50 protein-coding genes and 1 tRNA gene (2 of these 51 only partly in view) are annotated in these 57671 nt (G+C 58.6%); 25 read left to right on the top strand and 26 right to left on the bottom strand.

Annotation, left to right across the window (positions count from 1 at the left end):
- The 3 genes in view from ACQKP2_RS07625 to wecB are tightly spaced (each overlapping or abutting the next) and all read right to left on the bottom strand, a layout consistent with a single transcriptional unit that may run on beyond the window.
- Positions 1-1433: the beginning of an NfrA family protein gene (locus ACQKP2_RS07625; protein WP_427575648.1), read on the bottom strand. The gene continues 1732 nt to the left of window position 1, outside the view; the window shows 1433 of its 3165 coding nt (coding positions 1-1433); its start codon is at positions 1431-1433; its stop codon lies off the left edge, out of view.
- Positions 1430-3604, bottom strand: coding sequence for a cyclic di-3',5'-guanylate-activated glycosyltransferase NrfB (nrfB, locus tag ACQKP2_RS07620; protein WP_427575647.1), 2175 nt, complete (start codon positions 3602-3604; stop codon positions 1430-1432). Before nrfB ends, ACQKP2_RS07625 begins: the two co-directional genes overlap by 4 nt.
- A complete protein-coding gene (wecB, locus tag ACQKP2_RS07615) occupies positions 3601-4755 on the bottom strand; it encodes a non-hydrolyzing UDP-N-acetylglucosamine 2-epimerase (protein ID WP_427575646.1) in 1155 nt (384 codons plus the stop codon). Before wecB ends, nrfB begins: the two co-directional genes overlap by 4 nt.
- Before the next feature lie 433 nt (positions 4756-5188).
- On the opposite strand from wecB, the gene ACQKP2_RS07610 reads away from it, so the two are divergent.
- The 10 genes from ACQKP2_RS07610 (at position 5189) to ACQKP2_RS07565 (ending at position 12691) form a co-directional block, all read left to right on the top strand.
- Entirely contained in the window at positions 5189-5437 is a 249-nt protein-coding gene (locus tag ACQKP2_RS07610) for a type II toxin-antitoxin system Phd/YefM family antitoxin (RefSeq protein WP_427575645.1), read from the top strand.
- On the top strand, positions 5427-5708 hold the full coding sequence (locus ACQKP2_RS07605) for a type II toxin-antitoxin system RelE family toxin (protein ID WP_427575644.1): 282 nt from the start codon (positions 5427-5429) through the stop codon (positions 5706-5708). Before ACQKP2_RS07610 ends, ACQKP2_RS07605 begins: the two co-directional genes overlap by 11 nt.
- Before the next feature lie 283 nt (positions 5709-5991).
- Positions 5992-6840 (top strand): transporter substrate-binding domain-containing protein, encoded by an 849-nt coding sequence (locus ACQKP2_RS07600; protein WP_427575643.1) that lies wholly within the window; start codon positions 5992-5994, stop codon positions 6838-6840.
- Between the two features lie 51 nt (positions 6841-6891).
- Positions 6892-7554, top strand: a complete 663-nt coding sequence (locus ACQKP2_RS07595; protein ID WP_007941741.1) for an amino acid ABC transporter permease — start codon at positions 6892-6894, stop codon at positions 7552-7554.
- A gap of 8 nt (positions 7555-7562) precedes the next feature.
- Complete coding sequence (locus ACQKP2_RS07590) at positions 7563-8225, top strand: amino acid ABC transporter permease (RefSeq protein WP_427575642.1); 663 nt, start codon at positions 7563-7565, stop codon at positions 8223-8225.
- Positions 8222-9016, top strand: coding sequence for an amino acid ABC transporter ATP-binding protein (locus ACQKP2_RS07585; RefSeq protein WP_427575641.1), 795 nt, complete (start codon positions 8222-8224; stop codon positions 9014-9016). Before ACQKP2_RS07590 ends, ACQKP2_RS07585 begins: the two co-directional genes overlap by 4 nt.
- A gap of 30 nt (positions 9017-9046) precedes the next feature.
- Positions 9047-9436, top strand: coding sequence for a RidA family protein (locus tag ACQKP2_RS07580; RefSeq protein ID WP_427575640.1), 390 nt, complete (start codon positions 9047-9049; stop codon positions 9434-9436).
- A 170-nt stretch (positions 9437-9606) separates the two neighbouring features.
- Positions 9607-10371, top strand: coding sequence for an IclR family transcriptional regulator (locus ACQKP2_RS07575; RefSeq protein WP_427575639.1), 765 nt, complete (start codon positions 9607-9609; stop codon positions 10369-10371).
- Between the two features lie 40 nt (positions 10372-10411).
- Positions 10412-11629, top strand: a complete 1218-nt coding sequence (locus ACQKP2_RS07570; RefSeq protein WP_427575638.1) for an amino acid deaminase — start codon at positions 10412-10414, stop codon at positions 11627-11629.
- Positions 11630-11758: 129 nt separating this feature from the next.
- On the top strand, positions 11759-12691 hold the full coding sequence (locus ACQKP2_RS07565; protein ID WP_427575637.1) for a sugar kinase: 933 nt from the start codon (positions 11759-11761) through the stop codon (positions 12689-12691).
- A gap of 140 nt (positions 12692-12831) precedes the next feature.
- Here ACQKP2_RS07565 and ACQKP2_RS07560 read toward each other — a convergent pair whose 3' ends face one another.
- From ACQKP2_RS07560 to ACQKP2_RS07500, 13 genes are all read right to left on the bottom strand, one after another.
- Positions 12832-13107, bottom strand: coding sequence for a peptidylprolyl isomerase (locus tag ACQKP2_RS07560; RefSeq protein ID WP_368558263.1), 276 nt, complete (start codon positions 13105-13107; stop codon positions 12832-12834).
- A 53-nt stretch (positions 13108-13160) separates the two neighbouring features.
- A complete protein-coding gene (locus ACQKP2_RS07555) occupies positions 13161-15698 on the bottom strand; it encodes a PAS domain-containing protein (protein ID WP_427575636.1) in 2538 nt (845 codons plus the stop codon).
- A gap of 284 nt (positions 15699-15982) precedes the next feature.
- The gene (locus tag ACQKP2_RS07550; RefSeq protein ID WP_427575635.1) at positions 15983-17938 is read right to left on the bottom strand and encodes an acetoacetate--CoA ligase; all 1956 of its coding nucleotides are present in this window, start codon (positions 17936-17938) and stop codon (positions 15983-15985) included.
- 154 nt (positions 17939-18092) lie between these two features.
- Positions 18093-18866: a 3-hydroxybutyrate dehydrogenase gene (hbdH, locus tag ACQKP2_RS07545; RefSeq protein ID WP_427575634.1), complete on the bottom strand. Its 774-nt coding sequence runs from the start codon at positions 18864-18866 to the stop codon at positions 18093-18095.
- Between the two features lie 7 nt (positions 18867-18873).
- Positions 18874-20265, bottom strand: coding sequence for a GntP family permease (locus ACQKP2_RS07540; protein ID WP_427575633.1), 1392 nt, complete (start codon positions 20263-20265; stop codon positions 18874-18876).
- Between the two features lie 266 nt (positions 20266-20531).
- Positions 20532-21947 (bottom strand): sigma-54 interaction domain-containing protein, encoded by a 1416-nt coding sequence (locus ACQKP2_RS07535; protein WP_427575632.1) that lies wholly within the window; start codon positions 21945-21947, stop codon positions 20532-20534.
- 135 nt (positions 21948-22082) lie between these two features.
- Positions 22083-23660, bottom strand: coding sequence for an ABC transporter ATP-binding protein (locus ACQKP2_RS07530; protein ID WP_427575631.1), 1578 nt, complete (start codon positions 23658-23660; stop codon positions 22083-22085).
- Between the two features lie 15 nt (positions 23661-23675).
- Positions 23676-24698 carry an ABC transporter permease gene (locus tag ACQKP2_RS07525; protein ID WP_427575629.1) on the bottom strand — a complete coding sequence of 341 codons (1023 nt, stop codon included), beginning with the start codon at positions 24696-24698 and terminating at the stop codon, positions 23676-23678.
- Positions 24698-25759: a microcin C ABC transporter permease YejB gene (locus ACQKP2_RS07520; RefSeq protein ID WP_427575628.1), complete on the bottom strand. Its 1062-nt coding sequence runs from the start codon at positions 25757-25759 to the stop codon at positions 24698-24700. The genes ACQKP2_RS07525 and ACQKP2_RS07520 overlap by 1 nt, the downstream gene beginning before the upstream one ends.
- A complete protein-coding gene (locus ACQKP2_RS07515; protein WP_427575626.1) occupies positions 25759-27627 on the bottom strand; it encodes an extracellular solute-binding protein in 1869 nt (622 codons plus the stop codon). Before ACQKP2_RS07515 ends, ACQKP2_RS07520 begins: the two co-directional genes overlap by 1 nt.
- 133 nt (positions 27628-27760) lie before the next feature.
- On the bottom strand, positions 27761-28042 hold the full coding sequence (locus tag ACQKP2_RS07510; RefSeq protein WP_015094906.1) for a peptidylprolyl isomerase: 282 nt from the start codon (positions 28040-28042) through the stop codon (positions 27761-27763).
- Positions 28043-28148: 106 nt separating this feature from the next.
- Entirely contained in the window at positions 28149-29030 is an 882-nt protein-coding gene (locus tag ACQKP2_RS07505; protein WP_427575625.1) for a lipase family alpha/beta hydrolase, read from the bottom strand.
- Positions 29031-29204: 174 nt separating this feature from the next.
- The gene (locus ACQKP2_RS07500; RefSeq protein WP_427575624.1) at positions 29205-30290 is read right to left on the bottom strand and encodes a 3-deoxy-7-phosphoheptulonate synthase; all 1086 of its coding nucleotides are present in this window, start codon (positions 30288-30290) and stop codon (positions 29205-29207) included.
- 625 nt (positions 30291-30915) lie between these two features.
- On the opposite strand from ACQKP2_RS07500, the gene ACQKP2_RS07495 reads away from it, so the two are divergent.
- The 7 genes from ACQKP2_RS07495 to ACQKP2_RS07465 all read left to right on the top strand — a co-directional run bounded on the left by ACQKP2_RS07495 (position 30916) and on the right by ACQKP2_RS07465 (position 37050).
- Positions 30916-31674 (top strand): carbon-nitrogen hydrolase family protein, encoded by a 759-nt coding sequence (locus tag ACQKP2_RS07495; RefSeq protein ID WP_427575623.1) that lies wholly within the window; start codon positions 30916-30918, stop codon positions 31672-31674.
- Positions 31674-32117 carry a GNAT family N-acetyltransferase gene (locus ACQKP2_RS07490; RefSeq protein WP_427575622.1) on the top strand — a complete coding sequence of 148 codons (444 nt, stop codon included), beginning with the start codon at positions 31674-31676 and terminating at the stop codon, positions 32115-32117. Before ACQKP2_RS07495 ends, ACQKP2_RS07490 begins: the two co-directional genes overlap by 1 nt.
- A 128-nt stretch (positions 32118-32245) precedes the next feature.
- Entirely contained in the window at positions 32246-32887 is a 642-nt protein-coding gene (gacA, locus tag ACQKP2_RS07485; protein ID WP_427575620.1) for a response regulator transcription factor GacA, read from the top strand.
- Between the two features lie 2 nt (positions 32888-32889).
- Positions 32890-34713 (top strand): excinuclease ABC subunit UvrC, encoded by a 1824-nt coding sequence (uvrC, locus tag ACQKP2_RS07480; RefSeq protein WP_427575619.1) that lies wholly within the window; start codon positions 32890-32892, stop codon positions 34711-34713.
- 32 nt (positions 34714-34745) lie between these two features.
- Complete coding sequence (gene pgsA / locus ACQKP2_RS07475) at positions 34746-35306, top strand: CDP-diacylglycerol--glycerol-3-phosphate 3-phosphatidyltransferase (RefSeq protein ID WP_427575617.1); 561 nt, start codon at positions 34746-34748, stop codon at positions 35304-35306.
- 63 nt (positions 35307-35369) lie between these two features.
- Positions 35370-35445, top strand: a tRNA-Gly gene (locus ACQKP2_RS07470).
- 231 nt (positions 35446-35676) lie between these two features.
- A complete protein-coding gene (locus ACQKP2_RS07465) occupies positions 35677-37050 on the top strand; it encodes a tyrosine-type recombinase/integrase (RefSeq protein ID WP_427575616.1) in 1374 nt (457 codons plus the stop codon).
- 287 nt (positions 37051-37337) lie between these two features.
- On the opposite strand, the gene ACQKP2_RS07460 is transcribed toward ACQKP2_RS07465, so the two are convergent.
- Positions 37338-38249, bottom strand: coding sequence for a LysR family transcriptional regulator (locus ACQKP2_RS07460; RefSeq protein WP_427575615.1), 912 nt, complete (start codon positions 38247-38249; stop codon positions 37338-37340).
- A 98-nt stretch (positions 38250-38347) separates the two neighbouring features.
- On the opposite strand from ACQKP2_RS07460, the gene ACQKP2_RS07455 reads away from it, so the two are divergent.
- Positions 38348-39277, top strand: coding sequence for an AEC family transporter (locus ACQKP2_RS07455; protein WP_427575613.1), 930 nt, complete (start codon positions 38348-38350; stop codon positions 39275-39277).
- Positions 39278-39414: 137 nt separating this feature from the next.
- Here the strand turns inward: ACQKP2_RS07455 and ACQKP2_RS07450 are convergent, their stop codons facing one another.
- The 5 genes from ACQKP2_RS07450 to ehuB all read right to left on the bottom strand — a co-directional run bounded on the left by ACQKP2_RS07450 (position 39415) and on the right by ehuB (position 43894).
- Positions 39415-40713, bottom strand: coding sequence for a D-amino acid dehydrogenase (locus ACQKP2_RS07450; RefSeq protein ID WP_427575612.1), 1299 nt, complete (start codon positions 40711-40713; stop codon positions 39415-39417).
- Between the two features lie 104 nt (positions 40714-40817).
- Positions 40818-41717: an ectoine/hydroxyectoine ABC transporter ATP-binding protein EhuA gene (gene ehuA / locus ACQKP2_RS07445; protein ID WP_427575611.1), complete on the bottom strand. Its 900-nt coding sequence runs from the start codon at positions 41715-41717 to the stop codon at positions 40818-40820.
- Positions 41714-42373: an ectoine/hydroxyectoine ABC transporter permease subunit EhuD gene (gene ehuD, locus ACQKP2_RS07440; protein ID WP_427575609.1), complete on the bottom strand. Its 660-nt coding sequence runs from the start codon at positions 42371-42373 to the stop codon at positions 41714-41716. The genes ehuA and ehuD overlap by 4 nt, the downstream gene beginning before the upstream one ends.
- Positions 42370-43029, bottom strand: a complete 660-nt coding sequence (gene ehuC, locus ACQKP2_RS07435) for an ectoine/hydroxyectoine ABC transporter permease subunit EhuC (protein WP_427575608.1) — start codon at positions 43027-43029, stop codon at positions 42370-42372. Before ehuC ends, ehuD begins: the two co-directional genes overlap by 4 nt.
- A 64-nt stretch (positions 43030-43093) precedes the next feature.
- Positions 43094-43894 carry an ectoine/hydroxyectoine ABC transporter substrate-binding protein EhuB gene (gene ehuB, locus ACQKP2_RS07430; RefSeq protein ID WP_427575653.1) on the bottom strand — a complete coding sequence of 267 codons (801 nt, stop codon included), beginning with the start codon at positions 43892-43894 and terminating at the stop codon, positions 43094-43096.
- A gap of 294 nt (positions 43895-44188) precedes the next feature.
- Between ehuB and ACQKP2_RS07425 the strand changes: the two genes are divergently transcribed.
- The 4 genes from ACQKP2_RS07425 (at position 44189) to ACQKP2_RS07410 (ending at position 50072) form a co-directional block, all read left to right on the top strand.
- Complete coding sequence (locus ACQKP2_RS07425) at positions 44189-45568, top strand: PLP-dependent aminotransferase family protein (RefSeq protein ID WP_427575652.1); 1380 nt, start codon at positions 44189-44191, stop codon at positions 45566-45568.
- A gap of 374 nt (positions 45569-45942) precedes the next feature.
- On the top strand, positions 45943-47133 hold the full coding sequence (gene doeA, locus ACQKP2_RS07420; RefSeq protein WP_427575607.1) for an ectoine hydrolase DoeA: 1191 nt from the start codon (positions 45943-45945) through the stop codon (positions 47131-47133).
- 97 nt (positions 47134-47230) lie between these two features.
- On the top strand, positions 47231-48409 hold the full coding sequence (gene argE / locus ACQKP2_RS07415) for an acetylornithine deacetylase (protein ID WP_427575606.1): 1179 nt from the start codon (positions 47231-47233) through the stop codon (positions 48407-48409).
- A gap of 259 nt (positions 48410-48668) precedes the next feature.
- Positions 48669-50072 (top strand): aminotransferase, encoded by a 1404-nt coding sequence (locus tag ACQKP2_RS07410; RefSeq protein WP_427575605.1) that lies wholly within the window; start codon positions 48669-48671, stop codon positions 50070-50072.
- Between the two features lie 66 nt (positions 50073-50138).
- On the opposite strand, the gene ACQKP2_RS07405 is transcribed toward ACQKP2_RS07410, so the two are convergent.
- Positions 50139-50696: an Lrp/AsnC family transcriptional regulator gene (locus ACQKP2_RS07405; protein WP_427575603.1), complete on the bottom strand. Its 558-nt coding sequence runs from the start codon at positions 50694-50696 to the stop codon at positions 50139-50141.
- A gap of 352 nt (positions 50697-51048) precedes the next feature.
- Here ACQKP2_RS07405 and argE (ACQKP2_RS07400) point away from each other — a divergent pair, with 352 nt between their 5' ends.
- From argE (ACQKP2_RS07400) to doeA (ACQKP2_RS07390), 3 genes are all read left to right on the top strand, one after another.
- Complete coding sequence (argE, locus tag ACQKP2_RS07400; protein WP_427575602.1) at positions 51049-52260, top strand: acetylornithine deacetylase; 1212 nt, start codon at positions 51049-51051, stop codon at positions 52258-52260.
- A 114-nt stretch (positions 52261-52374) separates the two neighbouring features.
- Positions 52375-53859: an amino acid permease gene (locus ACQKP2_RS07395; protein WP_427575601.1), complete on the top strand. Its 1485-nt coding sequence runs from the start codon at positions 52375-52377 to the stop codon at positions 53857-53859.
- Between the two features lie 37 nt (positions 53860-53896).
- Positions 53897-55099 (top strand): ectoine hydrolase DoeA, encoded by a 1203-nt coding sequence (doeA, locus tag ACQKP2_RS07390; RefSeq protein ID WP_427575599.1) that lies wholly within the window; start codon positions 53897-53899, stop codon positions 55097-55099.
- A 339-nt stretch (positions 55100-55438) separates the two neighbouring features.
- On the opposite strand, the gene ACQKP2_RS07385 is transcribed toward doeA (ACQKP2_RS07390), so the two are convergent.
- The 3 genes in view from ACQKP2_RS07385 to ACQKP2_RS07375 are tightly spaced (at most 53 nt apart) and all read right to left on the bottom strand, a layout consistent with a single transcriptional unit that may run on beyond the window.
- Complete coding sequence (locus ACQKP2_RS07385; protein WP_427575598.1) at positions 55439-56641, bottom strand: CaiB/BaiF CoA transferase family protein; 1203 nt, start codon at positions 56639-56641, stop codon at positions 55439-55441.
- Positions 56642-56694: 53 nt separating this feature from the next.
- Entirely contained in the window at positions 56695-57528 is an 834-nt protein-coding gene (locus ACQKP2_RS07380; protein ID WP_427575597.1) for an HpcH/HpaI aldolase/citrate lyase family protein, read from the bottom strand.
- 50 nt (positions 57529-57578) lie between these two features.
- On the bottom strand, positions 57579-57671 hold the 3' end of the coding sequence (locus ACQKP2_RS07375; protein ID WP_427575596.1) for a methylaspartate ammonia-lyase. 1167 nt of this gene lie beyond the right edge of the window; only the last 93 of its 1260 coding nucleotides appear in the window; its start codon lies beyond the right edge, outside the window; it ends in the stop codon at positions 57579-57581.

Below are 57671 nucleotides of genomic sequence, written 5' to 3'. Positions count from 1 at the left end.
GTCGTTATGCGCTGCTGTTGCGCCGGTGTCGGTGTCGAGGATGCGTAGAGTCCCGCCAGTCGCTGCAGCAGGACGGCCGGCAGTTTTCCTGCGTGGCGGTCAAAGGCGTTTTCCAGCAGCTGCTGCGCGTGTTCGCGTTGCCCGGCGTTGAGCGCCAGGTAGCTGGCCTGATCGAGTGAACGCAGGCTGCCGGTCTGCTGGTAATGCCGTTCCCAGAGCGTCGCGGCTTCGCTGTTGCGGCCTCGGGCCTGCAGCATTTCGGCGCGCCGTTTGACCACATCGGCGGTTTGCGGCTGGCTGGCAAGCCAGGCCATGACCTTGTCGTTTTGCCCCTCTTGCTGCCAGACGTCCAGCAGTTGCTCTTGCCGACGACTGTCCCAGGGCTGTGGCAAGCGTGTGCTTTGCAGCAGGTCGGTGGCTTGCAGGCGCTGGGCCAGGACCAGCCAGGCTTGCGGATCTACTTCCGGACGACATTGATGCAACTGCACCCGTGCCGCTTGCGGGTCATGGCGAGACAGCCAATCGGTGGTCTCAAGGCAAGGTCGCTGCAACTCGCCGCTCAGGCGCTGCACCGTTTCGCTGTCACCGTTTTGTCGCGCCAGTTCCCATAGCCGCTGACGCAGGGCAGGGTCGGCAAGATCCTCCGGTGGCAGCGATTGCATCCAGCGTTGTGCCTGTTCGGGATGCCCCATGGCAATCGCCCGGTCGACCATCGCCAGTCGCGCCTTACGCGCCGCCTGCGGGTTGGGTGCCTGTTGCAGCAGTTGCTGTAATGGCTTCTCGTCGAGGCGCTGCACATAAGCGTTGGCCAGTCGTTGCCAACCGTCGGCGTCAAGCTGTTTGCTCGCGGCCAGCGGTGCCAGTTGCTCGATGGTGCCGTTCCAGTCGCGTAACTGTTCTGACCAGTTGGCGCGGGCCATGTGCAAAATTCTTTCATCGCCTTTGGGCGCCAGTTGCGCCAGCCAGTCATGGGCCCGGCCCGCGCCGCCGAACTTGGCCAGGCTCAGACTGTAGGCCTGCCACAGTTGAATGCGTTGGTTGAGGTTGCTGGTGGCGATCCATTGTTCAACCTGATCGCTGCCGGGCGGGTCCTGCTCGATCCAGGTCAGGCGCAGGTTGAGCAGGGCGGCGCTGTTTTGCGGGTTGTCGGGCAGCGCTTGCACCGCGTCCTTGTAGCGCCGCTGCTTGGCCAGCGCCTGTACCAGCAGCGCCCGTGCTTCATCGTTGTTCGGCACCTTGGCCAGCAGATGACGCATCAGGCGTTCGACTTCGCCCCAATTACCTTTCTTCGCCTCGCGGTAGCTGCGGTCCATGTAGGGAAAGCTGCGGAATTGTTCGAACTCGGTCAACGGCTTTGCCTCGGTGCACAGTGTCGTCCCGAGGCTCAATAACAGGCTGCCGACGAGCAGGGCATGACGTTTGCCAGGCTTCATTCGACCTCCCGGACAATGCGGTAAGCGGCTTGCTGTTCGCTGGCCTGAATGGCCAGGACCTGCTCGAGGATTTGCCCGGTAATCATGCCGCGCGAGATCAGGTGTTCGCCCAGCGACATGTGCTCGGCGTCGAAATCGATCAATGCCTGATTGAACAAAGACGCAGGCACCATGCCCCGCACTTGCAACAAGGTGCCCAAAAGCACTTGATGGTGACTGATGCGCTCCAGCAAGGCCTCATCGTCCTGATGACGTTCAAGTACTTCAAGCATGTGCTGCACATCCTTGTTCTGCCGGGCACCGGGATACCAGTAGCGAATGCCAAGCGTGACCCGCCCTTGAGGCGCGAGGCGGCAACGTACCGGACGTTTCAACTGTCGGCTGATCGCCCCCAGCGAAACCTGGCTCACCGGGCCCTCGGAGGCCAGCACCAGTTCGGCACCTTCCTCGGCCACCGGCAGCACGCCATAGTGAGTGGCGATCTTGCGCGGCACCGCGTCGATCAGGCGCCTGTCGATCTTGAACGGGTTCAGCGGCGCCCATTCCAGGTCCAGTTGTTCGGCCAGGGTCTGCACCAGTTGTGTGGTGTCGATGTGCCCGCGCAGCAGCAGTTCGTGGCCCAGGCGACGACGCACCGGGTTGGTGATGGCGGCTTCCAACTGCTCCTGAGTGATCAGGCCTTTTTCCACCAGGCGTTGGCCCAGCGGCGTGCGTTGCGCCTGTGTCAGTGCCGGGAACTCGTGAGTGGTCTTGTCCCAGGCCACGCGGCGAGAATCGCCCATTTCCATGACCTGACGCAGCGCGCGGATATTGGCGAAGAAATTGACGAAGTTGCTCCACATCATCCGCGGTGCAGACAGCAAACCCTCGACGATTCCGTAATAGCGAGTGACGAACCAGCCGCGCTGGAACAGCCGGTTAAGCAGCATCAGGCCATTGAGCCAAAGCAGTACCGAAAGCAGGGTGCTGTCAGCCAGGATCGAAGGGTATCGCCAGGCATTCGGGGCGATCACCGTCACCAGCCACATCACCAGCAGCACCAGAAACAGCAGGTTGACCAGAAAGCTCAACAGATAGGCGATCAGCCCGCGACGATCACGCCACAGAAAGTAATTGAGCAAGCCTTTGGGGCTCCAACCCAGATTCTTGGTGCCCTGGAACACGATACCAACGATCCAGCGGGATTTTTGCCGCACGGCGTGCTGCAAATCCCGGGGGAAATGTTCGCGAACGCAGATCACCTGGGAAAAGGCGCGGTTCATGCCGAACACCCAGGGCTGTTCCAGCGCCAGTTTGGGGTCGGTCACCGAGTAGCGGGCAAAGATGCACTTCATGCCTTTCTGCTTTAGGCGAAAACCGATGTCGTAGTCTTCGGTCAGGCTTTGCACGTCGAAGGCGATGCCGTCGCCATCCTCCAGCAGCGCACTGATGGCCCTGCGGCTGAAGCAGGTGCCGACACCGGCGCTGGGCACCTGGCCAGTCAGCGCCTCGCGCACGATGACGTCCTTGCCGTGGTTTTCGGCGAACTCATCGACATAATGCCCGGCAGTGAAACCTTTCCATTCCGGTGCATAGGGGTAGACCGGTATCTGGATCAGATCCTTGGCGGGCAACAGGTAGTTATAGAGGCGCAATTCCATGGGGGAGATCACGTCCTCGGCATCGTGAAGGATGAAACCGGCGAACTGGATTTTCGCCTCGCTTTCGAAGCGCAGGATGGTGTCGATGATGTTGTTCAGGCAGTCGGCCTTGCTGGTGGGGCCGGGCCGGGCACAGATCACCTTGTGCACGTTGGGATAGTGCAGGCAGACAGCATCGACGTCGGCCTGGGTCTCGGCGTCGTTGGGGTAGGTCCCGACGAAAATCTGATAGTTCTCGTAATCGATGGTCGAGGCCGCCAGGCGCGCCATCTCGCCGACGACACCGACTTCGTTCCACGCCGGGACCATGATCGCCAGCGGCTTTTCGGCAATGGAATAGAGCCGTTCTTCATCGGCGCGTTTGAATTTTTCGTAGATTCGCCAGCGGCGGATGAACTTGCGGCCCCAATACACCAGGTCGATGAACAAGTCATCGAGCCCGAGCAGGAACATCAGCAGGGCCAGGGTGATTGCGAGGTATTTGAGTCCGAACAGCACATAGGCGAAAAAATCGACAAGACCCAGACTCATACCGCTTTACCCGCCCTGGCGTGCTGCTTGAGCCAGACACCGAGGCGGTTGGCAATGCGCTCGCTGGCGTGGCCGTCGCCAAAGGGCGTGTACACGCGGCTCATGCGTTCAAATGTGGCGTCGTCGTCAAGCAACTGGCTGGCATGCCTGACGATGCGGTCGGTGTCGGTTCCGACCAGCAACACAGTGCCGCCTTCGAGCACGGAGGGGCGTTCGGTGACATCGCGCAGCACCAGCACCGGTTTGCCGATGGCCGGAGCCTCCTCTTGAATGCCGCCGGAGTCGGTCAGGATGAAGTGCGAACGGCCCATCAGCCAGACGAAATGCTGGTAATCCTGCGGAGCAATCAGATAGATGTTGGGTTTGCCCGAGAGCACGCTGTACACCGCGTTTTGCACCTGCGGATTGAGGTGCACCGGGTAGACGAACTGCACGTCGGGGTAACGCTCGGCAAGGCTGGCCAGGGCCAGGCAAATGTTGCGAAAACCGCCGCCGAAGTTTTCCCGGCGATGCCCGGTGATCAGCACCATGCGCCGGTTATCGTCCAGCACTGCCAGCGGCGAGTCGGCGGCCGGGTGCCACTGGGTCGTTTGCTGATGATCACGCATCCAGACAAGCGCATCGATCACGGTGTTGCCGGTCACCTCGATGTTGGCCTTGGGCACGCCTTCGCGCAGCAGATTTTCCTCGGCCTTGATGGTCGGGGCAAAATGCAGGTCGGCGATGACCCCGGTCAGATGCCGATTGGCTTCCTCCGGCCAGGGCGCCCGCAGATTGCCGGTGCGCAAGCCGGCCTCGACATGACCGATGGGCAGCTGACGGTTGAAGGCGGCGAGGGCGGCAATGAAGCTGGTGGTGGTGTCACCGTGAACCAGCACGATATCCGGTTGCACCCGTTCGTAGGCGTTGTCGAGGTGGGCCAGCAACTGTTCGGACAGGCCGTTGAGGGTCTGGCCCTGGGTCATCACCTGCAAGTCTTCATCGACGGCCAGTTCAAAGGAGTCGAGCACCTGCTTGAGCATTTCCCGGTGCTGGCCGGTGGAGCAAATGTTCAGTTCTATACCTGGCCAGTTGCGCAGAACCCGAGCCAGCGGGGCCATCTTGATAGCCTCCGGGCGTGTTCCGAACACCATCATGACTTTGAAAGACATGAACCCTCCTGGGACAACACACGCCGTAAGCGACGACGCAGCTGTTAAGACTGTTTATCACTTGAACATTGAATAAAGCAGTCGGACCCGGGGTTGTCCAATGAGGGGCAGGTGGGTCGTTCGTGTTCCAGGGCGACTATTGCAGCAGTCGTCGAAGAAAACGCTCAAGTGCGGGAGAGCAGTCAGTGATCCAGAAAAAATTCACACATGGATGCGGGTTTTTATCTGTCTCTCTCAGGACGCGACCTACAGAAAGTGCCGACTTGAGTAAGGCACGGGCATGATATTTTCGATGCGTCCGTCGAAGTTCACTGTCATGAACAGGCAGGAAAGGATTGAGAGGGGCAAATATTTTCTGCCAGCAAGGTAGAGCTAAAACCTGCTCCAGGGTGCTATTTTCAGTATCTCTAAAAGCACTTCAAGGAACATTTACATGACACATATCGTGCTGTCGCAAGTCGTGGCGAGCATTTCAGAATTGAAGAAAAACCCGATGGGTACGGTTGCCGCTGGCGGTGGACTGTCTGTTGCGATCCTTAACCGCAACGAACCGGCTTTCTACTGCGTTCCCGCCAAAGAGTATGAAGCCATGATGAATCGTCTGGAGGACCTTGAGTTGATTGCACTGTGCAAGGAGCGAGAGAACGATCCCACCATAAAGGTTTCAATCGATGACCTATGAGCTGGAGTTCTCGGATAAAGCCTGGAAAGAGTGGAAAAAGCTTGGAGATAATCTGAGGGAGCAGTTCAAAAGAAAGCTTGGGGAGCGACTTGTCAATCCGCATGTGCCCGCAGATCGGCTCAGTGGCCTTGGCAATGCCTACAAGATCAAGCTTCGCAGCGCCGGCTATCGCATGGTTTACCGTGTAAGGGACGAGGTCCTGGTGGTAACGGTGATAGCCGTGGGGAAAAGAGAGCGCAACGATGTCTACAGGGAAGCAGGTCAGCGCTAGCCCCTACTGTCAATTCAACCAACCATGCCACTCCGCACGGTAATGGTCATCAAAGCCCCGATTGTGAACTTGATACCCGCCCGTTGTAGCCAACGGTAGCGCTTGTGAAGTCGTGCGTTCGGTAACGCATTTCGCGTGTCGACACACATCCCTCTGATTCAAAACACTTTTCGATTTTCCATGCATTCGCTGCACATCCTGTGGCACACTTTCTGCTGTCTATTCCGTTGTTACATACCATGTTCCGGTATAGCGGAATAAACAACATTCTGGAGTGCTTGCCATGCATCACCGACCATCCGTGTTCAAAGCATGTGTTCTTTTGTTCGCAGCTTCTGTTGCTGCCGTGGGCGTGGCCCAGGCGGCGGACAGCAAGCTCGATAGCGTCCTGGCCCGCGGCAAATTGATTGTAGGCACCGGCAGCACCAATGCGCCGTGGCATTTCCAGGGCGCGGACGGCAAGTTGCAGGGCTTTGATATCGATATCGCCAGAATGGTGGCCAAGGGGCTGTTCAATGACCCGAGCAAGGTCGAGTTCGTGGTGCAGTCGTCCGACGCCCGTATTCCCAACCTGCTGACCGACAAGGTCGACATGAGTTGCCAGTTCATCACCGTGACCGCCAGCCGCGCGCAGCAGGTGGCGTTCACGCTGCCGTACTACCGCGAAGGTGTCGGCCTGCTGTTGCCGGCCAACAGCAAGTACAAGGAAATCGATGACATGAAGGCCGCCGGCGATGGCCTGACCGTGGCGGTGCTGCAAAACGTCTATGCCGAAGAACTGGTGCACCAGGCGCTGCCCAAGGCCAAGGTCGACCAGTACGACAGTGTCGACCTGATGTACCAGGCCGTGAACTCCGGCCGCGCCGACGCGGCGGCCACCGATCAGTCGTCGGTGAAATACCTGATGGTGCAAAACCCCGGCCGCTACCGCAGCCCGGCCTACGCCTGGAGCCCGCAGACCTATGCCTGCGCAGTCAAGCGCGGCGACCAGGACTGGCTGAACTTCGTCAACACGACCCTGCATGAGGCCATGACCGGGGTTGAGTTTCCGACCTACGCGGCGTCTTTCAAGCAGTGGTTCGGTGTAGACCTGCCTTCGCCGGCGATTGGCTTCCCTGTCGAATTCAAATGATCCCGTGAGAGCGGGGCGCCAAGACGCGCCCCGCTCAAGGTACTCCCGACCATGAACTATCAGTTGAACTTTGCCGCCGTGTGGCGCGATTTCGACACCTTGCTGGCAGGGCTCGGTCTGGGCCTGGAACTGGCGCTGGTGTCCATCGCGATCGGCTGCGTGATCGGCCTGCTGATGGCGTTTGCTTTGTTATCGAAGCATCGCGCGTTGCGGGTGCTGGCATCGGTGTACGTCACGGTGATCCGTAACACGCCGATTCTGGTGTTGATTCTGTTGATCTACTTCGCTTTGCCGAGCCTTGGGATTCGTCTGGACAAGATTCCCTCGTTCATCATTACCCTGTCGTTGTATGCCGGGGCCTACCTGACCGAGGTGTTTCGCGGTGGCCTGCTGAGCATTCCCAAGGGGCAGCGCGAAGCCGGCCTGGCCATCGGCCTGGGCGAGTGGCAGGTCAAGGCCTACGTCACGGTGCCGGTGATGCTGCGCAATGTACTGCCGGCCTTGTCGAACAACTTCATTTCGCTGTTCAAGGACACCTCGCTGGCAGCGGCGATCGCCGTGCCGGAGCTGACCTATTACGCGCGCAAGATCAATGTCGAGAGCTACCGGGTGATTGAGACCTGGCTGGTGACCACGGCGCTCTATGTCGCGGCCTGTTACCTCATTGCCATGATGCTGCGTTATCTCGAACAGCGTCTGGCGATCCGCCGATAGGAGGCCTCATGTACGAATCCCCCGGTTGGTTGAGTGAATTGTGGGTGGCACGCGAGCCCCTGTGGCAAGGTTTCGTGACCAGCGTGCAGGTGTCGGCGCTGGCGATCCTGCTGGGTACCCTGGTCGGCGTTTTTGCCGGGCTGGTGCTGACCTACGGCAGGTTCTGGATGCGTGCGCCGTTTCGTTTCTACGTCGATGTGATCCGCGGCACGCCGGTGTTCGTGCTGGTGCTGGCGTGCTTCTACATGGCGCCGGCGCTGGGCTGGCAGATCAGTGCGTTCCAGGCCGGTGCGCTGGGGTTGACGCTGTTCTGCGGCTCCCACGTGGCCGAGATCGTGCGCGGTGCGTTGCAGGCATTGCCACGCGGACAGATGGAGGCGAGCAAGGCCATTGGCCTGACGTTTTATCAGGCGCTGGGTTATGTGCTGTTGCCTCAGGCATTGCGGCAGATTCTGCCGACCTGGGTCAACTCGTCCACAGAGATCGTCAAGGCCTCCACGCTGCTGTCGGTGATCGGTGTCGCCGAGCTGTTACTCAGTACCCAGCAGATCATCGCCCGGACCTTCATGACCCTGGAGTTCTACCTGTTCGCCGGTTTTCTGTTTTTCGTCATCAACTACGGCATCGAGTTACTCGGCCGGCACATTGAAAAGCGGGTGGCTTTGCCATGAATCAGTCTCAAAATCCTGTACAGAACGGCCAACCCCTGCTGGACATTCGTGGCCTGCATAAACAATACGGACCGCTTGAAGTGCTCAAGGGCGTCGACCTGAGCATGCAACGCGGCAATGTCGTAACGCTGATCGGCTCCAGCGGTTCGGGCAAGACCACGCTGCTGCGCTGCGTGAACATGCTCGAGGAGTTCCAGGGCGGGCAGATCCTGCTCGACGGCGAATCCATCGGCTATGACGAGATCGATGGCAAGCGCGTGCGGCACGCGGAAAAAGTCATTGCCCGCCATCGCGCCATGACCGGCATGGCATTCCAGCAGTTCAACCTGTTCCCGCACCTGACGGCATTGCAGAACGTCACCCTCGGTTTGCTCAAGGTGAAAAAACTGCACAAGGACGAGGCCGTGGCGCTGGCGGAAAAATGGCTGGAGCGGGTCGGGTTGCTGGAGCGCCGCGATCACTATCCCGGCCAGTTGTCCGGCGGCCAGCAGCAGCGGGTGGCGATTGCTCGGGCCATTGCGATGAACCCGAGCCTGATGCTGTTCGACGAAGTCACCTCGGCGCTTGACCCGGAACTGGTGGGTGAAGTGCTCAGCGTCATCAAGGGGTTGGCCGAGGACGGCATGACCATGTTGCTGGTGACCCACGAAATGCGCTTTGCCTTCGAGGTGTCGGACAAGATCGTCTTCATGAATCAGGGGCGTATCGAAGAACAGGGGCCGCCCAAGCAACTGTTCGAGCGCCCGCAATCGCCACGACTGGCGGAATTTCTCAAAAGCACGCGTTTTTGATCCTTTGATTTTCAAGCAGGAGACATACCCATGAGCATTACTCGTTACGGCACCGGCAGCACCGCCGCTGGCGGCCAGCCTCGTCCTTTTGCCCGCGCCGTTGAAGCCGATGGCTGGCTGCACGTGTCCGGGCAGGTGCCGGCGGTGGACGGCGAGATCATTACTGGCGGTATTGTCGAGCAGACCCACCAGACCATGAAGAACCTGATCGCGATCCTCGAAGAAGCAGGCTATGGCCTGGAAGACGTGGTGCGCGCTGGCGTATGGCTGGACGATCCGCGGGATTTCACCAGTTTCAACAAGGTTTTCTCCGAGTACTTCAAACCTGAGCATGCACCGGCCCGGGCCTGTGTGCAGGCAAGCATGATGGTCGACTGCAAGGTCGAGATCGACTGCATTGCGTACAAGAAAAAGGCCTGAAACCGAGTCGTACCCATCGCGGGCAAGCCCGCTCCCACAGGTTCCGGGGTGTAACCAACATTTGTGGGCAACCGAGCACTTTGTGGGAGCGGGCTTGCCCGCGATGGCGGCCTTACGGTCGACGCAGCACTCTGGGTAAACTCCCGGCACTTTGAATGGGAACCACTGAAATGACCGAAGACACCATCAAGCGCCGGGCACGCGGTCTGGACCGGGCGTTCGATATCCTCGACTACCTCAAGGAGATCGGCCAGCCGCTGCGTCCGAACGACATCGCCAACGGCATCGGCAGCCCGAAATCCACGGTCTACGAACTGGTGGCTTCGCTGCTGGAGCGGCGGATTCTGGAGCCGGTCGGCAAGGACGGTCACGTGTACCTCGGCCGTCAGCTGTATTTCCTCGGTCAGGCACATTTGCGCCACTTCGACCTGAGTCGCGAGGCCGATCATGCCTTGCAGGACATCGTCAGCCAGACCCGTGAAACCGCCCAGATGTGCCTGCTCAACGGACGCAAGTACACGGTGGCGTTGATGAAGGAGGGCGAGCGGCATTTTCGTATTTCCTCGGACATCGGCGAGAACGCGCCCATCCCCTGGACGGCCTCTGGGCGCCTGCTGCTGGCACACCTGAGCGACCAGGAGATCATCGACCTGATCGACCACGACGACTTCATCCTGCCCAACGGCGAGCGCCTGCCACTGGAACAGTTCCTGAAGGAAATCCGCCAGGCCGGCATTGACGGTTTCTTCTCGTTCGACAGTGTTGCCGACACCTTTACCCATTGCTTCGCCGCCCCGGTCAAAGACCCGGACGGCGTGGCCATTGCTACCCTTTGCATCGTCGCCCCAAGGGCCGATGCGAAAACCAATTACAACGACTACCGCCGGGTGCTGATCGACAGCGCGAACAGCCTGGCCCGTCGCATCAACGAATAACAGCGGCTGCCCCGCAGCCGCGTGGATGAGGAGTCCGAACATGTCTTCTGCCCCGAACACCGCCGCCGTGGAAAAAGGTTTTGCACGCATCGGCGCCAGCCTGGTGCGTGACGTCAGCTTGCCGGTGCTGGTGCTGCATCGCCAGGCGCTGGAGCACAACATCCGCTGGATGCAGGACTTTGTCAGCAACAGCGGTGCGGAACTGGCCCCCCACGGCAAGACCAGCATGACCCCGGCGCTGTTCCGCCGCCAACTGGACGCCGGTGCCTGGGGCATTACCCTGGCCAGCGCCACGCAAACCCGTGCCGCCTACGCTCACGGTGTGCGTCGGGTGTTGATGGCCAACCAACTGGTGGGCACACCGAACATGGCATTGATCGCCGACCTGCTGGCCGACCCGTCATTCGACTTTTATTGCATGGTCGATCACCCGGACAACGTGGCCGAGCTGGGCGCCTACTTCGCCTCGCGTGGCGTGCGACTCAACGTCATGATCGAGTACGGCGTGGTCGGTGGTCGTTGCGGCTGCCGCAGCGAGCAGGAAGTTCTCGATCTGGCCAAGGCCATTGCCGCGCAGCCGGCACTGGCCCTGACCGGCATCGAAGGGTACGAAGGGGTGATTCATGGCGATCACGCGGTCACGGGCATCCGCGATTTCGCCGCGTCATTGGTGCGTCTGGCCGTGCAGTTGCAGGACAGCGGCGCGTTTGCCATCGCCAAACCGATCATCACGGCATCCGGGTCGGCCTGGTACGACTTGATCGCCGAGTCGTTCGAGGCGCAGAACGCGGGCGGGCGCTTCCTCAGCGTCCTGCGTCCGGGCAGCTATGTGGCCCATGACCATGGTATCTACAAAGAGGCGCAATGCTGTGTGCTCGACCGCCGCAGCGACCTGCATGAAGGTCTGCGTCCGGCGCTGGAAGTCTGGGCGCATGTGCAGTCGTTGCCGGAACCGGGATTCGCGGTGATTGCCCTGGGCAAGCGCGATGTGGCCTACGACGCCGGCCTGCCGGTGCCATTGCTGCGCTACAAGGCCGGCGTGGTGCCCGCTGCGGGCGACGATGTCAGCGCCTGCAAGGTGACGGCAGTGATGGACCAGCATGCGTTCATGAATGTGGCGCCCGGTGTTGAGTTGCGCGTGGGCGACATCATTTCCTTCGGTACGTCGCACCCGTGCCTGACGTTCGACAAATGGCGCACGGGGTGCCTGGTGGATGAGCAACTGAACGTCATCGAGACCATGGAAACCTGTTTCTAAGCCTTCAGACCGCGGCGTGGCCTTCGCGGGCAAGCCTCGCTCCTACGAGATCTCATTGTCTGTAGGAGCGAGGCTCGCCCGCGAAGACGCCCGATCAGACAACTGCGAACTACCAGAGCGCCCACATCAATGAACACCATCGGTAACCTGGGGCCCGACACCCCACGCATCGCCCTGATCGGCGAGTGCATGATAGAGCTGCAACATCGCGCCGACGGCAGTCTGCAACAGAGCTTTGGCGGCGATACCCTGAACACTGCGGTCTACCTGTCCCGGGAACTGGGCACGGCCGGTGCCGTGGACTACGTCACCGCGCTGGGCGATGACAGTTTCAGCGATGCCATGTGCCAGAGCTGGGCTGCGGAAAACATCGGCCTGGGCATGGTCCAGCGACTGCCCGGCCGCTTGCCGGGTTTGTATTGCATCCAGACCGACGCCGCCGGTGAGCGCCGTTTCCTTTATTGGCGTAATGAAGCGGCGGTGCGCGATTGCTTCACCACCCCGGCCGCTGCGCCGATCCTGGCGGCATTGCCGGATTACGACGTGCTGTATTTCAGTGGCATCACCCTGGCCGTGCTGGGCGAGCGGGGACGAGAAAAATTGCTGCAAGTGCTGATCGAGGCCCGCCAGCGCGATGCGCGGATCGTCTTCGACAATAACTATCGGCCACGCCTGTGGGCCTCGGTGGAGGACGCGCGGGCGGCGTATCGCAGTGTGTTGCCGCACATCGACCTGGCATTGTTGACCGTCGATGACGAACAGGCGTTATTCCACTTTGCCGATTGCGCGGCGGTATTCGAGGCTTATGAGCAGATCGGCACGCCGGAGGTGGTCCTCAAGCGGGGCGCCGAGGCCTGCCTGATTCGCTGTGGCGGTGAGTCATACGAAGTACCGGCGCAGAAGGTCGAGCGGGTGGTGGACACCACCGCGGCAGGGGATTCGTTCAGTGCGGCGTACCTGGCCAGTCGACTCAAGGGCGGTAGCCCGGTGGAGGCGGCAGAGGCGGGGCATCGGTTGGCGAGCCGGGTGATTCAGGTGCCTGGGGCACTGATTCCGAAATAGCGTCGGATGGCCGCTGGCTGCGCCATCGGATCGCTGGCAAGCCAGCTCCCACAAGGATTTGTGCACTGCCTCAGATAGCGGCTACACCAAGGATCCTGTGGGAGCGGGCTCGCCCGCGATGAGGCTCTAAAGCCAACCGCTCAATCGCGGAAAAACACCTGCACCAGGTGATAACCGAACTTGCTCTTGATCGGCCCATGCACCACCCGCAGCGGTTTCTTGAAGATCACGGCGTCGATGGCGCCGACCATCTGCCCTGGACGCACCTCCCCCAGGTCGCCGCCACGTTTGCCGGAAGGGCAGGTGGAGTACTTCTTGGCCAGCACATCGAAGGCTTCGCCCTTGGCGATGCGTTGCTTGAGTTGTTCGGCTTCTTCCGAGGTTTTCACCAGAATGTGGCGGGCTTGAGCTTTCATGGGCAGATACCTTGCAACGATGGGGGCAGCGGGGCGCGCGATTATGCCCTAACTCACCGGGGTTGGCCGATCATCTGGCGAATCTTGTTGGCCAGCAGATCAACGGAAAAGGGTTTGGCCACCATGTCCATGCCTTCTTCGAGGAAACCCTGGCGTTCGGCAGCCATCTGCGCGTAACCGGTCATGAACAGCACTTTGAGTCCGGGGCGGTGCTGGCGGGCAATCTCGGCCAGTTGCCGGCCGTTCATGCCCGGCAGGCCGACATCGGTCACCAGCAGATCGATTCGCAGGCCTGATTCGAGCAAGGGCAGGGCGGTCTTGGCATCTTCGGCTTCGTGGGCGCGATAACCCAGCTCCTTGAGCAGGTCGAGCACCAGCATGCGCACCGCTGGGTCGTCTTCCACCAGCACCACGGTTTCCCCGGCAATCGCCGGTGGCGCTTCGCCGATCACCGGTGGCAATACGTTTTCCTCTTCGATCACGTGCAGACGTGGCAAATACAGGCGCACGCTGGTGCCCTGACCCGGCAGGCTGAACAGGTTCACATGCCCGCCGGACTGCTGGGCGAAGCCGTAAATCATCGACAAACCAAGCCCCGTGCCCTGGCCGATGGGCTTGGTGGTGAAGAACGGATCGAACGCCTTGGCCAGCACCTTCGGGGTCATGCCGGTGCCGTTGTCGCTGACGGCGATCATCAGATAGTCGCCGGCCTTGACCGGTTCGAGGGTGTTGATGTCGCTGCTGTCGAGGTAGACGTTGGCGGTTTCGATGCACAGTTCGCCACCTTCAGGCATGGCGTCGCGAGCGTTGATGACCAGGTTGAGCAGGGCGTTTTCCAGCTGACTGACATCGGTGCTGACCGACCAGACGTCCTCGGCCAGTTGGAACTTGAGCTCGATGTGGTCGCCCTTGGTCCGGCGCAGCAGATCCTCCAGGGAATGAATCAGGTCGTTGGGATTGATCGGCCTGCGGTCCAGCGATTGGCGCCTGGAGAACGCCAGCAATCGATGGGTGAGCGCAGCAGCACGGTTGGCCGAAGACACGGCGGCCTCGGTGAAGCGACCGATTTCCGCCGTGCGCCCGTCGGCAATGTAGCGCTGCATCAGGTCCAGGCTGCCGATAATTCCGGTGAGCATATTGTTGAAGTCATGGGCGATACCGCCGGTGAGCTGGCCGACCGCTTCCATTTTCTGCGCATGGCGCAGCGCGTCTTCGGCGCGTTCACGTTCGAACATTTCGTTCTGCAGGCGCTGGTTGGTCTCGGCCAGTTGCTGAGTGCGCGCGGCGACCCGTTCTTCGAGGGTTTCATTGAGGTTGAGCAGGGCTTGCTCGGTGCGTTTGCGCTCGGTTTCGTCGATCACAAAAATGTAAAAGCCGTTCACTGCGCCATCCGCCCCATGGCGCGGCAAGTAGTTCATCAGCGCATGGCGGATGCTGCCGTCGCGGTGCGGCGTGTTGATGCTGAAACAGCAAGGCTTGCCGCTCAGGGCCTGGGCAATGTGCTCGGCACGCAGGGCATAGGCTTCATCGCCCAGTACTTCGCGAATGGTGCGGCCATAGAGCTCCTGGGGCGTCAGGCCGTACCAGTCCAGATAGGCCGAGTTGTTCAGGCGAAAACGTTCCTCGCGGTCGACATAGCTGATCAGGATCGGCATGGCGTTGATGATCAGTTGCAGCTCGGTCTGGCTCTGGCGCAGGGCCTGCTCGGTGTTCTTGCGTTCGGTCAGGTCCAGGGCGGCGCCGAGGAAGCGGATTGGCCGGCCATGATGGTCCTTGTAGCAGCGCCCGCGAGCGAACACCCAGCGCAGTTGGCCATCGGCTTGCAGCAAGCGATATTCCTCGGCGTACTCGGTGCTGTGAGTGATGCAGTGCTTGATGCTGCGGGCGATCAGCGCGCGGTCTTCGAGGTGGACAGCGTGCAGGTAGGCACTGATCGGCAATTGACTGGCCAGCGCCGGATCGATGCCGTGCAATTGAGCGAATTGAGCGTCGGCGATAAAACGGTCTTCACCGATATCCCAGTCCCAGGTGCCGACCGTGTCGGTGGCGGCCAACGCCAGTTGCAGGCGCTCCTCGATGTCCTGTTGCGCCTTGAGACTGGCGGCCGAGCGTTGCTCCAGTTCGCGCGCAATGCGCCGGCGCTCGTTGGTTTCGATGGCGGTGACCAGGATTCCGGCCACCTCGGCATTTTCGTCGCGGATAGGGCTGTAGGTCAGGTCCAGCCAGAAGTCGGAATCCTTGCCATCACGCTGCAGGGTAAAGCGCTGTTCGCTGTAGGAGCGCACCTGACCTTGCAGGACGGCGCTGTAAATCGGGTCGGTGAAGTCTTTGAGTTCCGGCCAGACCTGGTGTGTCGGTTGTCCGAACGCTTGCGGATGCTTGTTTCCGGCCAGCAGGGCGAAGCCGTCGTTATAGATCTGCGTCAGTTGCGGCCCCCAGAGCAGCAGCATCGGCATGGGCGAATGGATCACGATGTCCACGGCGGTTCTCAGGCTCTGTGGCCAGTGACTGGCTTCGCCCAGCGGGCTGCTCGCCCAGTCCAGTCGGGCTATCAGGGCCTGGGCATCGCTGCCGGTCGGTGATGCGTTCATCAAGGTGTCCTGCACATGAGTCGGTGTAACGGCGCCTACGAAGCGGGCGGTACCGCTGGATGACCCGACACCTCATCGGTACGGGTCATCTTGTCAATTGAATGCTTCACGGGTGCTTTTTGCCATGAAAATCGATGCGTTGTTGATCTTCACCGGACTCACACGCGACCCCTGTAGGAGCGAGCAAGCTCGCGATGGTCGTCAACGATAACACTGGTGGCCTGACGCCCCGCGGTGTTCTGTCGTCCATCGCGAGCTTGCTCGCTCCTACAGGGGAGGGCGATTCAAACCTGAAGTTCAGGGCGGTTGCGAAACTGCTCCAGTGCCTCGGGATTGGCCAGTGCATCGGTATTCTTCACGGCCTGCCCATGCACCACATTGCGCACGGCCAACTCGACGATCTTGCCGCTGATGGTCCGCGGGATATCGGTCACTGCGACGATCCTTGCCGGCACATGGCGCGGTGTGGTGTTGGCGCGAATGACCTGGCGGATCTGCTGCTGCAACGCGTCATCCAGTTCCACGCCTTCGCGCAAGCGAACGAACAGCACCACGCGCACGTCTTCCTGCCACTGCTGACCGATGGCCACGCAGTCGAGTACTTGCGAGACCTTCTCCACTTGCCGATAAATTTCCGCCGTGCCGATGCGCACGCCGCCCGGATTGAGCACGGCGTCGGATCGTCCGTGGATCAACATGGCGCCATGGGGGCGCTGCTCGGCGTAATCGCCCTGTGCCCAGACACCGGGAAACTGGCTGAAATACGAGGCCCGCAGTTTTTCGCCGTCAGGGTCGTGCCACAGGCCGATCGGCATCGCCGGGAAGTGGCGGGTACACACCAGTTCACCTTTTTCGCCAATCACGGGTTGGCCGTTGTCGTTCCACACCTCCACGGCCATGCCCAGGCTCTTGCCCTGCATTTCGCCGCGACGTACCGGCTGCAGCGGGTTGCCGTTGATAAAGCACGAAACGATATCGGTGCCACCGGACATCGAGGCCAGGCAGACGTCGACCTTGAGGTCACGGTAGACGTAGTCATAACTCTGTGGCGACAGCGCTGAACCTGTGCAAAGCAGCGTTTTCAGGCTGCTCAGGTCATGGCTGTGCATGGGTTTGAGACCGCTGCTTTCCAGCGTTGCGAGAAATTTGGGGCTGGTGCCGAACACGCTGATGCGCTCATCGTCGATCAGGTCGATCAAGCGTTCGGGACCCGGATGGAACGGCGAGCCGTCGTACAGCACCACGGCGCTGCCCACCGCCAGCGCCGAAACGAGCCAGTTCCACATCATCCAGCCGCAGGTGGTGTAGTAGAACAAGCGCTCGCCGGGGCCGAGGTCGCAATGCAGGCCGTGTTCCTTGACGTGTTGCAGCAGCACGCCGCCCGTGCTGTGGATGATGCATTTGGGCACGCCGGTGGTGCCGCTGGAATAGAGGATGTACAGCGGATGGGCGAAGGGCACGGCCACGAAGTCCGGCTCGCCGCCGACAAAATAGAAATCGTCCCAAAGCGTCACGTTGGCCGAGGTTTGGTAGTCCTCGATGCGCGCTTGAGGGCAGGCGTACGGCACGATCACCAATTGTCGCAGGGACGGCAGGCGTTCGAGGATTTCATTGATCTTGACGGTCTGCTCGATGGTTTTACTGGCGTATTGGTAGCCGGCGCAGGTGATCAGCACCTTGGGTTCGATCTGGCCGAAACGGTCGATCACACCCTGGGTGCCGAAGTCCGGCGAGGAGCAGGACCAGATCGCGCCGAGACTGGTGGTGGCGAGCATGGCCACCAGGGTTTGCCAGGTATTGGGCATGCAGGCGGCCACCCGGTCGCCGTAAACGACACCGGCGGCGATCAAGCCATTCTGGAAGCCGGCGACATGTTCGGCCAGTTCCGCCCAGGTCAGGTGTTCGCGCTGGCCGTTTTCAGCCACGGCGATGACGGCAATCGCGTCGTCGCGACGGCGCAGCAGGTGTTCGGCAAAGTTCAGGGTCGCACCGGGAAACCACTGGGCGCTGGGCATTTGCGCGCCTTCGAGCAACACCGCGTCGGGTTGCTCATGGAAGCGGATATCGAAGAAATCGACGATGGCCTGCCAGAAGTCCCCGCGCTGATCGATGGACCATTGATGCAGGGCAGGGTAGTCATCGAGGTGCAGGTGGTGTCGCTTGCTGACGAAGCGCCGAAAGGCCTCCATGCGGGTCTTGCCAATGCGCTCGGCGCTGGGTTGCCACAATATTTCGGACATGATTTGCCTCTTTTTGTTTGTTCACACGGCGATCCCCTGTAGGAGCGAGCACGCTCGCGATGGTCGTCAACGATAACGCTGGCAGCCTGACACCCCGCGGTGTTCTGACACCCATCGCGAGCGTGCTCGCTCCTACAGGATTAAAGCGCGTTGATTATTGTGCCAGCCACCCACCATCGACATTCCACGCCGCCCCCCGCACCTGGCTGCCCGCTTCGCTGCACAGGAACAGCACCAGTTCGCCCAATTGCGGCGGGGTCACGAATTCCAGCGAGGGCTGTTTCTCGGCCAGCAGGTCATGTTGGGCCTGCTGCGGATCGATACCGGTCGCGGCGCGGTCATCGATTTGCTTCTGCACCAGAGGTGTCAGCACCCAGCCGGGGCAAATGGCGTTGCAGGTGACGTTGCTGGTGGCCGTTTCCAGGGCGACGACCTTGGTCAAGCCGATCACCCCGTGCTTGGCGGCCACATAGGCGGCCTTGCCGGTCGATCCCACCAGGCCATGCACCGAGGCGATGTTGATCACCCGGCCCCAGCCCTTGGCGCGCATGCCCGGCAAGCTCAGGCGAGTGCTGTGGAAGACCGAGGACAAATTGATGGCGATGATCGAATCCCAGCGCTCCACCGGGAATTCGTCCACCGGCGCCACATGCTGGATGCCGGCATTGTTGACCAGAATGTCGACGCCGCCGAATTCATGTTCGGCGTAGGCGAACATGTCGGCGATCTGCGCCGGATCACTGACGTCGGCCGGGTGGTGGCCGACTTTGCCGCCGAACTGCGCAACTTCGGCGATCACCGTCGATGCATCGCCGAAACCGTTGAGGATCAGGTTGGCGCCGGCCTTGGCCAGGCTCAGGGCGATGCCAAGGCCGATGCCGCTGGTGGAGCCGGTGACCAGTGCGGTCTTGCCCGAAAGAGTCGTCATGAAAACCTCACACAATGCCAGTGGCGTAGAAAGTACCGATCACCACAAAAACCGCCAGGGTCTTGATCAGCGTAATACAGAAAATGTCCTTGTAAGCCTCGCGGTGGGTCAGGCCCGTCACCGCCAGCAAGGTGATCACCGCGCCGTTGTGCGGCAGGGTGTCCATGCCGCCGCTGGCCATCGAGGCCACGCGGTGCAGCACTTCCAGCGGAATATTGGCGGCGTGGGCGGCACTGATGAACTGCTCGGACATCGCCGCCAGGGCGATGCTCATGCCGCCCGATGCGGAGCCGGTGATACCGGCCAGCAGGGTCACGGTAATCGCTTCGTTGACCAATGGGTTGGGAATGCTCTTGAGCCAGTCCGCCAGCACCAGGAAGCCTGGCAGCGAGGCGATCACTGCACCGAAGCCATATTCCGAGGCGGTGTTCATGGCCGCGAGCAATGCGCCGCTGACCGCGCTTTTGCTGCCTTCGGCCAACTTGCTGCGGATCGCCTGAAAGCCGAATGCCAATACCATCAGGATGCCCACCAGCAGAGCGGCCTGCACCGCCCAGATCGCCGTGAGCTTGGCAATCTCGGTGGTCACCGGCGCGGCCATGCCCGGCAGTGCCAGGCTGTGCGTCTTGCCATACCACTGGGGAATCCACTGGGTGAACAGCAGGTTCATGATGCCCACGGCCAGCAGCGGCGACAGGGCGATCCAGGGATTGGGCAGCTTGAGGTCGGCGGCGGTTTCCGGTTCGTTGCGCAGCTCGGTGCCGTAGCCTTCACCGGCACGCTGGGCCTTGTTGCGCTGGCGCTGGAGAAACAGCATGCCGGCGCAGAACACGAAAATCGTCCCGATCAGCCCCAGCCATGGCGCCGCCCACGCCGTGGTGTTGAAAAAGGTGCTGGGGATGATGTTCTGGATCTGCGGGGTGCCGGGCAGGGCATCCATGGTGAACGAGAACGCGCCAAGGGCGATGGTCGCCGGGATCAGGCGCTTGGGAATGTTGCTTTGGCGGAACATCTCGGCGGCAAACGGGTAGACCGCGAACACCACCACGAACAGCGACACGCCGCCATAGGTGAGCAAGGCGCACACCAGCACGATCACCAGCATCGCCTGGCGGGTGCCGAGCAGGCCGATGGCGGCGGCGACGATGGAGCGCGAGAAACCCGACAACTCGATCAGCTTGCCGAACACCGCGCCCAGCAGGAACACCGGGAAGTACAGTTTGATGAAACCGACCATCTTCTCCATGAACACGCCGGTGAAGGCGGGCGCAACGGCAGAAGGATCGGTCAACAGGACGGCGCCGAGGGCGGCAATCGGGGCAAAGAGGATAACGCTGTAGCCGCGGTAGGCGGCGAGCATCAGCAGCGCGAGGGCTGCCAAGGCAATTATCACACTCATGGTGTGTCTCCTGGGATTGTTATTGTTGTAGATGAAACTGGGCAGGAGAGGGCTATAGCGGGTTTCGTGCCAAGAACTTAAGTGATTGAAATGTAAGGAGATATTAGAAATATAGGAATGTGTTTTGGGACTTTTGTCTCTATTTTGAGACTTGTTGTGGCAGTGAGGGCCTCATCGCGAGCAGGCTCGCTCCCACAGGTTCTGTGGTATCTGTGGGAGCGAGCCTGCTCGCGATAGTCTTTCTACCAATGGAGATGGATGTCTCCTTATGGAGACTCGGCGATCCCCAGCGCCACCATTTTCTTGTACAGCGTCGAGCGGCCCAGCCCCAGTCGCGTGGCGGCCTCGATCACCTTGCCCCCGCATTGCGCCAGGGTGCTCTGGATCAGTTGCCGGTCGAAGCGCTCCCGCGCTGCACTGAATGTCTCGTGCTCCACCGGCTCGATCGTCAGCGGCGCCGGGCGCGCCACCGGGGTGAAGGTGCCGATGGCCGCGCGAATATCCGTTGCCGACAACCGCAGGTCATCGCTCAGTAACGCCGCACGCTCCAGCACGTTGCGCAGCTCGCGAATATTGCCCGGCCAGGCGTGCTCGCCCAACAATGCCAACGCCTGGCCGTTGAGTTCGTGCTGGCTGCGCAGTTCTTCCAGGATCGCTTCGCTGAGGGCGGGCAGGTCGTCCAGGCGATCCCGTAGTGGCGGTACATGAATCGGCAGTACGTTGAGGCGGTAGTACAGATCGGCGCGAAACTCGCCTCGTTTGATCGCGGCTTCCAGGTCGGTGGAGGTCGCGGCGATCACGCGCACATCACTCTGGATGACCTCGTTGGAGCCCACCGGTTCGAACTCCTTTTCCTGCAGCACCCGCAGCAGTTTGCTTTGCAGCGGTAAGGGCATGTCGCCGATTTCATCGAGAAACAGGGTGCCGCCTTGGGCGATCTGCAATTTGCCGGCACGGCCCTTGCGGTCGGCGCCGGTAAAGGCGCCGGGAGCCGTGCCGAAGAACTCGGCCTCCAGCAGCGACTCGGGGATCGCCGCGCTGTTGATGCTGACAAACGCCTTGTGCGCACGTGGCGAGGCATTGTGGATGGCCTGTGCCAGCAACTCCTTGCCGGTGCCGGTTTCACCCAGCAACAGAACGGGTGAATCCGTGCTGGCACTGCGACGGGCACGGCGTTTGACTTCCAGGCTGGCGGCGCTGGTGCCGATGAAGTGGGCGAAGTTGTATTTGGTTTGCCGCGCGCGCAACAGCGAGCGTGTGGAAGCCAGCTCTTCCTGCATGCTCATGTAGCGCTTGAGCATCGGCGACAGGCTGCGCAACTCGTCGAACAGGGCGAAGCCGATGGCGCCGATCACTTCGCCTGCATCATCGTGAATCGGCAGGCGCATGACCACCAGCGGTTCCTTGGGGGTGTCCTGCATGTCGAGCAGGATCGGCCGGCCGGTGCGCACCACTTCGCGCAGCAGGCTTCCGGGAATCACACTTTCACAGGCCTTGCCGATGGCGCCTTCGGCCGATTGCAGGCCGAAGCGCCGGGCATAGCGTTCGTTCATCCAGACGATGTTGGCATCGCGGTCGACGATCACCGTGCCCTCGCTCGACTGCTCGATGATTTCGAACAGCGAACGGATCGCCAGCAGGCGTACGCGCTGGTAGTCCTTGAGGCTTTCGGTGGTGTTCATGGGTATTGATCCTGAATTTTTGTTGTCTGGACTGGCGTCATCGCGAGCAGGCTCGCTCCCACAGGGGACATCGATCAAATGTGGGAGCGAGCCTGCTCGCGATGGTTGCGACGCGGTCCCAGGCCAGGCGCCGGATCATGCCTGCCCCAGATGCGCCGCCGCCAACAGCTCCTTGGTGTAGGGGTGCTGGGGTGATTCGAACACCTCGTGGCTGGCGCCGCTTTCCACGACCTTGCCATCCTTGATCACGATCATGTCATGGGCCAGGGCGCGCACCACCGAGAGGTCATGGCTGATGAACAGGTAGGTCAGGCCATGTTTCTCCTGTAGCTGGCGCAGCAGGGCGACCACTTGCTTCTGCACGGTACGGTCCAGCGCCGAGGTCGGTTCGTCCAGCAGGATCAGCGCCGGCTTGAGCACCAGCGCCCGGGCTATGGCGATGCGTTGTCGTTGGCCGCCGGAGAACTCATGGGGATAGCGATGACGGCTTTGCGGATCGAGGCCGACTTCCTGCAATGCGCGGATCACCGCGGCATTGCATTGCTCGGTGGTCAACTCGCTGTGCACCTCCAGGCCTTCGCAGATGATCTGCTCCACGGACATTCGTGGGCTGAGGCTGCCGAACGGGTCCTGGAACACCACCTGCATTTTCTTGCGCCATGGCCGTAGTTGCTTTTGCGTCAGACCCTCCAGCGCCTGACCCTGGAAACGAATGCCGCCCTCGGAGTCGAGCAGGCGCAGGATCGCCTGACCCAATGTGGATTTGCCGGAGCCGGACTCGCCGACAATGCCCAGGGTCTTGCCGCGCTGTATCTTCAGGCTGATACCGTCCACGGCCTTGAGCCAGGTCTTGCGCTGGAACAACCCGCCGCCGACGGCAAACTGCACCCGCAGATCATCGACTTCCAGTACGTTTTCCCGCTCGTCCCGGGGCAGTGCCTCGCCTTCCGGTTCAGCGTTGAGCAAGACGCAGCTGTAGGGATGCTTCGGCTCGGTGAAGATGGTTTCGCAGCTGGCCTGCTCGACAATTTCGCCGGCCTTCATCACACAGACGCGCTGGGCGATGCTGCGTACCAGGTTCAGGTCATGGCTGATCAGCAGCAGCGACATGCCCAGGCGCTGCTGCAGCGATTTGAGCAGCAACAGAATCTTGCGCTGCACCGTGACGTCCAGTGCAGTCGTCGGCTCGTCGGCGATCAGCAGTTCGGGCTCACAGGCCAGGGCCATGGCGATCATGACCCGCTGTCGCTGGCCGCCGGACAACTGATGGGGATAAGCCTTGAGCCGCTCCTTGGGTTTCTGGATGCCCACCAGATGCAGCAACTCCAGAATCCGCGCCTGCGCGGCCTTGCCCGCCATGCCCTTGTGCACCAGCAGGGTTTCGCCGATCTGTTTTTCGATGCTGTGCAACGGGTTGAGAGAGGTCATCGGCTCCTGGAAAATCATGGCGATGCGGTTGCCGCGCAGTTCACGCAATTTTTTGGTGTCGGCCCCCACCAGCTCCTGGCCGCGATAGCGAATGCTGCCCGTAGTTTGTGTGCCGCAGTCGGGCAGCAGTTGCAGGATGGAGTGGGCCGTCACCGACTTGCCCGAGCCCGATTCGCCGACCAGGGCCAGGCATTCGCCGGGGCGGATGTCCAGGCACAGGTTGCGCACGACGGTCTGGCCGCTGAAGGCCACGCTGAGGTCACGTACTTCGATCAGGTTGGTCATGTCAAACAGTCCGCATCAAGACCGAGGGTCAAACGCATCGCGCAGCGCCTCGCCAATGAACACCAGTAAAGTCAGAATCAGGGCGAGGGTGAAGAACGCTGTCAGCCCCAGCCAGGGGGCTTGCAGGTTCTGCTTGCCCTGACCGATCAGTTCGCCCAGCGACGCACTGCCGGCAGGCATGCCGAAGCCCAGGAAATCCAGGGCCGTGAGGGTCGAAATGGCCCCGGTCAGAATGAATGGCAGGTAACTCAAGGTGGCGTTCATGGCGTTGGGCAGAATGTGCCGCACAATGACTTTGCTGTCGGTCAGGCCCAGCGCGCGGGCGGCCTTGACGTATTCCAGATTGCGCCCGCGCAGGAATTCGGCGCGCACCACATCCACCAGCGCCAACCATGAAAACAACGCCATGATGCCCAGCAGCCACCAGAAATTCGGTTCGACGAACCCCGACAGGATGATCAACAGGTACAACACCGGCAGTCCCGACCATACCTCCAGCAACCGCTGTCCCAGCAGGTCGACCCAGCCACCGTAGTAGCCTTGCAAGGCGCCGGCGGCAATGCCGATCAGCGCGCTGACGAAGGTCAGCATCAAGGCGAACAGGATCGATACCCGGGCACCGAAAATGACCCGTGCCAGCACATCGCGCGCCTGGTCGTCGGTACCCAGCCAGTTCACATTCGTGGGCGGACTCGGGGCCGGTTTGTTCAGGTCGTAGTTGGGTGTGTCATCGCTGAAGGGGATCGGCGGGAACAGCAGCCAGCCGCCGTCTTTCTTGATCAACTGCTGCACATAATCACTGCGGTAATCGGCCTGGAACGGCAGCTGCCCGCCAAATTCCTGCTCGGTGTAACGCTTGAAGGCCGGGAAATACAACGAGCCTTGGTAGCTGACCAGCAACGGCTTGTCATTGGCGATCAATTCGCCGCCCAGCGTCAGCACGAACAGGCCGATAAACAGCCACAACGACCACCAGCCACGACGGTTTTTCCTGAAACGTTCGAATCGACGACGACCTAGCGGAGAAAGCTTGAACATCAGGCATTCCTCGCGGCGAAATCGATGCGTGGATCGACCAGGGTGTAGCACAGGTCGCCCACAAGCTTTATCAGGAGACCGAAGAGGGTGAAGATGAACAGCGAACCGAACACCACCGGATAGTCCCTGGACACTGCCGCCTCGTAGCTCATGCGGCCCAGGCCGTCGAGGGAAAAGATCACTTCGATCAGCAGGGAACCGGCAAAAAATACGCTGATGAAGGCCTGGGGAATCCCCGACACCACCAGCAACATGGCGTTGCGGAAGACGTGACCATACAACACCCGGCGCTCGCTCAGGCCCTTGGCGCGGGCGGTGACCACATACTGCCGGGTGATTTCATTGAGGAACGAGTTTTTGGTGAGGATGGTCAGGGTCGCGAACCCGCCGATGACCAGTGCGGTCACCGGCAGCACCAGGTGCCAGAAGTAATCGGCCACCTTGCCCAGGGTGGACAGCGACTCGAAGTTGTCCGACACCAGCCCGCGCACCGGGAACCAGTTCAGCGACGTGCCGCCGGCGAACACCACGATCAGGAACATCGCAAAAAGGAACGCCGGCATGGCATAGCCGATAATGATCGCGGTACTGCTCCAGATGTCGAAATGGCTGCCATGATGCACGGCCTTGCGGATGCCCAGGGGAATCGACACCAGGTAGGTGATCAACGTGGCCCAGAGGCCGAGGGAAATGGTCACCGGCATTTTCTGCACGATCAGCTCGGTGACGGTGGCGCCGCGAAAGAAGCTCTTGCCGAAGTCCAGGCGTGCGTAACTGGTCAGCATCAGCCACAGGCGTTCATGGGCGGGCTTGTCGAAGCCGTACTGTTTTTCGATGTCCTTGATCAACTGCGGATCCAGGCCACGGCTGGCCCGCGAGGTGCCGCTCATGGACTCGCCCGATCCACCGCCGACGTTGGCTGCGCCAATACCCTGCAAGTGAGCGATGGCCTGCTCCACCGGGCCGCCGGGAGCCGCCTGGACGATGACGAAATTGACCAGAAGAATGATGACCAGCGTCGGAATGATCAGCAGCAGGCGCCGCAGGATGTAAGCCCACATCAATGCGGTCCTCCGGGTCTGCCGCGGCGGATGCGTTCGGCGGTCATTTGCTGGTTGGTCAGAGGTGTGGTGCTCATCTCCCACCAGCTCTCGATGGCTTCGTCATTGCTGGCCTGTACATTGGGAATGCCGAAGCGGTTCCACCATACGGTGGACGTTCCCGGCGGGTAATAGTTGGGAATCCAGTAGTAGTTCCATTGCAGCACACGATCCAGTGCGTGGGCATAGCGCAACATATCGGCCTGGGTGTTGGCGCGCACCAGTCCGTTGATCAGGGTATCGACTGCGGGGTTCTTCAGCACCATGTAATTGTTGGCGCCAGGATCGGTGGCCGAGACCGAGCCGAAATAGTTGAACAGTTCGCCGCCCGGCGAGGTGGTGACCGGGTAGCCGGTGACGATCATGTCGTAATCACGGCTCATCAGACGGTTGATGTACTGGGACGCGTCGATGCGGCGGATATTCAGGTCGATGCCGATCTGCTTCAGGGTGCGTTTATAGGGCAACAGCAGGCGATCCATGCCGTTCTGGCTGACCAGGAACGTGAAAGCCAGCGGCTCGCCCTCGGCGTTGACCAGTTGATCGCCGTCAGGTGTCCAGCCAGCTTGCTTGAGCAACTCCAGTGCCTGCAGCTGTTTGTCGCGGATCAGGCCGCTGCCATCGGTCTTGGGTGCCTGGAAGACCTGGGTGAAGACTTCGTCGGGGACCTGCCCGCGCAAGGGCTCGAGAATGGCCAGTTCACCGGCATCCGGCAGTTGCCGGGCCGCCAGTTCAGTATTGGAAAAGAAGCTTTGTTGGCGGATGTACATATTGCGCATCATCTGCCGGTTGCTCCACTCGAAATCCCACAGCATGGCAAGCGCCTGACGCACCCGGCGGTCCTGGAACATCGGTTTTTGCAGATTGAACACAAAGCCCTGGCTCGCTTGCGGTGCCTGGGTCGCCAGGTGAGCCTTTTGCAAGCGACCGTCGCTCAGCGCCGGGCCTTCATAGCCGATGGAGTAGCCGGTGGCGGAGAACTCGCGGTTGTAGTCGTAGGCACCGCCGCGCAGGATCTGGCGGGCAACGTCGGTATCACCGAAATACTCGATGCTGAAATGGTCGAAATTGTAGAGGCCACGGCTGACCGGCAGGTCCTTGCCCCACCAGTCGGCGTTGCGTTCGAACGTGATGCTGCGTCCCGAATCGACCTTGGCCACCTTGTACGGACCGCTGCCCAGCGGTGGTTCGTAACCGCCACCTCCGGCGAAATCACGGGTTTTCCACCAGTGCTCGGGAAACACCGGCAGGGTGGCGATATCCAGTGGCAGGGTACGGTTTTCGTTGTTTTTGAAGTCGAAACGCACGGTCAGGGGCGACTCCACTTCGACACCCTTGACGTCGGCGAATTGCGTGCGATAACGCAGGCTGCCCTGGGTCATCAACAGATCGAAGGTATAACGCACGTCTTCGGCGGTGATGGGCTTGCCGTCGGCAAAACACGCCTTGGGGTTGAGGAAGAAGCGCAGGGACAAGCCGTCATCGGAACGTTCCATCTTCTGCGCGACCAACCCATAGACCGTGTAGGGCTCGTCCAGCGAACGCTGGGCCAGGGGCGAATAGAGCAGGCCATCGATCTGCGTGACGCCGATGCCTTTGTCGATGTACGGCGAAACATGGTCGAAAAAGCCGATTTCGACCGCCGAGCGGCGCATCGTGCCACCCTTGGGTGCCTGTGGGTTGGTGTAGTCGAAGTGACTGAAGCCGGCCGGATACTTGGCCGGTTCGCCGTATACGGTCAATGCATGTTGTGGGGCGGCGCTCACACCGGTGGCGCCCCACAGCAGGGCCATGGCGGTGAAGAACACAGTAGGGAAAGCCAGTCGCATTGTCAGCCTTGGAGCCGGGTGGTCGTTAACGACAAGTTGTACGCTAGCGGCGCGTCCCTCGCCAGCCGAATTCATATCCGAAACACAACGGCCCACCAAAAGGCGGGCCGTTGTGGCTCAAAGCCGGGGCTGATCAGTCCTGGCGGCTGGTCACTTCCAGCAGGTGGTAGCCGAACTGGGTCTTGACCGGACCTTGCACGACGTTGAGCGGTGCGCTGAAGACCACGGTGTCGAATTCCTTGACCATCTGGCCCGGACCGAACGAACCCAGGTCACCGCCCTGGCGGCTGGAAGGGCACGTGGAGTTGGCTTTGGCGACTTCGGCGAAGTCTGCACCCGCCTCGATTTGGGCCTTGAGTTCATTGCACTTGGCTTCGCTGGCGACGAGGATGTGGCGAGCAGTGGCACGAGCCATGGGGAATTACTCCTTTGGATGTTCGATAAAGTGGCGAGCCTACCGGATTCAGTGGGCGAATTCTCCTCAAAGTTCCATTTCACGCGGCCTGGATGGCCGATGCTCGTCAAAGACCGGCATTTTTCAGACGTTCGGCGTGTTGCACATACAGGTCGATGGGGTCGATGCCATGTCTGGCGGCAATGCCTGGCTGACGCAGAGTGGCCAAGTGATCCAGTGGATAGTCGGAGCGAATGACCTTGCCCAAATGAGAGCTGAAGCGTCCGACCAGGCCATCGTTCTGCCCGATTTCGGTGACAAAGAAACGGGACAGGGCACACAGGCAGGCGTGTACCGGGTCAAGGGTGTTGAGTCCGCCATCGGGCAGGTTGTTCTGCAGCACGCCGCTCCAGGAGTAATAGCCCACGCCGTTGACCTTTTCGCGGCCTTCACCGCCTCGGATTTCCGGCAGCCCCTGCGGGTACTTGTCGTTGAACGTGGCCACGCCTTCGGTGGTCAGGGCGTTCAGCGCGGCGATGGCGTTCTGCTGCATCCCGCGCTCTGCGCCCATCAATGAAAGAAAGTTCGCAAATAGAATTGCGACTTTTTCGGCAACCTGTTCCGGCAATCTTCCGGGCGTGAGGGCCTTGCGCAGGACGTCGGCGACCTCTGAACCCTGGTTCGGGCCGCTGACGGATGTGACTGAAGCGACAGCCGTTGGCGCAATCGCTGCTGCATAACGAGCGGCCAACGCGCCTTGGCTATGACCGAAGAGATTGACTTTGTCGGCGCCAGTGCGTTCCCGCACCCGTTCGATTTGCGCCAGCAACTGCGCACCTCGTGCTTCGTTGCTGTGGGTTGCCGACAGCTGTGGCACGAAGACTCGCGCACCAGCGTTTCGCAAGGCCTGTCTGACGTCATGAAAGAGTGAGATGCTGCCTATCACGTCGAAGCCCAGCAGCCCGTGAACCAGCAGGATTGGATAGTGAGTCTGTGCATTCCGTTGCATGTTTTTGTCCTTGTTCAGCAGTCAGGGAAATTGCCCTGCGCCTCACTCTAAAACACTCGGATGCCAGCGCGGCGTGTGAAAAGGCCGCGCTGATCGGGCGAAAGCGGATTAAACAATCGCCGAAAAATCAGGGCTGCCAGCCCCCGTCATAGAGGCTGGGCAGCGGTGCAAGATTCATTGATGTCCAGTGATGCGCTGCGCACGTAGCCGTTCCGCTGTCTGGCGCAGGAGATGTTCGGTGTCGCTCCAGCCCAGGCAGCCATCAGTGACCGAAACGCCGTATTCGAGCGACGGACCCAACGGCTGGCAGCCTTCGAACAAATGACTTTCGATCATCATGCCGATCAGCGATCGATCACCTCGCAAGCGCTGTTCAAGCACATCGTTGAACACCAGCGGTTGACGTAGCGGGTCTTTACCGCTGTTGGCGTGACTGCAGTCGACCATGATACGGGGCGGCATTTTGAGTCGGGTCAAGTCGCTGTGCACCTTGGCAACGCTGGCGCGATCGTAGTTCGGGCCATTATGACCACCACGCAACACCAGATGGGTGTCCGCATTGCCCGGCGTCTGAATGATCGCCGGGTGTCCCTGGCTGTCGACACCGAAATGGCGGTGCGGATGAGCCGCCGAACGCATGGCGTCACTGGCCACCGTCACACCACCGTCGGTGCCGTTCTTGAAACCGACCGGCATGCTCAAGCCGCTGGCCATTTCGCGATGAATCTGTGATTCGGTGGTGCGCGCTCCAATGGCCACCCAGCTGAGCAGGTCGTCGAAGTAGCCGGCGGCCATCGGTTGCAACAATTCGGTTGCCACCGGCAAACCCAGCATGAGCATTTCACGCATCAGCTGACGGGAAAGGGTCAGGCCCCCCGCCATGTCATCACTGCCGTCCAGATGCGGATCGTAGGCCAGGCCTTTCCAGCCAACCGTGGTGCGGGGCTTTTCGACGTACGCGCGCATGACCAGCAGCATTTCTTCGCTGACGTCATTGGCCAGGCGGGCCAGGTTGGCGGCGTATTCAAGCGCGGACTCGGGGTCGTGGATCGAGCAGGGACCGACAATGACCAAAAGACGGGCGTCTTCGCCGTCGAGGATCGCGCGAACCGCATGGCGATGGGCGGCGACTTGTCGGCTCAACGCGTTGGTGAGCGGCAGTTGTTGTTTGAGTTGCAACGAGCTGGGCAGACGCAGGGTCAGTGCTTCATTTGCAGGGTTCAAGGTGGACAGTGGCAGAGCAGAAACGGACGAGTTCATGTTCGGGCTTCCTGGGCTGGTGGCGGGTGCATTCCCCGCGCACTCGGCCCTACAAGGGTGTTCGACAATTGGCCGGATTGGCTGTGTGTGTTGACTTGCCACCTGTAGGCGACCGATCGGAGGCGGCAGGCTGTCCCGAGCGGAGGGTGGTAAATCGCCAGGCGGTAAAACTGTCGTAACGGTAATAAGTGGCGTAGTTCATTTTCTTGATCCTCTGAATGTCTGGTGCGATGCAAAAATGTAGGGGCCAGAAAAAACAAAACCCCCGGTCGGGAGGCCGACCGGGGGTTGAGAATTCTCTGGTGGCGACCCGTTCAAATTGGGCGCCGTGTGGGTATCAGGCGCGCCAGTGGCTAAACCAATACCCAAAATAAAAGCTGACCGGAGCACAAGCCTTTGCCACTCGTGCAGCCGCAACCGAGCGCGAGGCGCTGGCGGTACGAAGCGGTGAAAGGGCGTTGAGCATGCGAGATCTCCGATGGATGCACCGAGCTTACTAGAGCCGGATGCGAGGATTCAATCAGAAAATGCTATCGGACAAAGAAGCGTGTTCTATCGATCGGGTGCCCGGAAGGTTGTGACACACTTCGTGCCCGCTCACCGCATAACGTCATCAGGACAGACCATGACGCCACTGATTATTGCAGCTGCCCAATCGACTTCAATCGCCGGCGACCTTGCCGGGAACATTGCCCGGCATCAACGTTTCATTCGCCTGGCGGCGGAGCATGGCGTGCAACTGCTCGTATTTCCTGAACTGTCATTGACTGGCTACGAAGGCAGGCTGGCGGCGGAGCTGGCTGTGGCACCGGAGGCTGTCGTGCTTCAACCGTTGCGGGACATGGCGCGGCAAGCCGGCGTAACGACTGTGGTGGGAATGCCGATTCGCCTTTCGGACAATGCAGCGGTGCAAATCGGTGCACTGGTGCTGGGCAGCGATGGCTCTCTAGGGGTCTACAGCAAGCAGCATCTGCATCCGGGAGAGGAGGTCGCGTTTGCTCCAGGCGTCGGAGGCCAGCCGTTGAAGATCGGCACCGATACGGTTGCATTGGCCGTGTGTGCCGATTTCTCCCATGCCAGCCATGCGGTTGCGGCCGCGCAACAAGGGGCAGATGTCTATGCCGCGGGGGTGCTGATCACGGAGCCAGGCTATGCCCCGGACACGGCATTGCTGCAGGGCTATGCCGCAGACCATGAGATGGCGGTGCTGATGGCCAACCATGGTGGCGCAACCGGAGGCTGGGCGTCCGCGGGACGCAGTGCAATCTGGGGGCCAGACGGCTCCCTGGTTGTCGCCGCTTCAGGTACGGGCGACCTGATGGTCATTGCCCGGCGCGATGCCGAAGGCTGGACCGGGCAACTTGTGACGCTGACGGAGGCCTGATGAAGTATGAATGGCGCGAGGCGACGGACCGCGACCTTGAATTTGCCCGCGACCTGACTCGCCGCAACATGCTGCGCTACTACATCGAGCATGACCTGCTGTGGCAGGACCAGGCGTTCGATGTGGGCTGGAAGGGGCGCGAGAACCGATTGATCATGCAGGGTGACCGTCGGGTGGGGTACGTCAGTCTGAGCCGCGACGCCAGGGCCTTGTACATCCGGGAGATACAGGTTGTCGAAGCGTTTCGCGGGCAGGGCGCCGGTTCCTGGGCGATCGATCAGGTCTTTGCCATGGCGTGTCGGGAGCGGCGCCCGGCACTGCGATTGACGGTGTTTGAAAACAACCCGGCGCGAGCGTTGTATGAAAGAAAGGGATTACAGGTGGCAGGAAAGGATGAGTGTTTCTTCAGAATGCAGCGCGATGTCAACGGGCCAGCGCTCTGAAACTCGCGGGCTACACGGCTTTCAAGATAAATGGAAACTTTTTAAATGACGCTTTCCGCTAGGTCTGCCGGAAGCTTTTTTGCTAAGGTGTCGGCAACCCCAATAAGACCATATCACGAGGTGTCTGCTTGATTAGGGTGCTGGTGGTCGATGACCATGATCTCGTTCGTACAGGCATTACACGAATGCTCGCTGACATCGATGGCCTTCAAGTAGTCGGCCAGGCCGAGTCGGGGGAGGAATCCCTGCTCAAGGCGCGCGAGTTGAAGCCCGATGTGGTGTTGATGGACGTCAAGATGCCCGGTATCGGCGGACTCGAGGCGACCCGCAAGCTGTTGCGCAGTCATCCGGATATCAAGGTTGTTGCAGTCACTGTCTGCGAGGAAGATCCGTTTCCCACTCGGCTGCTGCAAGCCGGTGCCGCGGGCTACCTGACCAAGGGGGCAGGATTGCCGGAGATGGTCCAGGCGATCCGCCTGGTGTTTGCCGGGCAACGCTATATCAGCCCGCAAATTGCCCAGCAACTGGCGATCAAATCCTTTCAGCCCACCAATGACTCGCCTTTCGACGCCTTGTCCGAGCGGGAGATTCAGATTGCATTGATGATCGTCGGATGCCAGAAAGTCCAGATCATCTCCGACAAGCTGTGCCTGTCGCCCAAAACCGTAAATACCTACCGTTACCGCATTTTCGAAAAGCTTTCGATCAGCAGTGATGTCGAGTTGACGCTGCTGGCGGTTCGTTACGGCATGGTTGATGCCAGCCTCTGAAAATGACTGAAAAATTTGATCCAGGCGCGTTTCTGTCGACTGTCAGTGGGCGCCCCGGTGTGTATCGCATGTTCGATAGCGATGCGCGCCTGCTTTATGTCGGCAAGGCCAAGAATCTCAAGAATCGCCTGTCGAGCTACTTCCGCAAAACCGGTCTGGCGCCCAAGACGGCTGCGCTGGTGGCGCGTATCGCCCAGGTTGAAACAACCATCACGGCCAACGAAACCGAGGCCTTGCTGCTTGAACAGACCCTGATCAAGGAATGGCGGCCGCCGTACAACATCCTGCTGCGTGACGACAAATCCTATCCCTACGTATTCCTGTCCGATGGCCGGTTCCCGCGATTGAGCATTCATCGCGGTGCGAAAAAGGCCAAGGGCAAATACTTCGGCCCGTATCCCAGTGCCGGGGCGATTCGAGAAAGCCTGAGCCTGCTGCAAAAGACGTTCTTCGTTCGCCAGTGTGAAGACAGCTATTACAAGAACCGTACGCGTCCCTGTCTGCAATACCAGATCAAGCGCTGCAAGGCGCCTTGTGTCGGTCTGGTCGAGCCCCAGGTGTATGCCGAAGATGTTCGACACTCGGTGATGTTCCTCGAAGGCCGCAGCAATGCGCTGACCGACGAATTGTCGGCAGCCATGGAGGAGGCCGCGATCAACCTGGAGTTCGAGCGGGCCGCCGAGTTGCGGGATCAGATCGCGTTACTGCGTCGGGTCCAGGATCAACAGAGCATGGAAGGTGGGACCGGTGATGTCGATGTGATCGCGGCGTTCGTCAATCCGGGAGGTGCCTGCGTCCACTTGATCAGTGTGCGCGGTGGACGGGTGCTGGGAAGCAAGAACTTCTTCCCGCAAGTCGGTATCGAAGAAGATGTTTCCGAGGTCATGGCGGCGTTTCTTGGGCAGTACTTCATCAGCAGTCCTGAACGCGACCTGCCGAGTGAACTGATCGTCAATGTGGTCCACGACGACTTCCCGACACTGATTGCGGCTATCGAAGAGTTGCGTGGTCGCGAATTGACCATCAGCCATCGAGTACGCGGCACGCGCGCGCGCTGGCAACAGTTGGCAGTGACCAATGCCGAGCAGGCCCTGGGGGCTCGCCTGGCGAATCGGCAACACATCACCGCACGCTTCGATGCGCTGGCCGAAGTGCTGAACCTGGACGAGCCGCCCCAGCGTCTGGAGTGCTACGACATCAGTCATTCCAGCGGCGAGGCGACGGTGGCGTCCTGTGTGGTGTTCGGTCCCGAAGGCCCGCTCAAATCCGATTACCGCCGCTACAACATTGAAGGCGTGACAGCCGGGGATGACTATGCGGCGATGCATCAGGCGTTGACCCGACGCTTCAGCAAGTTGAAGGACGGGGAGGGCAAGCTGCCGGACATCCTGCTGGTGGACGGCGGCAAGGGGCAGTTATCGATGGCCCGCGATGTCCTCAATGAACTGGCGGTACCCGACTTGATTCTGCTGGGTGTGGCCAAGGGGGCGACGCGCAAGGCGGGTTTCGAAACCCTGTACCTCAACGATGCCGCCCATGAGTTCACCTTGCGCGGTGATTCTCCCGCGCTGCACCTGATTCAGCAGATTCGTGACGAAGCTCACCGCTTTGCCATTACCGGGCACCGGGCTCGTCGTGGCAAAACCCGTCGTACGTCTACACTTGAGGGGGTTGCCGGCGTCGGGCCGACACGCCGCCGCGATTTGTTGAAACATTTTGGTGGATTGCAGGAGCTGTCTCGTGCCAGCATCGAAGAGATCGCCAAAGCACCCGGGATCAGTAAAAAGCTCGCAGAGTTGATTTATGCAAATCTGCACAGCGAGTAGAATGCCACCTCACCTCGTAGCCAGTTGTGCCGATGAATATCCCTAATCTGATTACCGTTCTACGCGTCCTGCTCATACCGATCTTCATTTTGCTGTTCTATTTGCCTTATCAATGGAGCTATCTGGCATCAGCCTCGGTCTTCGCATTTGCCGCTGCCACCGATTGGCTGGACGGCTACCTGGCCCGCCGCCTGCAACAGAGCACGCCATTCGGGGCCTTTCTCGATCCCGTTGCCGACAAGCTGATGGTGGCCGTTGCGCTGGTACTGCTGGTGCAGGAGCACGGTAATTTCTGGCTCACACTGCCGGCTGCCGTGATCATTGGTCGTGAGATCGTGGTGTCCGCGCTGCGCGAGTGGATGGCCGAACTCGGCGCCCGTGCGCACGTCGCCGTATCGAACCTGGGCAAATGGAAAACCGCTGCACAGATGCTGGCACTGGTGATCCTGCTGGCCAATCCATCCGATTTCAGCTTCTGGGTGTTGTTGGGCTACGCCTTGTTGATGGTTTCTGCCGGCCTGACATTGTGGTCCATGGTCCAGTATTTGCGGGCTGCCTGGCCACATCTGAAGACCGACGTTGAAAATAAATAAAACTTTTTTGAATCAAAGGGTTGACGGGGCTTCTGGATTCTATAGAATGCGCCACACCAAGACGCGGGAATAGCTCAGTTGGTAGAGCACGACCTTGCCAAGGTCGGGGTCGCGAGTTCGAGTCTCGTTTCCCGCTCCAAGATGTCGGTTTGCAGAGGTCCACTGGATGCTGCAGGCCTTGAAAATAGAGGCTTCGGCCTCTTTTTTCGTTCCGGCAAATTCTACCGAAATCTACCTGCAGCCACGAATTTTAAGTACATCAATAAGTACATCGAAATTCGGGTTTCATGCGTAGCCCTTTCCAGATAGATGATGCATTGCCGGAAGCCGTACATCTCTCCTCAAACGATCGAGACGAGGAGATGTGTTCATGCCTTTGACTGATACGGCCGTTCGCAACACCAAGCACTACGGAAAAGACTATACCCTCAAGGATATGGACGGGTTGTACCTGTTCGTTGGCGCCAAGAGTGGGAAGAGCTGGCATTTTCGTTTCTATTGGCTTGGCCGGCAGGTTCGAATATCGCTGGGAAGTTATCCGGAAATTTGCCTCAAGAAAGCCCGATTGGCTCGAGACCAGGCGCGGACCTTGGTTGCACAAGGCATTGATCCTCGCGCAGTCAGAAGGGAAGAGCGCCTGGCAGCCTGCGCAGCGGTTGAGAACTCCTTTGCTGCCGTATTCCTGGCTTGGCGCACATTCAAGGCTGTCACCCTCCATACAGGCCGCCAGAGCACTCTTTCTCAGATCGATCGTATCTTTGCCAAGGACGTAATGCCCTGGCTAGGCAAGCTTCCTATCGTCGAGATTTCTCGTCAGCATCTGATTGAGTTGTTACGCAAGATCGAGGGGAGGCAGGCGTTTACAACCGCGGAAAAATGCCGGACCTGGTTCAATCAGTTGTTTCGATACGCCATGGTCGAGAAAGGGCTCATGTCCAACCCAGCGGCAGACCTCGATATAGTCGCGCTTCCCAAGCCTCCTGTGTCGCACAACCCGTTTTTACGTATGGAGGAGCTACCGCTGTTTCTCCAGAAACTGCGTCGTTACCCAGGCAGCACTACTACGCAGTTAGGCCTGAGGCTCCTTTTTTTAACGGGGGTGCGGACGGGGGAGCTGCGGGCGGCACTGCCGGGGCAGTTTGATCTTGATCGGGGAATCTGGACCATTCCTGCCGTGATCGTAAAGCAGTTGCAGACTCGCCAGCGGAAAGAAAGCAACACCATTCCACCGTACATTGTTCCGCTGTCACGACAAGCGATAGAGATCGTTAGAGAGCTTTTGAAACTCAAGCGTCCGGCGCAGCACTACCTGATTTCCCATCGCAACGATCTGTCCAAACAGATCAGCGAGAATACGCTCAACGCTGCGTTGAAGCGCATGGGCTATCACAGCCAGCTTACAGGGCACGGCATCCGTGCGACGCTCTCTACAGCATTGAACGAGCTTGGCTACGACGAAAAATGGGTGGATGCACAATTGTCGCACGCAGATCCGAATCAGATTCGTGCAACCTATAACCATGCAATGTATGTCGAGCAACGGCAGAGGATGATGCAGGATTGGGCGGACCAGCTTGATCGATGGGAGCGAGGAGAGAAGGGGGTTGTTGCTGCTCCGGTGTCCAATCTATCGGGTGAGTTGGACATGATTGCCGAGTACCTGAAAAAACTGTCAGCAGGTGGAAGTCCAATGATCGGCCGGGCCTTGGGGCGTGAGCGCGCAATATCAGTCCGCAGACTCTGATGTATCGATCACATAGATGTAGTGGTCAATTTATCCCTGAAATGATGTTAGTTTTTCTTCGGAGTGAGCTGGCACTTCAACGCAGGGTTTGAGTGCCAGAAACGAAAAGAGGGCCACTATGATACTTGGGTAGCGATTTCATGATTTTACGCCATCGTCTTAAAACACGCTTCCAACTCCACTCCATAAAGCTCAAGTAATTCATCTACTTTAAAAGACTTTCCAGTAGTGGTGTGAGACCCATACCGCTTTCTCGACAGCTTATTTGGAATCAGGGTTGAATAGCATCAGGCAAGAGCAGAAGTATCGGAGTGTGTTTCTGCTGCGCAAGCGCCTACATGGCGCAGAAAACTGACCAGGCAGGGGTTATCATTTTGACGGTTCCATACGATCCCGAACTCCACGCTTGGTGCCTGTGGGATCGGTTTGAAGATAACCCCAGGAATCTGCATCTTTCGCATCGCCAATGGGACTACTGATACACCCATGCCTTCTGCGACAAGGTTGACGATGGTTTGTTGCAGGTGCGGCTGTATTCGAATCCGCGGTTCGAAACCTGACCGTCGGCAATAAGCAAGCACTGTGTCGTGCAGTAGTGGGGCGATTGTCCGCGGTGAAAGAATGAAGGGGGCGTCTTTGAGTTGGCCAACATCGAAGGCATCAGCTGTTGCTTGTGGATGATCAGCAGGTAATGCGATACACAGCGGCTCGTCGTGGAGAGGGAAGTAACAGCTATTTTCCTCATCGGATACCTTAAAGGTGAGAGCCAGATCAGTGTCCCCGGTTGTTACCGCCTTCTCCATGTCTTTGGGCAGCAGCTCGTTGAGTTCCAGTCGTACCTCTGGAAAGGTATCCGTATAGCGTTTGATCAACGCAGGCATCAACGTCCAGGCTGCGACGGAGGTAAAGCTCACACGAAGCTCGCCGCGTTCACCCCGGGCGCTTGCTCTTGTAGACCGAATCGCAAGCTCCAGCGCGGCTACTACCGACTTGGCGTGCGCTTGAAAATCCAACCCTGCCGCAGTGAGCGTGACTGCTCGCGAATGCCGAGCGAACAACATGACCCCCAGTTCTGCCTCAAGCGCCGCGATCTGGCGGCTCAGCGAGGGCTGAGTCAAATGCACGGCGGTTGCCGCTTTACTGAAATGCAAATGCTCAGCCAAGGCGAGAAAATTTCGAAGCTGGCGTAATTCGATCATCTATGCGTTACGCGTATTGTTGGATAGCTCAATTGTCATTGGACTGCATGAATTGTCAATCGTACGCTTATCTGCCCAATCGATATCCAAGAACTCAAGTGACTACAGTTTTTTCCATCGTTTTGCCCATCTTCGCGCTGATCTTTTTGGGGTACGTCTGCCGAAAAACTAATCGCTTGGGTGAAAGTGCAGCTTCAGAAATCAATCGGATGGTGGTGTGGCTTTGCCTGCCAGCACTCATTTTTAAGGTCACTGCCACCGCGACCTGGAGTGAAATCTGGCAACCCGCGTTCATTTTCACTTTCAGCGTGGGGTGCTTGATGATGTTCTTCACCACGCTCTTCTGGCGACTGGTCCAGCGCCGCCCCCTTGTCGAAGCCAGCATTGATGGTTTGAGCGCGTCGTATGCCAATACAGGCTATATCGGGATTCCGCTTTGTCTTCTGGTATTCGGCCACTCTGGGCTGGAGCCAGCGCTTATTTCGTCTCTGATTGTGGTGTGCGTGCTGTTCGCTATCGCGGTGATTTTTGTTGAGATCGGCCTGCAGCAAGAGACCAGCATCGGCAGCGCGGTACTCACCGTACTCCGTGCCTTGGTGAAGAACCCGATGGTGTTATCACCCATTCTTGGTGCTGGCTGGGCACTGACGGGTTTGGGGCTGGCCAAGCCTGTTTTGCATCTGCTGGATATGCTCGCTGCCGCAACCACTCCTTGCGCACTTATCTCGCTCGGTTTGTTCCTCGCAGAAGAGCAGGAGGGAAATCAGCAAGGTGCGTGGCCCTTGGTCATCATCAAACTCATCGGGCAGCCTTTGCTAACCTGGTACTTGGCCTTCAAAGTTTTCGAGCTACCACTGATGTGGGCGCAGGCTGCTTTGTTGTTGAGCGCACTTCCCACCGGCACGGGGCCTTTTATGCTGGCAGAGTATTACAGGCATGAAGCTGGTGTGGTGTCGCGAAGTATTCTGCTCTCGACTCTGTGCTCGATGGTGACGTTGTGCGTTTGCCTCTATTGGCTTGGCGTTTGACTGAGTTTTAATGGGGGGCGTTGGGGCACTCCCCAGGCTCTTCAGGCACACACGATCGACTGCTTCCGAGTATAGGGGCAGCCGATCAATGAAAAACCTATCCTTTCCGCAGGTCTCAGAGTGTAGCGTCTACCGATTCAACTGGCCCGTGCGGCTCGTTCGCCCGCATTCTCCGCGGCGTCATTCGCATACCGCGACAAGTCGAAGCCCTCCGTGCGGATGGCTGACTTCTTTCTGGAAAGCATGTCGGCAAGCAGTCGTCCGGAGCCGCAGGACATAGTCCATCCCAGTGTTCCATGACCGATGTTCAGAGACAGGTTCCTGAATTTTGTAGGTCCGATGATCGGGGTTCCATCCGGTGTCGCGGGGCGCAGTCCTGTCCAGAAGGTGGCGTGTTCCAGGTCCCCACCACCTTGGAACAAGTCGTTGGTCACCATCTCCAGTGTTTCCCTGCGTAGCGGATTCAGTGAAAGATCGTGCCCCATGAGTTCCGCCATGCCACCTACGCGAATACGCTTGTCAAAACGCGTAATGGCGACCTTGTAGGTTTCATCCAGGATCGTTGAAGTGGGTGATCTTTCAGGCTCGATGATGGGGATGGTCAACGAATAACCCTTGAGCGGGTATATCGGTGCCTGAATGCCCAATGGCCTCAACATCTGTGGGCTGAAGCTACCCAAGGCCACGACGTAGTGATCGGCGGTCTCCAACTGCCCATTGATGCGAACACCGGCAATGTTGTCGCCAGCAACCTCGATGCTTTCGACCTGCTGATTGAACCGGAATTCCACACCCAGATTCGTCGCGATCCTGGCCAGTTTCGAGGTGAACATCTGGCAGTCGCCAGTCTGGTCGTTTGGAAGCCGCAAGGCTCCGCTCAGCTTGTGTTTGACATGCTCAAGCGCTGGCTCTGCACGACCAATGCTGTTGCGGTCGAGAATTTCGTAAGGGACGCCAGAACGTTCCAGCACCGCAATATCCTTGGCGGCGTTGTCAAACTGCGCCTGAGTGCGGAACAGTTGCATCGTTCCCAGCTGTCGAGACTCGTAATCGATGCCGGTTTCAACTCGTAGTTCGTCCAGACAATCGCGGCTGTATTCGGAGAGGCGAACCATGCGCTCCTTGTTTACAGCGTATCGGGCGGCGGTGCAGTTTCTCACCATCTGGACCATCCACAAGTACTGGTCGAGATTGGTAGTGGGCTTGATCGCCAACGGCGCATGGCGCTCGAACAACCATTTGAACGCTTTCAACGGCACACCCGGTGCCGCCCAGGGAGAGGCGTATCCGGGGGATATCTGTCCCGCATTGGCGAAACTGGTTTCAAGTGCCGGGCCGGCCTGGCGGTCGATCACCGTCACTTCGAAGCCTTCCCGCGCCAGGTAGTACGCACTGACTGTGCCTATCACGCCACTCCCCAGTACCAGAACACGCATTTCAGTTCTCCTACAACGTTATAGGCGTCATCCCGAAGTGCCTTTAGAAGTGGCGGACCTCCGGGATGATCGCAAGGGCATTGATCTATCTCAGTATTCGGGCTTTAGTTCGCCTCGCGGACGGCACTCAGGAAAGCTTTTGTGCGTTCCTGCTGCGGATTTGTAAACAGGGCCTCAGGCGTGCCCTGTTCATGGATCCGCCCCTGGTGAAAAAAGCAGACGCGGTCGGCAAACTCTCGGGCGAATCCCATCTGGTGGGTAACCATGAGCATGGTCAGGTTATGTTCCACGCCCAAATCGCGGATGACATTCAGCACCTCACCGCACAGTTCGGGGTCGAGGGCAGAGGTGACCTCGTCGAACAACATGATTCTGGGACGCATGGCCAACGCCCGCGCCATTGCTACTCGCTGCTGCTGGCCCCCGCTGAGTTGCGAGGGGTAGTTGTCCATCTTGTTTCCTAAGCCGACTTTTTCCAGCAGCGTGGCGGCGCGCTCTTTTGCTTCGGCGAAGGGAATGTTCAGCACTTGTACCTGTGCTTCGACGACGTTCTGCAGCGCTGACATGTGCGGGAAAAGGTTGAAACTCTGAAAGACCATGCCGATCTTGCCGCGTACCCGACGCACATGACTGACGCTAGGAGGAATGGCATTTCCACGCTTGTCCAGCATGTAGTTAAGCGGTTCGCCATCGATGTGAATTTGCCCTTCATCTATTTGTTCAAGCGTCATCAAGGCGCGCAGGAGTGTCGACTTGCCGGAACCGCTTGGGCCAATAATTGCCACCTTCTCGGCGGGTTTCACCGCCAAGTCGAGGTGGTCCAATACGGTGATGTTTCCGTAGCGCTTAGTCACATTGCGCAGTTCGACGATGGGCGATGCATGCTCGATCAAAGGCACGCCTTGAGAGTGTTCGCGTTGAGTGACGGCCGCACCACTGTCCGGAATTGACGATAGAAAGCTAGGTTGAGCTGACGGCGTCGAATGGGAGAGATGTGTTGTCATTTTTGGCGCTCCAGGCGGTATTCCACTTTTCGGACGGCGTAAGAAAGTGCGATGGAAATAATCAGGAAGAACACACCAACCAAGGTAATCGGCTCGAGAAAGCGAAAGCTTTCCGATCCCAGGTTCTTCGCCTTAAGCATGATTTCCACCACGGTTATCGCGGAAAGCACGGGGGTTTCTTTGAGCATCGCAATCAGGTAGTTGCCCATGGGCGGCAGAATGGGCTTGAGTGCCTGCGGGATGATGATGCGGCGGTAGGCTGTCGAGGCTTTCATGTTGAGCGCGGTCACAGCCTCCCATTGTCCTTTCGGAACACTTTCCAAGCCGCCGCGATAGACTTCTGACAGGTAGCAAGCGTAATGCAACCCTATCCCTATCAAGCCTGCCTGCATGGCCGACAAGTTGATTGAGAAGCTTGGGAAAACAAAGAAGATAAAGTAGATCTGGATGAGCAATGGGGTGCTGCGCATGAATTCGACGAACAAGCTGGCAGACCAAGCTAGCGCCCTGATGCTGCTGCGCCTGGCCAAGGTCAGCAGAAAACCGACCACGACGGCGATGCAAAAGCCCAGAACAGTGATCTGCAAGGTCTTGACCGAGGCCAGGAGCAATTGCGGGAGAATTTCCCAGGCGTAACTCCAGTCGAAGATGGTCATTGCACACTACCTCCCATGCGCCCCAGGTGAACACGCTTCTCCAGCCTGCGCATGAACAGATTGATGATTTGCGCAAGGATGAAATAAATCAGCAGTGTCACCGCATAAATTTTGGTGGTTTCAAAGGTCACCTGATCCAGCTGTCTTGATCGGAAGGTAAGGTCGGCCAGAGTGATGAGTGACAGCAGCGAGGTGTTCTTCAACAATTCGATCAACAGATTGGTGCCGGGCGGAATGGCGGCGACCATGGCCTGTGGCAGGATGATTCTGCGAAATTGCGAGAACCGTCCGAAGTTCAAGGCAATGCATGCTTCGTACTGCCCTTTGGGGATGGCCTTGAATGCCCCTCGCATGATTTCCGCGCCATACGCACCGATATGCAAACCCATCCCGAGAACGGCAACCTGGTAGGGCGTCAGTTCGATGTTGAAGGGCGGTAGCGGCAATACAAAGAACAGCCAGAACAGTTGAACGAGTAACGAAGAGCCCCTGAATACTTCGACGTAGGCAACGCAGAGCCAGCGTACCGGGCCCCAGACGGAACGCCGCCCAAGTTCAGAGATAATAGCGGCCGGAATGGCCAATAGGGTGCTCAATACAGTTACCTGGATGGTGACCCAGGTGCCCTGCAGGAGAAGCGGCAATAGTTCGCCCATTTATCATGCTCCAGTTCAAACGGTAAGCCACGGTGTCGCACCGTGGCCACGCATGCCCAAGACGTCAGGATTTTCCGCAGACCTGTGCGGCGGTCTTGTCTGGAAGGTTGGAGGTGTCGAACCCGAACTGCCCGACGGTCTTGAGATGGTCCTCGCTGCCGAGCCATTTCTTCAACTCCGCGTTGAACGCGTCCCGAAGGGCGCTATCGGCGGGGCGGAATGCGAGGGCACCGTAGTTGATGTGGTCAGGGCTGTCCTTGAAGTCCTGAACGGCTTCGACTTTGTCCCGACCCTTGTCTGCGATGCCTTTGATGGTTAGCTGGGTGCTTACCGCCGCATCCGCGCGTCCGGCGAGGATGGCTTGCAATTGTGCGGTAGCGTCCGGAACCTGGAGGATTTGCTCATCATTGATACCCGCATCCCTAGCATATTTTGTGTACACCGATCCTGCGAGCATCGCCAATCTGGCGTCCGGATTTTTGGCCACATCTTCGTAACTACGCAGATTCTTTGGGTTGCCTTTGGCAACCAGGAAGGTGTCAGTGATTTTGTACTGAGGATCAGTGAATATGACCTGCTTGCAGCGAGCAGGTGTGATGTACATGCCGGCGGCAATGACATCGAACCGTCCCGCGGTAAGACCGGGGATCAATGCACCCCATTCGGTCAGTACGCCGGTGGTTTGGTCGATACCAAGGCGCTTGAATATCGCCTTGGCGATTTCTGGAGATTCGCCTGTCACCGAACCATCGGTTTGCGTGTACGCGAACGGTGCTTCGCTTGCATAACCGATGCGCACCGAGCCGCTCTGGGTGAGGCTCTCAAGGGTTGTTGCCTGGGACGTCAGAGGGATAGCTACAACCATCCAGGCGGTGAGGATGGCTGAAGTGATACCGTTTTTTCTTGTATTTGTACTACTCATTGCACAACTCCTTTAGTGATCCGTGTACGGCATAGGAGGCAGTATTTGAGTGTCGGTAATGGTCGATCTGCGCTGGATCGACGATCAGGAAAACCGGTACCTGTGGTGCCGGCGGTGAATGTCCGGACGCAATTCGAGCATACCCAATCGGTTTCAGATGGATAATGCTCTAGGGCATTACGCCATTTGTCGCAGGCTATCGATCATCAACTGACCCCAAAGTGAGGTGCATGCATGCTGGAAGTGTGGCGAGCAGCATTGGATAATGCCGAAGAAGGCGAATCCAAATACAAGACCCTGGTTAGGGCTATCGCCGAGGACATCGAGCAAGGTCGGTTGAGCGAGCTGCAACGTCTGCCGTCTCAGCGTCAGGTCGCCCAGGCCTTGGGCATCAGCGGGCAGACTGTCACCAATGCGTATCAGGAGCTCGAGCGCCTGGGCCTGCTGCGATGTGAAGTGGGGCGTGGCAGTTATGTGTCGAAGCGGGTCACCAAACATATCACCACTTACATCCTCGACGAGTCACAACCCACCATTGCAGATCTCTCGACTGCCACCCTGATGCATGATCGCGAGCACGATCTGCGCTGGCGCGAGCTTTGTGCGCAGATGAGTACTGAGATTGATCAGCCTTGGTTGCGTGCCTGTCGTCCCATCGCCGGTTTCCAGGCACACCGGGAGGTGGCTAGCGCCTGGATCAGTAGGCATGGGCTACAGGTGGAGCCCTGCCGGGTCATGCTCACCAATGGCGCGACACACGCCCTGCATATAGCGCTCGCATCGATCACCAGTCATGGTGACCTAGTGGCCTGCGAGAACTTGACCGATCACGGCATCATTGGCAGTGCCCAGGTCGTTGGCTTTACTCTCAAGGGATTGGAAACGGACCAGTACGGAATCAAACCGGAAGATTTCGACGACCTGTGCAGCAATGATCGCGTTACGGCATTGGTCTGCACGCCGAACCTGAACAATCCCACCAGCAGCATCATGCCCGACTCCCGGCGCAGGGAAATTGCCGAAATTGCGGCCAGCCACGGAGTGTTCGTCATCGAAGACGATGTGTATGGGCCACTGGTAGGAGCAGGTAGCCACACACCGATCAGTCAGTATTTACCTGATCTGTCTTTCTATTGCACCAGCCTCACGAAGTCGGTGATGACCTCTCTTCGCGTCGGCTTTCTGGCCGTACCGAAAAGGGCTTCGGCCCGGGCTGAAACCGTGCTGAGAATCACCAGCTGGATGACCAATCCGATCATGGCGGAAATCGCTAGTCGCTGGATACATAACGGCACCGCCGACCACTTAATTGTCCTGCAGCGCAAGCTGATCAAGGCGCGTCAGGAAATGATCACTTCGTACTTGAAGGAATACATCCTGGCGCAGCAGCCCTGTGGGCTGATTGTCTGGTTACGTGTGCCACCTTACTGGGGCATGCAGGCGCTGGTACAAAAGTTGCGCGAGCAGGGAATCGCAGTAACGTCCTCCGAACCGTTTACCGTGCCTGGCTGCAAGGCACCCAATGCCATCAGGATTTCCATTGGCGCGGAGTACAACGATTCGCGCATGCACGAAACGTTAGCTTTGATTGCCCGGACATTTGCGTCTGTCTCCTGAACAGAGAGATATCGCGGGTGAGTTCACCCGTGATGTCCATTATCTTTCCAGTTTTCATTCTTGCGATGTTGATTTCCCGCATTTTTAGGGGTGGGCCTTTGTGTGCCTGAACGCTTTGCAATTGGGGTTTGAAGAAAATGTTCTAGGGCAATCAGCCTGAAGGGGTCCGTCGGTAAGCTTGGTTTCGTCACTGTCACAACGCAGCAAGTTTACTAACCGGGCGCGAAACGCGTACGTGTTGGCAACCGCCTGAAAGTTTGATTGAGCATGTCTGGTTTCTTGCAGTTTGAAGATATCCAGCGGGGCGACCCTGTGCCTGTGATTTTGTTCTTGAGATGAGGTGATGTGTTTTCCAATTAACCAGGAGATGCGCAATGCCCGACACGGTTATCAGTCTGCCGTTCTCTTTGAAAGAATACGGCGAGCGTTTAGCTAAAGTCCGAGTAGCCATGCAGCAAAAAGGTATTGAGTTGCTGGTGGTTACCGATCCTTCAAACATGGCCTGGCTGACCGGGTACGACGGTTGGTCGTTTTACACCCATCAGTGTGTACTGGTCGCTCTCGAGGGGGAGCCGGTCTGGTATGGGCGGGTTCAGGATTCCAACGGTGCCAAGCGCACGGTGTATCTGCAGTTGGACAATATCATTCCGTACCCTGATATCTATGTGCAGACCCCAGAGCGGCATCCGATGGACTACCTGTGCAAGGAAGTCATCATTCCGCGAGGTTGGTCGGGTCTGCACATCGGTGTGGAAATGGACAACTACTACTTTAGCGCCGCAGCCTACCAGTCATTAATAAAGCACTTGCCCAGCGCGACTTTCAGCGATGCTGAGGGGTTGGTTAACTGGCAGCGTGCAGTCAAGTCACCGCAGGAAATCGTCTACATGCGCCGCGCGGCGCGTATTGTCGAGAACATGCATAACCGCATCCTGGAAATTGTCGAGCCAGGAATGAGGAAAAACGATCTAGTCGCCGAGATCTACCACACGGCGATTGCCGGAACTCCGGAACACGGTGGTGACTACCCGGCAATCGTGCCGATGTTGCCTACTGGTGTTGATGCCAGTGCGCCCCACTTGACTTGGGATGACACGCGCCTCGAACGCGGCGCGGGCACGTTCTTCGAGATCGCCGGCTGCCATCGCCGTTATCACTGTCCGATGTCACGCACCATCTACCTGGGCAAACCACCCAAGCACTTCCTCGATGCCGAACAGGCGGTCGTGGAGGGTATCCACGCAGGCCTTGATGCGGCACGCCCAGGCAATACCACCGGTGATATCGCAAGGGCTTTCTTCAAAGTGCTGGAGAAGTTCGGTATTCACAAGGATTCCCGCTGCGGCTACCCAATCGGTATCTCTTATCCGCCGGACTGGGGCGAACGCACCATGAGTCTGCGGCCCACGGACAACAGCGTGCTGAAACCTGGCATGACCTTCCACTTCATGCCGGGGCTGTGGATGGAGGACTGGGGACTAGAGATTACCGAGAGCATCCTGATCACGGATACCGGTGTTGAAACCCTAGCCGATGTGCCGCGGAAGCTCTTCGTCAAAGATTAAAAAACCAAGGCCTTGCAGTATCCGTGGCCGAAATGGCCAAAAGACCTGCAAGGCTGCACCTACACCCGTGATTCCCGCGAGGGATGAGGTTCAAACCATGAATCAGATGACATCACATCCGGTATCCCTAGACTGGATCGAGCGTTTGGTCTCGATCGATACCGTCAGCCGCAATTCCAACCTCGGCCTGATCGAAGTGGTCCGCGATGAGCTGGCCAAGCTCGGAGTGCGTTCGGTATTGACGCATCACTCCACCGGTAAATGGGCAAACCTGTTCGCCACGATCCCCAGCGTCACTGGTCAAAACACTGGCGGCATCGTGCTGTCCGGTCACACCGACGTGGTGCCGGTCGATGGCCAGGACTGGGCCACAGATCCGTTCAAACCGGTGATTATCGACGGCAAGATGTATGGCCGTGGCACCTGTGACATGAAAGGTTTCATCGGCGCGGCGCTGGCATTGGTACCGCAGATGCAGGCGGCGAAGTTACAGAGGCCAATTCACCTGGCGCTGTCATTCGATGAGGAGGTTACTTGCCTCGGTGCGCCGATCATGATTGAGGAGCTCATGCGCCGTGGGATCAATCCAGAAGGGTGCATTGTCGGGGAACCGACAGGTATGCGTCCGATCATTGCGCACAAGGGCATCAATGCCTACGAGTGTTGCGTGCGTGGCCATGCAGCGCACTCGTCGTTGACGCCCCATGGCCTGAATGCCATCGAGTACGCCGCCAGAATCATCTGCTTCATCCGTGATATGGCGGACGAGTTCAAGCAGAAAGGTCCATTTGATGAGCTGTACGATGTCCCATTCACCACGGCCCAGGCGAGTACGATCATTGGTGGCAATGCAATGAATACAGTGCCGGCCGAGTGCAAGTTCCAGTTTGAGTTCCGCAACCTGCCAACGATCAATCCCAAGCCGATCTTCGAGCGCATCCAGCGTTATGCAAATGAAGTATTGCTACCGCAGATGAAGCGCGAGCACGCCAGTGGAGCCATCGACTTCACCCTGATTTCTGACGCACCAGGGCTAGATGCTTCCGAGCAGGCGGCCATCACCCAACTGGTACGGGCTCTTACCGGTGATCGGGAGCAGCGCAAAGTGGCTTACGGCACGGAAGCGGGGCAGTTCCAGGAAGCGGGTATTCCCAGTGTGATCTGTGGCCCAGGCGACATCATGCAGGCGCACAAGGCCAATGAATTCGTGACGCTGGATCAGATTGTCCAGTGTGAGTCATTCATCAGTAAAGTGATTCGCAGTCTGGAAAGCTGAATCTTGATGCTTCGATCGTATGAAATTTAATTGTGGTTTTTGTTTAGTCAATCGAAAGAAAAAAATAGCATATGCTTGACGAATGAAGTTGGTTGTGTGATTTTTATTTCGCGTGATCGCTGGTGTCGATGGCGGGTCAGGACGAGGCGGAGCGGGCATGGCAGTTGGCTCCTTACTCATCCAGGCAGGTCGGCTAAGGGTCATATCACCCTGGCGAGACGGGGTAACCCGGCGCCATTGACGAAGACAGGAAAGTGCTATGAACGACAATAATTACGATGAAGTGATTGCCCAGGACCGGGCATCTGTATTGCACCCTTTCACTCAGCTCAAGGACTTTGCCACCGGCAAGATCGATCCAACCGTGATCGTCGATGCTAAAGGGATCCGGGTCACCGACTCCACTGGCCGCCAGTACATCGACAGCTTCGCAGGTCTGTACTGCATGAACCTGGGCTACGGTCGCACCGAGATCGCTGATGCGATTTCTGAACAGGCGCACAAACTGGGGTTCTTCCACACCTACGCCGGCCATACCACTGACCAATTGGCGCGTCTGTCGTCGCGTTTGGTCAAGATGGCGCCGGGAAACATGAGCAAGGTGTTTTACGGCCAGTCCGGTTCCGATGCCAACGAAACTCAGGCCAAGCTGGTTTGGTATTACAACAACCTGCGTGGTAAGCCGAACAAGAAGAAGATCATTGCCCGTGAGCGCGCCTATCACGGTAGCTCGATCATCTCCGGCTCCATGACTGGTATGAGTTTCTACCATAACAACATGGACCTGCCGTTTCCGATCATTCTGCGTACCGGTGTACCGCACTTCTACTGGGGCTCGAACCCTGGAGAGACCGAAGAGCAGTTTTCCGCTCGTCGCGCCGCCGAACTGGAAGAGCTGATTCTGCGTGAAGGAGCAGACACTATTGGTGCCTTGATCGGCGAACCGGTGCTCGGTTCAGGTGGCATCATCCCGCCGCCGAAAGGTTACTGGACCGAGATCAAGCGCGTTCTGGACAAATACGACATCCTGTTGATCGCCGACGAAGTTGTGTGTGGTTTTGGTCGTACCGGCAAGATGTTCGGCTGTGAGCACTTCGGCCTGGAGCCGGACCTGATCACTTGCGCCAAAGGGCTGACCTCAGCCTACTTCCCGTTGTCTGCGGTGATTGTCAGCGAGAAGGTTTACAAAGTTTTGGAAGACGGTGCAGACAAGGTAGGGCCGTTCTCCCACGGTTACACCTACTCCGGCCACCCGATCGGGCTGGCTACCGCCAACGCGGTGCTGGACATCATTGAGCGCGAGAACATTGCGCAAAATGCTGAGAAAGTCGGTGCGTATTTCCTCCAGACTCTGAAGGAAACATTCGCTGATTGCCCAATCATCGGTGAGGTGCGTGGCATTGGTCTGCTGGCAGCACTTGAGTTCGTTGCTGACCCTGAAAGGAAAGTGCGCTTCGACGCCTCGCTGAAGGTAGGGGCACGTATCTCTCAGGCGGCTCGCGATCGCGACCTGATCGCTCGTGCCATGCCGCACGGCGATATTCTGGGGTTCTCGCCACCCCTGACCATCACCGTCGATGAGGTCAACGAGATTGTCGAGCTGACTCGTCAGGCAGTCGAGCAAGTAGTTGCTGAGCTGCGTGCGGAAGGTGTGATCAAGTAAACCGCTGTCGATAGGGGTGCCAGGCGATGCCTGGCACCCCTGCACTCCATTCGCAATCTTGTTGTTTCACCCCAGCCTAGCTTGCTTCTGGTATTCCTCCATTTCCTGAAGAAGCTGCTCCGAAAAATTCTTCGCTGGCATTTCCGCAATCGACACTTGAGTTGCAGTGCCTTGCAGTCCCGTCACTTGCCAGATCTTGTCCATCAAGATGTTACGCAGATGGTTGTGGTCGCGTGCACGCAGGCGGACCAGCAAGTCCAAATCTCCGGTAACCAAAAGCACGTCCTGCACTTCTGGAATCTTCCACATCTGGCTCATGACGTCACCGATGTCGTAACCGGGTGTCGCGACAACCGATAGGAATACGGTGAGCGGATACCCCAGTGCTGCCCAGTCCACTTCTGCGGTATAGCCGCGAATCACGCCAGCCTTTTCCAGGCGACTCATGCGCTCGCTCACTGTCGGCGCAGAAATGCCAAGGTTGCCCGCTATTTGCCGCTGCGAAAGCCTGGCGTCGGAGACCAGCACTTTGAGCAACGACAAATCGATTTCGTCAAATGCAAACGTCGGCGTTTCAGGTGCCGTCACCTGGCGAATCGTTGAGTGGGTTGAGGGTTTCTGCACGGGTAGCTCCTGCGTCGTGGGGTTTACAAATGTAAAGCCTACCATACCGCAATAGCGATATTTTTTTCATAATGAAATTAAACCCATGTTAAAAACTTTCAATCGAAATGCACATAGTCAAAGCTCTTGTCGAACGAAAGGCTATGTGCGATATTGGTTTTGCGAATGAGATTTGCGCCGAGGGATCGGCTTACACAAGCATCCGCAGCGAATACAAGTGCCTGGCGGCGGGTCTTTGAACGTCGAGGCTCGGGTTGAGCATGAGCCCTCTGACCAGCTCGCATGCCTATATCGGGTACGCAGTGGGCAAGTGGGAGCGCAATGACGAGAGGCTGACTTGAGGAGCCCTTGAATGAATACGTTTGAAGCGATGGACGCCTCCGCGCAGGCGGTTGTACTACCGCCCTCGCTGGATTGGGTGAAGCGACTGGTGGCGATCAATACGGTGAGTCGCCTGTCGAACCTGGAACTGATTGAAGATGTCCGTGGCTATCTCACGGGGCTGGGTATCGAATGCACTCTCACGCATCACAAGAGTGGTCAGTGGGCGAACCTGTTCGCGACCATTCCGGCCAGTTCCGGCGCCACGCACGGCGGTATCGTGTTGTCCGGGCATACCGATGTGGTGCCGGTAGATGGGCAGGACTGGCACAGTGATCCGTTCAAGCCGGAGATTCGTGACGGCAAGCTATACGGTCGTGGTACCTGCGACATGAAGGGCTTCATCGGGGCGGGTTTGTATTTGGTGCCGGAGATGCTCAAGACGCGCCTGGCGCGGCCCATTCACTTTGCACTGTCCTTCGACGAGGAAGTCACCTGTCTGGGTGCGCCTCTGATGATCGAAGAACTGATGAAGCGGGGTATCAATCCTGACGGCTGCATCGTTGGCGAGCCAACCAACATGCGTCCGATTGTTGCTCACAAAGGAATCAACGCCTATCAGTGCTGCTTCAAAGGGCACGCGGCACATTCTTCGCTCACGCCTCACGGCCTGAACGCCATCGAGTATGCCGCGCGGCTGATCTGTTTTATCCGTGATACCGCCGAAGGCTTTCGCCGCAATGGTCCGTTCGATGAGCAGTACGACGTACCGTTCACCACGGCGCAGACCAGTACCATCAGCGGCGGCAATGCGATGAATACGGTACCGGCCGAGTGCAAGTTTGAGTTCGAGTTCCGCAATTTACCGACTCTCGATCCGAAGGTCATTTTCAGGCAGATCGAAAGCTACGCCTTTGACGTGCTACTACCGAAGATGAAGGCCGAGCACCCCGACGCCTCTATCGCCTTTGACATGATTTCCGACGCGCCCGGGTTGAATGCCAGCGAGCAGGCCGAAATCACACGTCTCGTGCGCGCTCTGACTGGCGATCACGACAAGCGCAAGGTTGCCTACGGTACCGAAGCTGGGCAGTTCCAGGAGGCCGGTATTCCCAGCATCATCTGCGGCCCCGGTGATATTCAGCAGGCGCATAAAGCCAATGAGTTCTTGGCATTGGATCAGTTGGCTCAATGCGAGAGCTTCCTGCGCAAGATCGTTCGCAGCGTTTCACTTGAACAATAAATTCAGGATGGCCATTGCCTAGTAATGGCCCGCTCAACCTGGTGTAGATCAACAACACATTGCTCGACCTTAGCTCTGCCTTAAATAAGTTCAATAACATCCAAGGTGAAAGGTATGCAAAAGCACACTGCGCAGGCATCTGTCGATGCCGCAACCAGCAATACCGCCGGCACTGAACCCAAGCTGGTTCGTGGTCTGGCCAACCGTCACATTCAACTGATCGCCATCGGCGGTGCGATCGGTACCGGACTGTTTATGGGGGCGGGCAAGATGATTCACGTGTCCGGATCATCAATTGTCCTTACTTACGCCATCATCGGGTTCTTCCTGTTTTTCGTCATGCGCGCTTTGGGCGAGCTTCTGTTGTCGAACCTGAACTTCAAGACCTTCGCAGACTTCGCCACGCACTATCTCGGTGAGTGGGCAGGCTTCTTCGTGGGCTGGTCCTATTGGATGACGCTGGTGATCGTCGGGGTCGCCGATTTCATTGTCATCGGCGGTTATTTCAAGTTCTGGTTTCCCGACTTGACCCCCTGGATACCGGGCATGGCCACGCTGGGCTTCCTGTTTCTGCTCAACATCATGGCGGTCAAGGCGTTTGGCGAAATGGAGTTCTGGTTTGCCCTGATCAAGATCATCGCAATTGTGTCTTTGATCGTGGCGGCCGTTGTAATGGTCGCGACCGGTTTTGTCTCGCCGAATGGCGTGGCCGCATCCTTCAGCCATGTGATTGAGCCCGGCACAATGTTTCCCAATGGCGTCATGGGTTTCTTCGCAGGGTTTCAGATCGCGATCTTCTCGTTCGCTGGTATTGAGCTGCTAGGCACCACCGCGGCTGAGGCGAAGGACCCCTACAAGACTCTGCCGAAGGCAATCAATGCCGTACCAGTTCGTGTACTGCTGTTCTATGTGCTTTCGCTGTCTTGCATCATCGCCGTATCGTCCTGGGCGATGGTCGCGCCGGATAAAAGCCCGTTCGTTCAGCTGTTCCAGACTGCCGGACTGCCGATTGCCGCAGGGGTTATCAACTTCGTGGTGATCAGCTCGGCGATGTCTGCTGGCAACTGTGATGTGTTCTGTTCCAGTCGCATGCTGTTCGGGCTGTCGTGCGAAGTGGACGCACCTTCAATGTTTAAGCGCCTGTCGAAGTCTGCAGTGCCAATGACGGCGTTGTTTTTCTCCTGCTTTTGCATGTTCATGGGTACCGCACTGCTGGTGTTGGTACCTGACCTGATGGTGGTTTTCACTACGGTGTCCACTATCGCCGCGATTCTGTTCATCTTCACCTGGTGCATCATCCTGGCTTCCTACCTGGCTTACCGCGCCAAACGCCCGGACCTGCATGCTTCCTCCACATTCAAGATGCCGGCTGGTGTGGTCATGTCTTGGGCATGCCTAGTGTTCTTCGTCTTCGTGCTCGGGTTGTTGGCGTTGGAACGGGACACCCGCCAAGCACTGGTCTTCATGCCACTGTGGTTTGTCTATCTGTTCGTGATGTATCGGATTCAGCGCACCAAAAAACGCGCACTGAAACTCAAGACACCCTATGTGTCCGGGCGTAGCAACGACGGTCGCTCGGAAGCAGCGGCAGGCATTTGAATGATGGGCAGCACCGATTTTTTTGCCAGGAGTCACTATGAGTAACGCTACGGGTGGTTTTCCGTCTCTGAGACAGTACTTCACTGTCCCGGAGTACGCTTCAAGGTTGATCAGGGTTCGCCGGATGATGCAGCAACGCGGGGTGGATTTGCTGATCGTGGCAGACCCCGCAAACATCGCTTGGCTGACGGGGTACGATGGCTATTCGTTCTACAACCATCAATGTGCGGTGGTTGCTATGTACGGTGAGCCGGTGTGGTACGGCCGCGGATTGGATCTAAATGGCGCGCGTGCTACCACTTACTTGTCAGGCGATAACCTGGTCGGGTATCCGGAGGAGTATGTTCAGCGTGACCTGCATCCGATGGAACACTTCGCCCGGGAGGTCATCCTTGCCCGTGGTTGGGAGCGATTGTCGGTCGGCCTTGAAATGGACAGTTTTTATTTCTCGGCCGCCAGCTTCACCACCCTGCAACGAATGCTGCCGAACACTCGCTGGGTAGACGTCAATGGACTGGTCAACTGGGCGCGAGCGGTCAAGTCCGAGGCCGAGTTGGATTACATGCGCATTGGCGGACGGATCCTTGAAAAGATGTATGAGCGTGTGGTCGAGGTTGCCGAGCCAGGCGTGCGCAAGAGCGAGCTGGTCGCGCAAATCTACTCGACAGCCATTCGTGGTGTTGATGGGTTGGCGGGGGACTATCCATCCATCGTACCCATCGTGCCGTCCGGCATCGAGGCCGCCACGCCTCACCTGACTTGGGATGACTCGGTGCTTAAGTCGGGCGAAGGGACTTTTTTCGAGATCGCCGGTGTATATCGTCGTTATCACTGTCCGGTTTCGCGCACGATTTTTCTGGGCAAGCCACCGAAGAAATTCCTCGATGCGGAAAAGGCGGTTGTCGAAGGTATTGAAGCGGGCCTCGAGGTCGCCAAACCCGGCAACACCTGTGAGGACATTGCTCGGGCATTTTTCGAAGTCATGACCAAGCATGGAATCAGTAAAAGCGGGCGGGTAGGTTACCCGGTCGGTCTGAGCTACCCACCAGATTGGGGCGAAAGGACCATGAGCCTGCGAGTTGGTGATCAGACTGTGCTGGAACCCGGGATGACGTTCCATTTCATGCCTGGACTGTGGTTCGACGACTGGGGTATCGAGATCACCGAGACGATTGCGATCACTTCAACCGGTGTCAGCTGCTTGAGCCATGTGCCAAGGAAAATGTTCGTCAAAGAGTAAGTGCTTCAGTGGGCAGGAAATGGTTTGGCTCGGACAAAAGCAAGCTACCCATTGTTCTGGCCGTTGATGAAAGGGAAGCCTGAGTGTTGTTTTCCCCCCAGCTTGGCAATGGCTTTCCGAACTTGCACAAACCTCCGCATCTGCGGAGGTTTGTTTTTTTGGGGTGGCTGGTTTTTCGAAGGGCTTGTCGTGGTCATATTACAGCCCGAAGCAACCCTGAGAGAGGCCAGTAGAAAGCCCAGTCCGCGGATTAATATAACGCTGATGATTACGAAGGAAGCTGGCGAGTGCCCTCCACCCGGAGCGGGCAGAAGGCGTATTGAAGGAGGGAGGGTGTTGCTAGATGATGTTGCCTTGCGCCATTGCCTGGATCTGCTCCTGGCTGTATCCCAGCTCACAGAGAATTGCCGACGAGTGCTGTCCTACCGCAGGCACATCACCCATGCGAGGCTCGTATTCGGAGTTGCGCCCTGGTGGTAGTAATGCCGGAACAGTTCCTGCTGGGCTGCCCACCTCACGCCAACGGTCGCGCGCTCGAAGTTGCGGATGTTGCCAGACCTTGGCCATATCATTCACCCGGGCGTTGGCTATCTGGGCTTCATCCAATCGTTGCACCACGGCATCAGCAGTCAGGTCAGCGAATAGCGCGAGGATGATCTGACGAAGCTCTATACGATTTGCTGAGCGCTGTGGATTGGAGGCGAAGCGTGGGTCGTCCGCCAGAGTAGGCTGCTGCAGCACAGCTTCGCAAAAGGAACGCCATTCCCGCTCATTCTGCAGGCCCAGCATGACCACACCGCCGTCACCGGCAGGGAACGGCCCGTAAGGATAGATCGTAGAATGTGAGGCACCGGCGCGTGGTGGTGGGGGGGCGTCGTTGTAGGCGTAGTACAGCGGGTAGCCCATCCACTCAACCAGGCTTTCGAGCATGGAGATATCGATGCGGCTGCCGCGTCCGGTCTTGTCGCGCAGCAGGAGCGCTGACAGGATGTTGGTGTATGCGTACATGCCGGCAGCGATATCGGCGATTGAGCAACCCGCCTTGGCGAGTTCGTCATCTCCCTTGCCACCTGTCACCGAGAGGAACCCGCCCTCGCTTTGGATAAGCAGGTCATAAGCTTTCTTTTTCTCATAGGGACCGCCGACACCATAACCGGAGATATCGCAGACGATCAGTTTTGGAAAGCGCTCGTGCAAAGCGTCATAACTCAAACCCATGCGGGCGGCAGCATATGGCGCGAGGTTCTGAATCAGCACATCGGCATCCTCCAGCAACTGTTGGAGAACCTCCATGCCCTTAGAAGTCTTCAGGTCGAGCGCAAGGCTTTCCTTGGAACGGTTGGTCCAGACGAAATGCGAGGAAAGCCCGTTCACTCGCCCGTCATACGCACGGGCGAAATCTCCGACGCCGGGCCGTTCCACCTTGATCACGCGGGCGCCCAAGTCGGCGAGTTGGCGTGTGCAGAATGGCGCCGCAATAGCGTGTTCGAGACTGATGATCTTGACTCCGTCCAAGGGGCGGACAGTGTTTGCAGGGTTCATACGAAGGTTCCTCCAGATATGACTCGGGCGCCAACAGGCGCCCGTTAATGGATTCAATTGCGGGTGGACTGCCAGGCTTGCTCGAGGATCTGCTCCGCCCTTAGCACCACCGGGCGATCGATCATCTGTCCGTCGACGGTGGCGACATTACTGTCCGCGGCGCGTTGCACCACTGCCTCGGCCCAGGCGATCTCGTCGGCGGTAGGGGTGTAGGCCAGTCGTACAGGTGGGACTTGTCTAGGGTGTACGCAAAGCTTGCCGGTGAAGCCGAGTGAGCGTGCGTATTCGGCATCGCGTAGGCTCACCGATGCGTCGAGTACATTGGTGGTTACGCCATCGACTGGGCCCGCAATCTGTGCAGCGGCCGAGGCAAACACCAGTGCAGAGCGTGCGAACAATTGCGCCTGGGTATCGTCGGCTTTCACGCGAATGTCCGCGGCAAAGTCGACATTGCCGAAGGCCAGTCGGTTTACGCCGGGCACCAAAGCAATTCGTTCGGCATTGAGGACGCCTTTAGCCGTTTCGATCAATGCAATGACTTGCACTTCTCCGCCCAGCTTTGTCAGAACTTCGACAATGTCTTCCGGAGTTTCTGTCTTGGGCAGCATGACTGCGTCAACAAGCCCAACCAGTTCTTTGACATCTTGATCGAACGCGGGCGTGTTTCTGGGATTGAGCCTGACCACGGTGTGCTGGGTCGGGTTGGACTGGAGCCAATCGATGACATTGATGCGGGCATTCTGTTTTTCAGTAGCGGCAACGGCATCTTCCAGGTCGATGATGACGATGTCAGCGCCGGCTTGATGGGCCTTTTCGAAACGCTCTGGGCGATTTCCCGGCACAAAGAGGAAGGTGGTGGCGCCGTTGATGATTTTTTGCAGCGACATGGGGTTAACCTCTGGATCGATACAATGGTGCCGACCCGTACGGGGGATGGTCAGGAGCGTCCGATCAGACTGGCGATGCGCAGCGCGCGGTTCATCTCGTTGAACACAATCGTGTAGCCTTCGTCGAAGCCCATTCCGGGCTT

Source organism: Pseudomonas sp. NPDC089569 (assembly GCF_050280625.1).
In the GTDB taxonomy this organism is placed as follows: domain Bacteria; phylum Pseudomonadota; class Gammaproteobacteria; order Pseudomonadales; family Pseudomonadaceae; genus Aquipseudomonas.
Note: the sequence above shows the minus strand (reverse complement) of the source record. Positions and strands in the feature narration are given on the sequence as shown.

Excerpts from the sequence above, each read along its gene's own strand:
- ACQKP2_RS07505 (WP_427575625.1), bottom strand. The coding sequence starts at position 29,030 with ATGCAACGGAATGCACAGACTCACTATCCAATCCTGCTGGTTCACGGG.
- ACQKP2_RS07495 (WP_427575623.1), top strand. The coding sequence starts at position 30,916 with ATGACGCCACTGATTATTGCAGCTGCCCAATCGACTTCAATCGCCGGC.
- ACQKP2_RS07600 (WP_427575643.1), top strand. The coding sequence starts at position 5,992 with ATGCATCACCGACCATCCGTGTTCAAAGCATGTGTTCTTTTGTTCGCA.
- ACQKP2_RS07565 (WP_427575637.1), top strand. The coding sequence starts at position 11,759 with ATGAACACCATCGGTAACCTGGGGCCCGACACCCCACGCATCGCCCTG.
- ACQKP2_RS07610 (WP_427575645.1), top strand. The coding sequence starts at position 5,189 with ATGACACATATCGTGCTGTCGCAAGTCGTGGCGAGCATTTCAGAATTG.
- ehuA (WP_427575611.1), bottom strand. The coding sequence starts at position 41,717 with ATGACAACACATCTCTCCCATTCGACGCCGTCAGCTCAACCTAGCTTT.
- ACQKP2_RS07385 (WP_427575598.1), bottom strand. The coding sequence starts at position 56,641 with ATGAACCCTGCAAACACTGTCCGCCCCTTGGACGGAGTCAAGATCATC.
- ACQKP2_RS07575 (WP_427575639.1), top strand. The coding sequence starts at position 9,607 with ATGACCGAAGACACCATCAAGCGCCGGGCACGCGGTCTGGACCGGGCG.
- ehuC (WP_427575608.1), bottom strand. The coding sequence starts at position 43,029 with ATGGGCGAACTATTGCCGCTTCTCCTGCAGGGCACCTGGGTCACCATC.
- ACQKP2_RS07560 (WP_368558263.1), bottom strand. The coding sequence starts at position 13,107 with ATGAAAGCTCAAGCCCGCCACATTCTGGTGAAAACCTCGGAAGAAGCC.
- ACQKP2_RS07590 (WP_427575642.1), top strand. The coding sequence starts at position 7,563 with ATGTACGAATCCCCCGGTTGGTTGAGTGAATTGTGGGTGGCACGCGAG.
- ehuB (WP_427575653.1), bottom strand. The coding sequence starts at position 43,894 with ATGGTTGTAGCTATCCCTCTGACGTCCCAGGCAACAACCCTTGAGAGC.
- ACQKP2_RS07510 (WP_015094906.1), bottom strand. The coding sequence starts at position 28,042 with ATGGCTCGTGCCACTGCTCGCCACATCCTCGTCGCCAGCGAAGCCAAG.
- uvrC (WP_427575619.1), top strand. The coding sequence starts at position 32,890 with ATGACTGAAAAATTTGATCCAGGCGCGTTTCTGTCGACTGTCAGTGGG.
- ACQKP2_RS07515 (WP_427575626.1), bottom strand. The coding sequence starts at position 27,627 with ATGCGACTGGCTTTCCCTACTGTGTTCTTCACCGCCATGGCCCTGCTG.
- pgsA (WP_427575617.1), top strand. The coding sequence starts at position 34,746 with ATGAATATCCCTAATCTGATTACCGTTCTACGCGTCCTGCTCATACCG.
- ACQKP2_RS07500 (WP_427575624.1), bottom strand. The coding sequence starts at position 30,290 with ATGAACTCGTCCGTTTCTGCTCTGCCACTGTCCACCTTGAACCCTGCA.
- ACQKP2_RS07605 (WP_427575644.1), top strand. The coding sequence starts at position 5,427 with ATGACCTATGAGCTGGAGTTCTCGGATAAAGCCTGGAAAGAGTGGAAA.
- hbdH (WP_427575634.1), bottom strand. The coding sequence starts at position 18,866 with ATGACGACTCTTTCGGGCAAGACCGCACTGGTCACCGGCTCCACCAGC.
- ACQKP2_RS07550 (WP_427575635.1), bottom strand. The coding sequence starts at position 17,938 with ATGTCCGAAATATTGTGGCAACCCAGCGCCGAGCGCATTGGCAAGACC.
- ACQKP2_RS07595 (WP_007941741.1), top strand. The coding sequence starts at position 6,892 with ATGAACTATCAGTTGAACTTTGCCGCCGTGTGGCGCGATTTCGACACC.
- ACQKP2_RS07535 (WP_427575632.1), bottom strand. The coding sequence starts at position 21,947 with ATGAACACCACCGAAAGCCTCAAGGACTACCAGCGCGTACGCCTGCTG.
- argE (WP_427575606.1), top strand. The coding sequence starts at position 47,231 with ATGAATCAGATGACATCACATCCGGTATCCCTAGACTGGATCGAGCGT.
- ACQKP2_RS07460 (WP_427575615.1), bottom strand. The coding sequence starts at position 38,249 with ATGATCGAATTACGCCAGCTTCGAAATTTTCTCGCCTTGGCTGAGCAT.
- ACQKP2_RS07450 (WP_427575612.1), bottom strand. The coding sequence starts at position 40,713 with ATGCGTGTTCTGGTACTGGGGAGTGGCGTGATAGGCACAGTCAGTGCG.
- ACQKP2_RS07465 (WP_427575616.1), top strand. The coding sequence starts at position 35,677 with ATGCCTTTGACTGATACGGCCGTTCGCAACACCAAGCACTACGGAAAA.
- ACQKP2_RS07520 (WP_427575628.1), bottom strand. The coding sequence starts at position 25,759 with ATGTGGGCTTACATCCTGCGGCGCCTGCTGCTGATCATTCCGACGCTG.
- ACQKP2_RS07525 (WP_427575629.1), bottom strand. The coding sequence starts at position 24,698 with ATGTTCAAGCTTTCTCCGCTAGGTCGTCGTCGATTCGAACGTTTCAGG.
- ACQKP2_RS07585 (WP_427575641.1), top strand. The coding sequence starts at position 8,222 with ATGAATCAGTCTCAAAATCCTGTACAGAACGGCCAACCCCTGCTGGAC.
- wecB (WP_427575646.1), bottom strand. The coding sequence starts at position 4,755 with ATGTCTTTCAAAGTCATGATGGTGTTCGGAACACGCCCGGAGGCTATC.
- ehuD (WP_427575609.1), bottom strand. The coding sequence starts at position 42,373 with ATGACCATCTTCGACTGGAGTTACGCCTGGGAAATTCTCCCGCAATTG.
- ACQKP2_RS07555 (WP_427575636.1), bottom strand. The coding sequence starts at position 15,698 with ATGAACGCATCACCGACCGGCAGCGATGCCCAGGCCCTGATAGCCCGA.
- ACQKP2_RS07570 (WP_427575638.1), top strand. The coding sequence starts at position 10,412 with ATGTCTTCTGCCCCGAACACCGCCGCCGTGGAAAAAGGTTTTGCACGC.
- argE (WP_427575602.1), top strand. The coding sequence starts at position 51,049 with ATGAATACGTTTGAAGCGATGGACGCCTCCGCGCAGGCGGTTGTACTA.
- ACQKP2_RS07490 (WP_427575622.1), top strand. The coding sequence starts at position 31,674 with ATGAAGTATGAATGGCGCGAGGCGACGGACCGCGACCTTGAATTTGCC.
- doeA (WP_427575599.1), top strand. The coding sequence starts at position 53,897 with ATGAGTAACGCTACGGGTGGTTTTCCGTCTCTGAGACAGTACTTCACT.
- ACQKP2_RS07580 (WP_427575640.1), top strand. The coding sequence starts at position 9,047 with ATGAGCATTACTCGTTACGGCACCGGCAGCACCGCCGCTGGCGGCCAG.
- ACQKP2_RS07380 (WP_427575597.1), bottom strand. The coding sequence starts at position 57,528 with ATGTCGCTGCAAAAAATCATCAACGGCGCCACCACCTTCCTCTTTGTG.
- ACQKP2_RS07530 (WP_427575631.1), bottom strand. The coding sequence starts at position 23,660 with ATGACCAACCTGATCGAAGTACGTGACCTCAGCGTGGCCTTCAGCGGC.
- ACQKP2_RS07395 (WP_427575601.1), top strand. The coding sequence starts at position 52,375 with ATGCAAAAGCACACTGCGCAGGCATCTGTCGATGCCGCAACCAGCAAT.
- nrfB (WP_427575647.1), bottom strand. The coding sequence starts at position 3,604 with ATGAGTCTGGGTCTTGTCGATTTTTTCGCCTATGTGCTGTTCGGACTC.
- ACQKP2_RS07540 (WP_427575633.1), bottom strand. The coding sequence starts at position 20,265 with ATGAGTGTGATAATTGCCTTGGCAGCCCTCGCGCTGCTGATGCTCGCC.
- doeA (WP_427575607.1), top strand. The coding sequence starts at position 45,943 with ATGCCCGACACGGTTATCAGTCTGCCGTTCTCTTTGAAAGAATACGGC.
- ACQKP2_RS07410 (WP_427575605.1), top strand. The coding sequence starts at position 48,669 with ATGAACGACAATAATTACGATGAAGTGATTGCCCAGGACCGGGCATCT.